This is a genomic window from Ferrovum myxofaciens (assembly GCF_000735045.1).
In the GTDB taxonomy this organism is placed as follows: Bacteria; Pseudomonadota; Gammaproteobacteria; order Burkholderiales; family Ferrovaceae; genus Ferrovum; species Ferrovum myxofaciens.
On record NZ_JPOQ01000074.1, the window covers coordinates 57056 to 113113 of the forward strand.

Annotated in this window: 60 protein-coding genes (2 of these 60 only partly in view); 40 read left to right on the top strand and 20 right to left on the bottom strand. The window is 54.8% G+C overall.

Going from position 1 to position 56058, the window contains the following annotated elements; translation table 11 throughout:
* The 12 genes from rseP to IV91_RS0109345 all read left to right on the top strand — a co-directional run.
* A protein-coding gene (gene rseP, locus IV91_RS0109290; protein WP_051862449.1) for an RIP metalloprotease RseP crosses the window boundary here: on the top strand, window positions 1–1107 show its 3' portion. 258 nt of this gene lie to the left of the window's left edge; the window shows 1107 of its 1365 coding nt (coding positions 259–1365); its start codon lies off the left edge, out of view; the stop codon is at window positions 1105–1107.
* Window positions 1108–1120: 13 nt separating this feature from the next.
* Entirely contained in the window at window positions 1121–3418 is a 2298-nt protein-coding gene (bamA, locus tag IV91_RS0109295) for an outer membrane protein assembly factor BamA (RefSeq protein WP_031597817.1), read from the top strand.
* A gap of 21 nt (window positions 3419–3439) precedes the next feature.
* Complete coding sequence (locus tag IV91_RS0109300; protein WP_031597818.1) at window positions 3440–3961, top strand: OmpH/Skp family outer membrane protein; 522 nt, start codon at window positions 3440–3442, stop codon at window positions 3959–3961.
* 8 nt (window positions 3962–3969) lie between these two features.
* Complete coding sequence (gene lpxD, locus IV91_RS0109305; protein ID WP_031597819.1) at window positions 3970–5007, top strand: UDP-3-O-(3-hydroxymyristoyl)glucosamine N-acyltransferase; 1038 nt, start codon at window positions 3970–3972, stop codon at window positions 5005–5007.
* Window positions 5008–5037: 30 nt separating this feature from the next.
* Entirely contained in the window at window positions 5038–5484 is a 447-nt protein-coding gene (fabZ, locus tag IV91_RS0109310) for a 3-hydroxyacyl-ACP dehydratase FabZ (protein WP_035417634.1), read from the top strand.
* A 9-nt stretch (window positions 5485–5493) separates the two neighbouring features.
* Window positions 5494–6291, top strand: a complete 798-nt coding sequence (gene lpxA, locus IV91_RS0109315; protein WP_031597822.1) for an acyl-ACP--UDP-N-acetylglucosamine O-acyltransferase — start codon at window positions 5494–5496, stop codon at window positions 6289–6291.
* 2 nt (window positions 6292–6293) lie between these two features.
* Window positions 6294–7433 (top strand): lipid-A-disaccharide synthase, encoded by a 1140-nt coding sequence (lpxB, locus tag IV91_RS0109320; protein ID WP_051862451.1) that lies wholly within the window; start codon window positions 6294–6296, stop codon window positions 7431–7433.
* On the top strand, window positions 7423–8034 hold the full coding sequence (locus IV91_RS0109325; RefSeq protein WP_031597824.1) for a ribonuclease HII: 612 nt from the start codon (window positions 7423–7425) through the stop codon (window positions 8032–8034). The genes lpxB and IV91_RS0109325 overlap by 11 nt, the downstream gene beginning before the upstream one ends.
* Window positions 8031–8804, top strand: a complete 774-nt coding sequence (locus tag IV91_RS0109330) for a TrmH family RNA methyltransferase (protein ID WP_031597825.1) — start codon at window positions 8031–8033, stop codon at window positions 8802–8804. The genes IV91_RS0109325 and IV91_RS0109330 overlap by 4 nt, the downstream gene beginning before the upstream one ends.
* A 104-nt stretch (window positions 8805–8908) precedes the next feature.
* Window positions 8909–10594, top strand: coding sequence for a thiamine pyrophosphate-binding protein (locus IV91_RS0109335; protein WP_031597826.1), 1686 nt, complete (start codon window positions 8909–8911; stop codon window positions 10592–10594).
* A 19-nt stretch (window positions 10595–10613) separates the two neighbouring features.
* Complete coding sequence (frc, locus tag IV91_RS0109340; protein ID WP_031597827.1) at window positions 10614–11855, top strand: formyl-CoA transferase; 1242 nt, start codon at window positions 10614–10616, stop codon at window positions 11853–11855.
* The gene (locus tag IV91_RS0109345; protein ID WP_031597828.1) at window positions 11852–12787 is read left to right on the top strand and encodes a methionyl-tRNA formyltransferase; all 936 of its coding nucleotides are present in this window, start codon (window positions 11852–11854) and stop codon (window positions 12785–12787) included. The genes frc and IV91_RS0109345 overlap by 4 nt, the downstream gene beginning before the upstream one ends.
* Here IV91_RS0109345 and holA read toward each other — a convergent pair.
* The 3 genes from holA to leuS form a co-directional block, all read right to left on the bottom strand.
* Window positions 12780–13796, bottom strand: a complete 1017-nt coding sequence (holA, locus tag IV91_RS0109350; protein WP_031597829.1) for a DNA polymerase III subunit delta — start codon at window positions 13794–13796, stop codon at window positions 12780–12782. The genes IV91_RS0109345 and holA overlap by 8 nt on opposite strands.
* A 2-nt stretch (window positions 13797–13798) precedes the next feature.
* Window positions 13799–14242 carry an LPS-assembly lipoprotein LptE gene (locus IV91_RS0109355; RefSeq protein ID WP_160171559.1) on the bottom strand — a complete coding sequence of 148 codons (444 nt, stop codon included), beginning with the start codon at window positions 14240–14242 and terminating at the stop codon, window positions 13799–13801.
* 99 nt (window positions 14243–14341) lie between these two features.
* Complete coding sequence (gene leuS / locus IV91_RS0109360) at window positions 14342–16762, bottom strand: leucine--tRNA ligase (protein ID WP_031597831.1); 2421 nt, start codon at window positions 16760–16762, stop codon at window positions 14342–14344.
* Window positions 16763–16864: 102 nt separating this feature from the next.
* Here leuS and IV91_RS0109365 point away from each other — a divergent pair, with 102 nt between their 5' ends.
* The 4 genes from IV91_RS0109365 to IV91_RS0109380 all read left to right on the top strand — a co-directional run bounded on the left by IV91_RS0109365 (window position 16865) and on the right by IV91_RS0109380 (window position 21467).
* On the top strand, window positions 16865–19018 hold the full coding sequence (locus IV91_RS0109365; protein WP_031597832.1) for a UvrD-helicase domain-containing protein: 2154 nt from the start codon (window positions 16865–16867) through the stop codon (window positions 19016–19018).
* Window positions 19019–19125: 107 nt separating this feature from the next.
* A complete protein-coding gene (locus IV91_RS0109370) occupies window positions 19126–19746 on the top strand; it encodes a c-type cytochrome (RefSeq protein WP_197456372.1) in 621 nt (206 codons plus the stop codon).
* A 51-nt stretch (window positions 19747–19797) separates the two neighbouring features.
* Window positions 19798–21270 carry a hypothetical protein gene (locus tag IV91_RS0109375; RefSeq protein WP_031597834.1) on the top strand — a complete coding sequence of 491 codons (1473 nt, stop codon included), beginning with the start codon at window positions 19798–19800 and terminating at the stop codon, window positions 21268–21270.
* A complete protein-coding gene (locus tag IV91_RS0109380; protein WP_031597835.1) occupies window positions 21267–21467 on the top strand; it encodes a hypothetical protein in 201 nt (66 codons plus the stop codon). Before IV91_RS0109375 ends, IV91_RS0109380 begins: the two co-directional genes overlap by 4 nt.
* Window positions 21468–21477: 10 nt before the next feature.
* Here the strand turns inward: IV91_RS0109380 and IV91_RS0109385 are convergent, their stop codons facing one another.
* The 5 genes from IV91_RS0109385 to IV91_RS0109405 form a co-directional block, all read right to left on the bottom strand.
* Entirely contained in the window at window positions 21478–21945 is a 468-nt protein-coding gene (locus tag IV91_RS0109385; protein ID WP_051862453.1) for a hypothetical protein, read from the bottom strand.
* 42 nt (window positions 21946–21987) lie between these two features.
* The gene (locus IV91_RS0109390; protein WP_051862456.1) at window positions 21988–22503 is read right to left on the bottom strand and encodes a TlpA family protein disulfide reductase; all 516 of its coding nucleotides are present in this window, start codon (window positions 22501–22503) and stop codon (window positions 21988–21990) included.
* Between the two features lie 6 nt (window positions 22504–22509).
* Window positions 22510–23019 carry a cbb3-type cytochrome c oxidase subunit I gene (locus IV91_RS0109395; protein ID WP_051862459.1) on the bottom strand — a complete coding sequence of 170 codons (510 nt, stop codon included), beginning with the start codon at window positions 23017–23019 and terminating at the stop codon, window positions 22510–22512.
* A gap of 2 nt (window positions 23020–23021) precedes the next feature.
* Complete coding sequence (locus IV91_RS0109400) at window positions 23022–23600, bottom strand: c-type cytochrome (RefSeq protein ID WP_035417607.1); 579 nt, start codon at window positions 23598–23600, stop codon at window positions 23022–23024.
* Between the two features lie 92 nt (window positions 23601–23692).
* Complete coding sequence (locus IV91_RS0109405; RefSeq protein ID WP_051862461.1) at window positions 23693–24433, bottom strand: c-type cytochrome; 741 nt, start codon at window positions 24431–24433, stop codon at window positions 23693–23695.
* 424 nt (window positions 24434–24857) lie between these two features.
* Between IV91_RS0109405 and IV91_RS0109410 the strand changes: the two genes are divergently transcribed.
* The 23 genes from IV91_RS0109410 (at window position 24858) to IV91_RS0109535 (ending at window position 44908) form a co-directional block, all read left to right on the top strand.
* Complete coding sequence (locus IV91_RS0109410; protein WP_031597841.1) at window positions 24858–25163, top strand: hypothetical protein; 306 nt, start codon at window positions 24858–24860, stop codon at window positions 25161–25163.
* A 289-nt stretch (window positions 25164–25452) separates the two neighbouring features.
* A complete protein-coding gene (locus IV91_RS0109420) occupies window positions 25453–26067 on the top strand; it encodes a cytochrome c3 family protein (protein WP_082783148.1) in 615 nt (204 codons plus the stop codon).
* A gap of 27 nt (window positions 26068–26094) precedes the next feature.
* Window positions 26095–28302: a molybdopterin-dependent oxidoreductase gene (locus IV91_RS0109425; protein WP_031597843.1), complete on the top strand. Its 2208-nt coding sequence runs from the start codon at window positions 26095–26097 to the stop codon at window positions 28300–28302.
* A 1-nt stretch (window position 28303) separates the two neighbouring features.
* Window positions 28304–29152, top strand: a complete 849-nt coding sequence (locus tag IV91_RS0109430) for a 4Fe-4S dicluster domain-containing protein (protein WP_031597844.1) — start codon at window positions 28304–28306, stop codon at window positions 29150–29152.
* A gap of 44 nt (window positions 29153–29196) precedes the next feature.
* A complete protein-coding gene (gene nrfD / locus IV91_RS0109435) occupies window positions 29197–30660 on the top strand; it encodes an NrfD/PsrC family molybdoenzyme membrane anchor subunit (protein ID WP_082783147.1) in 1464 nt (487 codons plus the stop codon).
* Window positions 30660–31187 carry a DUF3341 domain-containing protein gene (locus IV91_RS0109440; RefSeq protein WP_031597846.1) on the top strand — a complete coding sequence of 176 codons (528 nt, stop codon included), beginning with the start codon at window positions 30660–30662 and terminating at the stop codon, window positions 31185–31187. The genes nrfD and IV91_RS0109440 overlap by 1 nt, the downstream gene beginning before the upstream one ends.
* Window positions 31184–31732, top strand: a complete 549-nt coding sequence (locus IV91_RS0109445) for a c-type cytochrome (RefSeq protein ID WP_031597847.1) — start codon at window positions 31184–31186, stop codon at window positions 31730–31732. The genes IV91_RS0109440 and IV91_RS0109445 overlap by 4 nt, the downstream gene beginning before the upstream one ends.
* Before the next feature lie 17 nt (window positions 31733–31749).
* On the top strand, window positions 31750–32754 hold the full coding sequence (locus IV91_RS0109450) for a polysulfide reductase NrfD family protein (protein ID WP_031597849.1): 1005 nt from the start codon (window positions 31750–31752) through the stop codon (window positions 32752–32754).
* A gap of 187 nt (window positions 32755–32941) precedes the next feature.
* Window positions 32942–33217 (top strand): hypothetical protein, encoded by a 276-nt coding sequence (locus tag IV91_RS0109455; protein ID WP_200874364.1) that lies wholly within the window; start codon window positions 32942–32944, stop codon window positions 33215–33217.
* 219 nt (window positions 33218–33436) lie between these two features.
* Window positions 33437–34843 (top strand): cbb3-type cytochrome c oxidase subunit I, encoded by a 1407-nt coding sequence (locus IV91_RS0109465; RefSeq protein WP_031597852.1) that lies wholly within the window; start codon window positions 33437–33439, stop codon window positions 34841–34843.
* A gap of 36 nt (window positions 34844–34879) precedes the next feature.
* Window positions 34880–35836 (top strand): cbb3-type cytochrome c oxidase subunit II, encoded by a 957-nt coding sequence (locus tag IV91_RS0109470; RefSeq protein ID WP_031597853.1) that lies wholly within the window; start codon window positions 34880–34882, stop codon window positions 35834–35836.
* A 70-nt stretch (window positions 35837–35906) separates the two neighbouring features.
* A complete protein-coding gene (locus IV91_RS0109475; protein WP_031597854.1) occupies window positions 35907–36527 on the top strand; it encodes a hypothetical protein in 621 nt (206 codons plus the stop codon).
* A gap of 237 nt (window positions 36528–36764) precedes the next feature.
* Window positions 36765–37046, top strand: a complete 282-nt coding sequence (locus IV91_RS0109485; protein ID WP_035417611.1) for a hypothetical protein — start codon at window positions 36765–36767, stop codon at window positions 37044–37046.
* Between the two features lie 105 nt (window positions 37047–37151).
* Window positions 37152–37436, top strand: a complete 285-nt coding sequence (locus tag IV91_RS0109490; protein WP_031597856.1) for a hypothetical protein — start codon at window positions 37152–37154, stop codon at window positions 37434–37436.
* Window positions 37433–37927 carry a c-type cytochrome gene (locus IV91_RS0109495; protein ID WP_031597857.1) on the top strand — a complete coding sequence of 165 codons (495 nt, stop codon included), beginning with the start codon at window positions 37433–37435 and terminating at the stop codon, window positions 37925–37927. Before IV91_RS0109490 ends, IV91_RS0109495 begins: the two co-directional genes overlap by 4 nt.
* Window positions 37924–38436: a hypothetical protein gene (locus IV91_RS0109500; RefSeq protein ID WP_031597859.1), complete on the top strand. Its 513-nt coding sequence runs from the start codon at window positions 37924–37926 to the stop codon at window positions 38434–38436. Before IV91_RS0109495 ends, IV91_RS0109500 begins: the two co-directional genes overlap by 4 nt.
* Window positions 38437–38439: 3 nt before the next feature.
* A complete protein-coding gene (locus tag IV91_RS0109505) occupies window positions 38440–39498 on the top strand; it encodes a formylglycine-generating enzyme family protein (protein ID WP_031597860.1) in 1059 nt (352 codons plus the stop codon).
* A gap of 10 nt (window positions 39499–39508) precedes the next feature.
* A complete protein-coding gene (locus IV91_RS0109510; RefSeq protein WP_051862468.1) occupies window positions 39509–39751 on the top strand; it encodes a hypothetical protein in 243 nt (80 codons plus the stop codon).
* Window positions 39748–40140, top strand: a complete 393-nt coding sequence (locus tag IV91_RS0109515) for a hypothetical protein (RefSeq protein ID WP_051862470.1) — start codon at window positions 39748–39750, stop codon at window positions 40138–40140. Before IV91_RS0109510 ends, IV91_RS0109515 begins: the two co-directional genes overlap by 4 nt.
* Entirely contained in the window at window positions 40137–42758 is a 2622-nt protein-coding gene (locus IV91_RS0109520; RefSeq protein WP_051862472.1) for a fused MFS/spermidine synthase, read from the top strand. Before IV91_RS0109515 ends, IV91_RS0109520 begins: the two co-directional genes overlap by 4 nt.
* A 23-nt stretch (window positions 42759–42781) precedes the next feature.
* Window positions 42782–44077, top strand: a complete 1296-nt coding sequence (locus IV91_RS0109525; protein WP_082783146.1) for a 4Fe-4S dicluster domain-containing protein — start codon at window positions 42782–42784, stop codon at window positions 44075–44077.
* Window positions 44074–44514, top strand: a complete 441-nt coding sequence (locus IV91_RS0109530) for a hypothetical protein (RefSeq protein WP_051862476.1) — start codon at window positions 44074–44076, stop codon at window positions 44512–44514. Before IV91_RS0109525 ends, IV91_RS0109530 begins: the two co-directional genes overlap by 4 nt.
* Complete coding sequence (locus IV91_RS0109535) at window positions 44501–44908, top strand: hypothetical protein (RefSeq protein ID WP_051862477.1); 408 nt, start codon at window positions 44501–44503, stop codon at window positions 44906–44908. The genes IV91_RS0109530 and IV91_RS0109535 overlap by 14 nt, the downstream gene beginning before the upstream one ends.
* 40 nt (window positions 44909–44948) lie before the next feature.
* Here IV91_RS0109535 and IV91_RS0109540 read toward each other — a convergent pair whose 3' ends face one another.
* The 7 genes from IV91_RS0109540 to IV91_RS16850 all read right to left on the bottom strand — a co-directional run bounded on the left by IV91_RS0109540 (window position 44949) and on the right by IV91_RS16850 (window position 49521).
* A complete protein-coding gene (locus IV91_RS0109540; protein WP_200874365.1) occupies window positions 44949–45398 on the bottom strand; it encodes a cbb3-type cytochrome c oxidase subunit I in 450 nt (149 codons plus the stop codon).
* A gap of 198 nt (window positions 45399–45596) precedes the next feature.
* Window positions 45597–45725, bottom strand: coding sequence for a hypothetical protein (locus tag IV91_RS19530; protein ID WP_264753743.1), 129 nt, complete (start codon window positions 45723–45725; stop codon window positions 45597–45599).
* 99 nt (window positions 45726–45824) lie between these two features.
* Entirely contained in the window at window positions 45825–46460 is a 636-nt protein-coding gene (locus tag IV91_RS0109550; protein ID WP_051862479.1) for an SCO family protein, read from the bottom strand.
* Window positions 46457–47233 carry a formylglycine-generating enzyme family protein gene (locus IV91_RS0109555; RefSeq protein WP_051862481.1) on the bottom strand — a complete coding sequence of 259 codons (777 nt, stop codon included), beginning with the start codon at window positions 47231–47233 and terminating at the stop codon, window positions 46457–46459. Before IV91_RS0109555 ends, IV91_RS0109550 begins: the two co-directional genes overlap by 4 nt.
* Window positions 47234–47348: 115 nt before the next feature.
* Entirely contained in the window at window positions 47349–48116 is a 768-nt protein-coding gene (locus IV91_RS0109560) for a BPSS1780 family membrane protein (protein WP_031597873.1), read from the bottom strand.
* Complete coding sequence (locus IV91_RS0109565; protein WP_031597875.1) at window positions 48104–49042, bottom strand: homoserine kinase; 939 nt, start codon at window positions 49040–49042, stop codon at window positions 48104–48106. Before IV91_RS0109565 ends, IV91_RS0109560 begins: the two co-directional genes overlap by 13 nt.
* Before the next feature lie 17 nt (window positions 49043–49059).
* A complete protein-coding gene (locus IV91_RS16850) occupies window positions 49060–49521 on the bottom strand; it encodes a DUF2782 domain-containing protein (RefSeq protein ID WP_051862483.1) in 462 nt (153 codons plus the stop codon).
* A 76-nt stretch (window positions 49522–49597) separates the two neighbouring features.
* Here IV91_RS16850 and IV91_RS0109575 point away from each other — a divergent pair, with 76 nt between their 5' ends.
* Window positions 49598–50170 (top strand): L-threonylcarbamoyladenylate synthase, encoded by a 573-nt coding sequence (locus IV91_RS0109575; RefSeq protein ID WP_031597877.1) that lies wholly within the window; start codon window positions 49598–49600, stop codon window positions 50168–50170.
* Here IV91_RS0109575 and purD read toward each other — a convergent pair.
* The 5 genes in view from purD to polA are tightly spaced (at most 52 nt apart) and all read right to left on the bottom strand, a layout consistent with a single transcriptional unit that may run on beyond the window.
* Complete coding sequence (purD, locus tag IV91_RS17935) at window positions 50167–51444, bottom strand: phosphoribosylamine--glycine ligase (RefSeq protein WP_031597878.1); 1278 nt, start codon at window positions 51442–51444, stop codon at window positions 50167–50169. The genes IV91_RS0109575 and purD overlap by 4 nt on opposite strands.
* A gap of 12 nt (window positions 51445–51456) precedes the next feature.
* Window positions 51457–53016: a bifunctional phosphoribosylaminoimidazolecarboxamide formyltransferase/IMP cyclohydrolase gene (gene purH, locus IV91_RS17940; RefSeq protein WP_031597879.1), complete on the bottom strand. Its 1560-nt coding sequence runs from the start codon at window positions 53014–53016 to the stop codon at window positions 51457–51459.
* The gene (locus IV91_RS0109590) at window positions 53013–53252 is read right to left on the bottom strand and encodes a helix-turn-helix domain-containing protein (RefSeq protein ID WP_031597880.1); all 240 of its coding nucleotides are present in this window, start codon (window positions 53250–53252) and stop codon (window positions 53013–53015) included. Before IV91_RS0109590 ends, purH begins: the two co-directional genes overlap by 4 nt.
* Entirely contained in the window at window positions 53249–54271 is a 1023-nt protein-coding gene (gene dusB / locus IV91_RS0109595; protein ID WP_031597881.1) for a tRNA dihydrouridine synthase DusB, read from the bottom strand. Before dusB ends, IV91_RS0109590 begins: the two co-directional genes overlap by 4 nt.
* Before the next feature lie 52 nt (window positions 54272–54323).
* On the bottom strand, window positions 54324–56058 hold the 3' portion of the coding sequence (gene polA, locus IV91_RS0109600) for a DNA polymerase I (RefSeq protein ID WP_031597882.1). It continues 989 nt past the right edge of the window; only the last 1735 of its 2724 coding nucleotides appear in the window; its start codon lies beyond the right edge, outside the window; the stop codon is at window positions 54324–54326.

The window sequence follows — 56058 nt, forward strand, 5'->3', positions numbered from 1 at the left end:
CACCAGGCCTTCAACCAAAAATCCCTGGCCCAACGAAGTGCGGTTGTGGTGGCGGGTCCCTTGGCGAATTTTCTGTTGGCCTGGTTATTATTCAGTTTGCTTTATGCACTGGGGATTCCCGGACAGCGACCTTGTTTGGACGCACCAGAGCCAGGTACCCTGGCGTGGAAAGCGGGGATCCGGGCGGGGGAGTGTGTGTCCAGTCTGGAAGGAGGGGCGATCCGCACCTGGCAGGACTTCGAGTTGGAATGGCCCGGAGCGGTTCGGGGTCGGGGCACCGTGACGTTGGTGACACGGAATGACCAAGGCCAGGAAAAAGTACATCCACTGACCACAGCACAAGTCACCTCGGCGACAGAAGAAGGGGTGGAAGGGAGCGGTTTTCATTTGTGGACTCCCCCCTTGCCTCCGGTGGTGGGACAGGTCATTCCGGACAGCGTGGCGGACAAGGCCGGACTGAAACCTTTGGATCGGTTGCTGCGGGTGGCGGGACAACCGGTGGAAACCTGGGTGCAAGTGGTAAGGATCGTGGAAAATCATCCCCAGGCCGTGGTGGAAATAGAACTACAGCGTGCCGGTCAAACCCGGCGAGTTCAGGTCATTCCCCGGGCAGTGGAATTGCCCAATGGGCACCAGATCGGGCGGATTGGCATCAGCCCGCAGGTTACCGAGGCCATGCGCCGTCAATGGACAGTTCTTGACAAGGATTCTCCTCTGAGGGCGCTTTGGCATGGTGCCGTAAAAACCGGGTCACTCACCCTGTTGACCCTGAATTCCTTTGGTCAGATGATCACAGGACAGGCTTCCCTGGATAATCTGGGAGGGCCGGTCCGGATCGCATCGCTGGCGGGAGACAGTGCTCGCCTGGGGTTATTACCCTATTTACAATTCATGGCGTTGATCAGTATCAGCTTGGGGGTCCTTAATTTATTGCCTATTCCCTTATTGGATGGGGGGCATTTGTTGTATCATGCGGTGGAGTGGGTGAGGGGTCGACCTTTGTCCGCAGAAATCATGAGTCTCACCCAGCGGTTTGGCTTTTTTTTGCTGGCGGGACTCATGGTTTTTTCCTTCCTTAATGATTTGCGCCATTTTTTTAATCACTGATTCTGCTTATCTCATGTTTTTTCGTTCACTGATATTTCTGTTCTGGATGTGTTGGAGTTCACTGGCGTTGGCCTTGGCGCCGATCACGATTCAGGATATCCGGGTGGAAGGCGCACAACGGATCGAACCGGGGACGATTTTCAGTTATCTGCCCCTCAAGGTGGGCGATACCATTACCACGGAGAAAGCTTCTGCCGCGCTGAAGGCGCTCTATGACACCGGGTTTTTTTCCGATGTGCGCCTTGAATCCGATGGTAATGTTCTGGTGGTCTACGTCCAGGAACGTCCTTCCATCGCCCGTCTTGAAATCAACGGTGCAAAATCCTTTACCAAGGATCAACTCAAGGATGCCTTGAAAACCATTGGGATTGCAGAATCTCGGATCTATGATAAATCCTTGCTGGACAAGGCAGAGAAAGAACTCAAACGACAGTATCTGGGAAAAGGAAAATATTCGACGCAAGTATCCACCACTGTGACCCCGCTTCCCCGCAATCGAGTGGCACTGGCCTTTAACATTGTGGAAGGGGAAGCAGCGCACATTCGTGAAATCAACATTGTCGGAGCCCATGCTTTTTCCGCCAAGGAACTGCAGGACCAACTACAGTTGAATACGCCCAACTGGCTGTCCTGGTACACCAAAAATGATCAGTATTCCAAACAGAAATTGTCCGGTGACCTGGAGGCCTTGCGTTCCTATTATCAGGATCGGGGTTACCTGGAGTTTGCCGTGGATTCCACTCAGGTGTCCATTTCCCCGGACAAACAGGATGTCTATATCAGCGTTAATATCACCGAAGGACAACCCTATAGGGTGTCGGATGTGAAACTGGCGGGCCAATTTTTGGTACCTGAAGCAGAGTTGCGAAAACTGCTCACACTCAAACCGGGGGATTTGTTCTCTCGCGAAAAAGTCACGACTTCCACCAAGGCGATTGCGGATCGATTGGCCAAGGATGGTTACTCCTTTGCCAATATCAATGCCAATCCGGAAATCGACAAGGAGCACCATACCGCCGCTTTTACCTTTGTCATCGACCCCGGAAGACGGGTGTACGTGCGCCGGGTCAATATTTATGGGAATACCACGACCCGGGATGAAGTGATTCGGCGCGAAATCCGCCAGATGGAAGGGGCCTGGTACTCTGTGGAGAAGGTCAACCGTTCCAAGGAACGGATCGACCGTCTGGGTTTCTTCTCCGAGGTAACGGTGGACAGTCCGCCCGTGCCCGGCACCACCGATCAGGTGGACGTCAACTTTACGGTGGCAGAACGCCAGACCGGTTCCATCCAGTTGGGGGCAGGCTACTCCAATGCCGAAGGCATCATTTTGAGTGCGGGGATTACCCAGAGCAACCTGTTTGGGAGTGGTAACTCACTTTCCTTCGGAGTCAGTACCGGCTTGGTGACACGCACCTATTCCGTTGCCTATACCAATCCCTATTGGACCGAGGAAGGCATCGCCCGTACCATCAGTTTGTATGACCGTTCCATCGATACCTCCTATCTGATCGGGGTCAGTCCCTATTCGACCCGGACTTTGGGAGCCGATGTGACCTATACCATACCGGTTTCGGAAGTGAACGCCTATTCTCTCGGGTATGGATTTGAAGCCACCAGCGTAGGGGTGTTCAACACCAGTCCTGCGGAGTATGTGGATTTCGTCAACCAGTTCGGTTCACAGGCCAAGGCTATCAAGGTGAGTATGGGGTATACCCACGATACCCGGGACAGCATCATCTACCCGATGAAGGGGTGGAGCCAGAAATATGGAGTGGAAGTGGGGGTACCTGGTGAAAATCTGACTTACTACCGAGCAACGGCCAGTGAGCAGGTACTCACTCCCGTGAGTCAGAATACGACACTTTCCCTGTCAGGTCAGTTGGGTTATGCCAATGGTTATGGGGGGGTACCCTTGCCTTTCTACAAAAACTTCTTTGCCGGTGGGGTAGGATCAGTGCGGGGATACTTCCCGGGCAGTCTGGGACCCCAGGTTTATGATAATTATGGTAACCTCCTGAACCTTGGAGGGAACAAGATGATTACAGGCAGTGCCGAATACTTCTTTCCCTTGCCGGGTTCGAAGGGTACGGACAAGTCTTTCCGCCTGAGTACGTTCGTGGATACCGGGAACGTTTACGGCTACAATCAGGGCTTTTCAATCCCGCAACTGCGTTACTCTGCAGGGGTTGCCCTGTCCTGGTATTCGCCCATGGGGCCCCTCGAGTTCAGTTACGCCGCCCCCTTTCACTATAACTCAGTCACTGATAACATTGAGCGACTACAATTTCAGTTAGGTAATACGTTCTAAACTTGAAGAGAGATGCCCCACATGCATAAGATCGCCAAATCCGTTTCCTTGCTGTTCGCCTTCTTTTTATTGAGTTCATCGGTCATGGCCATCGAACTGAAGGTGGGTTGGATCAATATCGAGCGAATTTTTCGCGAGGCAGCGCCTGCTCAGGCGGCCACTAAAAAGCTGGAGAAAGAATTTGACAAACGCCAGGTAGAATTGCAAAAAATGGGTAAGCAGATCCAGGAACAGCAAGCCGAACTGGACAAGAACGGAATGACCATGAGCGAGGGCGAACGCGCACACAAGGAGCGTGATCTGGCCAATCTGAACCGCGATTTTCAACGCATGCAACGGGAATTTCGGGAAGATCTCAATACGCGTCGCAACGAGGAATTTGCTTCCATTCAGGAACGGGCCAACAAAGCTATCAAGGAAATTGCCACTACAGAGAATTATGACCTGATTCTGACGGATGCCATTTATGCCGGACCCCGCATCGATATCACCGACAAGGTCATCCGGATCATCGATAGCGGCAGTAGTAGTGGCGGTAAATAACTTCATTCATGCGTGGACAGTGTACTTACACCCTGGGCGAACTGGCCCGGATCTGTGGCGTCGAGGTTGAGGGAGATCCCTGCACCCTGATTGAAGGAGTGGGGACTCTGGAGGGGGCGGAGCCTGGCGAGATCACTTTTTTGACCAATCCGCTGTATCGGGCGCAATTGGGTCATACGCGCGCCACCGCCGTGATTCTCAAGAAACAGGATCGGGAAGCCACGGATTTGCCCTGCTTGATCACGGATAACCCGCATGGATGTTATGCTCGGGTAGCCCAGAAACTTTTTCCTGAGGTCAGGCCCCAACCGGGTATTCATGGGACGGCAGAGATTCATCCCGAGGCACGGGTCTCTCCCCTCGCCAGTATCGGAGCGCAAGCGGTAATCGGGGCGGGTGCCCTGATCGACGATGGGGTGGTGGTGGGGGCAGGTGGGTACGTGGGTGAAAGGGTTCACCTGGCTCAGGATGTATTCCTGTATCCGCGCGTCACCCTGTATGCAGGCGTGACCTTAGGCCCCCGCACCCTGGTGCATTCCGGCGTCGTGATCGGAGCAGATGGTTTTGGGATGGCCTGGCAGGAAGGACGATGGTTAAAGATTCCCCAGGTGGGGAGTGTGCGTATCGGGGCAGATGTGGAAATCGGGGCCAACACCACCATCGATCGCGGGGCCATTGAGGATACGGTCATCGAGGAAGGGGTCAAGTTGGATAACCTGATTCAGATTGCTCATAACTGCCGAATCGGGGCTCATACCGTGATTGCGGGGTGTACGGGTATTTCAGGGAGTTCCCGGATCGGAGCGCGCTGTCGAATTGGTGGAGGCGTGGGCATTGTGGGGCACGTGGAGATTTGTGACGGCGTTACGGTGTCCGGATTTTCCTTGATCACCAAGTCCATCACCCAACCTGGAGTATATACTTCGGCCATTCCCAGTCAGCCTCATCGCGAGTGGTTACATACTTTGGCGCATTTGAGGGGGCTTCCAGAATGGGCAGAACGGATTCGCAGGCTTGAAATGGCGCAGGTGCAGCATGATCACTAAATTAAGAAGGGAGAATGAACGATGAGTGGCATGGACATCAATGAAATCATGGAATACCTTCCTCATCGGTATCCTTTTCTCATGGTCGATCGGGTTCTGGAGGTTACGCCGGGCAAGTCCATTGTGGCGATCAAAAATGTCAGTCGTAACGAAGAGTATTTTCAAGGACATTTCCCTCACCATCCGGTTATGCCCGGTGTGTTGATCATCGAATCCCTGGCTCAAGCAGCTGCTCTGCTCAGTTTCAAGACGGAAGGCATCAAGCCGGATGGAAAAATCGTGACCTATTTCGTCGGAATTGATCAAGCCCGTTTTCGCAATCCGGTTTTTCCCGGCGATCAGTTGCGGCTTGAGGTCTCCTTGTTGCGGCATTCCTATAAAATCTGGAAGTTTTCTGCCAAAGCCTGGGTGGAAGATCGCGTGGCGGCAGAGGCCCAACTGATGTGCGCAGAAAAAAATCTGGTCGAATCCGCGTAAAACTCATTCATGAATCCCTGGAATTCTGAAGATGTTCTCCGTCATCCGACGGCCTTGATTCATCCTGACGCAGTACTGGCGCCCAATGTGCGGGTCGGCGCTTACAGTTTGATCGGTCCCGGTGTCACGGTGGGCGCAGGAACGGTCATCCATGACCATGTGCGCATTGCAGGCCGGACCACCATCGGCCAACGTAACCGGATCTACTCATTTTGTTCTTTGGGGGGCGAACCTCAGGACAAAAAGTACCGGGGTGAAGAGTCGGCCTTGGAGATTGGCGATGACAACACCATTCGCGAGTTTTGTACCTTCAATCTGGGCACCGAAGAGGATGTGGGGGTGACCCGACTGGGGAACCATAACTGGATCATGGCCTACGTTCATCTGGCCCATGACTGTCAGGTGGGTCACCATACCACTTTTGCCAACCATGCCACCTTGGCCGGGCATGTTCATGTGGGCGACTGGGTGACGCTGGGGGGGTTTGTTGGGGTGCACCAATTCGTACGGATTGGTGCACACAGTTTCATTGGCATTTCTGCGGTCATCACTCAGGATGTTCCTCCTTATCTGCTGGTGGCAGGAATTCCGGCGGCACCCCACGGCATCAATGCAGAAGGGTTGAAGCGCCGAGGATTCACGACAGAAGAGTTGAGTGTGCTCAAACAGGCATACCGCAAATTATATCGTTCGGGATTATCCCTGGAACAGGCCCAGCAGGAACTGACGCTTTTGGCACAGAACGCGCCCTGTGTGCTTCCCTTGCGGGAATTTCTTGACCAGTCTGCCCGCGGTATCCTGCGCTGATCATGCGCATTGGCGTGGTGGCAGGGGAGGCGTCCGGAGATATGCTGGGGGAAGCCTTGATGCATGCCGTGCGTCAACATTATCCTGAGGCAACTTTTGAGGGCATTGCGGGTCCGCGCATGCAGGCCCTGGGGGCCCGCTCCCTGTTTCCCATGGAAGCTTTGTCGGTGCGGGGTTATTGGGAAGTCTTGCGTGCACTTCCGCGTCTGTTATGGATTCGGTGGCAGTTACGGCGCCATTTTCTGAGTCATCCGCCCGATCTTTTTGTGGGCATCGATGCCCCTGACTTCAATCTGGGGTTAGAGAAAGCGCTCAAGGAGGGACGCATTCCCACCTTGCAGATGGTGGCACCCACTGTCTGGGCCTGGCGTGCAGAACGGTTGCCTGGAATTCGTGCGGCTGTCTCCGGCATTCTCTCCATTTTCCCTTTTGAAGCCCCGATTTTCGAACAAGCGGGCATTCCTCTGACTTACATCGGTCATCCTTTGGTGCACCGTCTGCCTCCACCAGACCGAGCCCAGGCCCGTGCGGCTTTGGACCCCACCTGGTCGGGGGACTGGATCGCCTTGTTGCCCGGCAGTCGAATGTCCGAACTGGAATATCACGGGCGCCTGTTTCTGGAGACGGCATTGCGTCTTCAGCGGGATTTTCCACAACGGCGTTTTGCCGTTCCCTTGATCAATGCGGGAACCCGAGACTATTTTCAGCGATTGTTGCGTGAACCGGCCTATGCCTCCTTGCCGGTGACGGTATTTGAAGAAGATGCTACCCGCATTCTCGCCGGCGCCGAGGTAGCCCTGGTGGCTTCCGGTACCGCAACGCTGGAAGCCGCCTTGCTGGAATGTCCCCAGATTCTGACCTATCGGTTGTCCGGGTTGACGGCTTGGCTGGTGCGGCGCAAGGGGGTGAAGGGCTGGGTGGGATTGCCCAATATCATCCTGGGGCGTGCCGTGGTTCCCGAGATTTTGCAAGAACAGGCGACTCCCGACCGTTTGGCCGAAGAATTGGGTAATTTGCTGCGGGATGCCGAGCGTCGTGCAGAGATGCGCCAGTCCTTTCAGGAGGTACGCCGAAGGCTGCAAGCCGATACCATGGGCGCATTGGTGCGTGGTGTGGAAAGGGCATTGACCCATGCGCCCTGATTTTTGTTACCGTGCTCAGGATAGCCTGCCTGAATTTCCCGCCGGCGCCTGTGGCGTGGATGAGGCCGGACGGGGGCCCCTGGCCGGTCCGGTGCTGGCAGCTGCCGTCATTCTGCCCATAGAGGTGGAGTTGAAGGGGCTGAAGGATTCAAAATTGTTAAGTCCTCCCCAGCGCATCCGTCTGGCCACTGAAATCAGGGCGGTAGCTCTGACCTGGGCTATTGGAGAAGCTTCTGCAGCAGAAATCGATGCCCTGAATATTTTGCAGGCCACGTTATTGGCGATGCAAAGGGCCTTGGCAGGGCTGACGCAGGCACCCACGGAGGTTTGGGTGGATGGACTTCATGCGCCCTCCTTTTTCCGGCTCAGTCGAGCGGTGGTCAAAGGGGACCAACGGGTGACCAGCATCTCCGCTGCTTCCATTCTGGCCAAAACAGTGCGGGATGCGCATATGATTCACATGGCTGACCTTTATCCGGGCTATGGTTTCGAGCGGCATAAGGGCTATGCCAGTGCGGCACATCGTGCTGCACTCCAGCGCCAGGGGCCTTGTCCCGAGCACCGGCGCAGTTTTGCCCCGGTGCGGGCGCTGTTGCCATGAAAATTGCTCGTTCCCCTGCCTTGCGCCTGTGGGGGCGCCTGGCAGAGTCCGCCCATGTTCGCCGCAAAGAACGACAAACGGTATTGGAAGGAGCGCATTTGCTACAAGCTTACCAAGCCAAAGGTGGGGTTCCCCTGCATTGGTTCATTCGCGCGAGCGCCGTGGCAGATCCGGAAGTGTGTGCCTTGCAAAGCCATTCCCTGTGGCCGGAAGCCGTGGTGATTGCCGATGATCTGTTTGATGAATACTCTTCTCTCCAGTCACCTGGCGGGGTGGCTGCGCTGGTTTTCTGGCCTGCTGCGCCCGCTTCCTTGCCCACAGAAGAATCCTGTCTGGTGCTGGATGGTTTGCAGGATCCAGGTAACGTGGGAACGCTCCTGCGCTCTGCTGCAGCGGCAGGAATGTCCACCGTGGTTTGCGCTACGGGGACCGTGCAGGTTTGGTCTCCCAAAGTATTGCGTGCGGGAATGGGGGCCCATTTTCAATTGACCTTGCATGAAGGTGCGGACCTGCAAGATTGGTTACCCGGTTATTCCGGGACCATTCTGGGGGCAGAGCGCGGGGCTTCTCGCGCCTATGATGATTTCGATCTCAGAGGGACAGTGGCGCTGGTGATCGGGAATGAGGGGACCGGGTTGACCCACGAGGTTCGGGGTCTGCTCCATGAGCGAATAGGGGTTCCCATGAGTGCCGGCGTGGAATCCCTCAACGCGGGGGTGGCAGGATCCATTCTGTTGTTTGAACGGCAGCGCCAACTACGCTCCTCTTGAAGGTCGGATTCAGACAAAACCCTTGGGCTTGGCTATAATCGAAACTTTGAAAGAAAATTTTTGCTTAACCCCCCTGAGGGGGTTTGACCCAGACGGAGAAATTGATGGAGACGACTGCAACCCCAACCCCTGACCATGCCCAAACCTTGAGTGGTGGGCAGATTGTCGCAAAAATGCTCAAGCAGGAGGGGGTCAAGCATATCTTCACCATCTCCGGCGGTCATATTATCGACATCTATAATGGTTGTCTGGACGAAGGAATCCGCATCGTGGATGTGCGTCACGAGCAGGTGGCAGCGCATGCGGCTGATGCGGCGGCACGGATCACGGGCGGAGTGGGGTGTGCCGTGGTGACGGCAGGTCCTGGAACCACCGATGCAGTGACGGGGGTGGCCAACGCTTTTCGTGCTGAAAGTCCTATGTTGTTGATTGGCGGAGGAGGGCCCCTCAAACAGTATCGCATGGGTGCGTTGCAGGACTTGCCCCATGTGGCCATGATGACTCCCATTTCAAAATTTTCTTCCACGGTGATGACCACGGAACGTTGCGCGGAAATGATGGGACAATCGATTCGCGAAATGTTTCATGGAGCACCGGGGCCAGGATATCTGGAAATTCCCCATGACGTTCTGGATGCGCGGGTGGAGGTGTCCAAGGTACGGATTCCGGTTAATTACCGGGTCAAGGGCGAGTTTATCGGGGACCCCAACGAAATTGCCCGGGCTGCCGAGGCGTTGGCCCGTGCCGAACGGCCAGTCGCCTTGTTTGGTACACAGGCGCGTACCTGTCGTGCCCATGAGGCCATCGACCGCCTTGCCCGGCATTTCAATATGCCCATTTATGTGAATGGCGCAGCGCGAGGGACTTTGCCGCGTACTCATCCCTATGGTTTGATGTCTTCACGCAAGACGGCCTTTGATCAGGCCGATGTCATCCTTCTGGCGGGAACACCCCTGGATTTTCGCATGGGATATGGGCGTCGTCTCAATCCCAAGGCGACCATCATCATTCTCGACATGGATTATCGCAATGTGGGGTATAACCGGGATTTTGACATCGGTCTGGTCGGGAACATTCGTGCGGTGGTGAATGGCCTGTGCGATGCCTCTGCCGGGGACACGGCCCGTCGTCATGACCCATTCCTTGATTTATTGCGTTCTGAAGAAGCCAAATCCCAGGACAAGAACCGGGCCATTATCGACGCCAATGCCACGCCCATTCATCCCATCCGGTTGGTTCATGAAATTAATGAATTTCTGTTGGAAGATACGGTTTATATCGGGGATGGGGGCGACATTGTGACCTTTTCCGGATCGGTGGTGCGTCCCCATAAACCCGGGGGGTGGATGGACCCAGGGCCCTTGGGAACCTTGGGGGTGGGGACAGGGTTTGCGATGGCCTCCAAATTGTTGCAGCCTGAACGTGACGTGGTGGTGTTGTTCGGAGATGGGTCCTTCGGTTTGACTGGGTTTGATTTCGAAACCATGGTGCGTAACAAATTGCCTTTTGTCGGGGTGATCGGCAACAACGCTTCCTGGAACCAGATTCGTTACGGACAAGCCCGGAAGTATGGGGCGGAGCGGGGCGATGTAGGAAATATCCTTGATGATGTGCGCTTTGATCGCTTTGCTGAGTCCATGGGGGGCTTCGGGATTCGGGTGACCGACCCGGCGGACATCCGTCCGGCTCTGGAAAAAGCACGGGATTCCGGAAAACCGGCCCTGGTGGATGTGGTCATCGACCGCGAGAAATATTCTAGCGGAACGATGAATCAGACCATGTACAAATAATTGCAGGAGACAGGGATTCATGGACAAAGCATTGGCAGGTATACGTATCCTTGACATGACTCATGTGCAGGCCGGGCCCACGGCATCCCAGCTGTTGGCATGGTTGGGAGCGGATGTGATCAAATTTGAACCACCCGGCGGTGATATCACCCGTGGACAGTTGCGGGATATTCCCGGAGCAGACAGTCTGTATTTCACCATGCTCAACTGCAACAAACGGTCGATTACGGTGAACATGAAAAAGCCTGCGGGCAAGGAGGTCTTTGAAGCCCTCCTGCAGGAATGCGATGTCATCATGGAAAATTTTGGCCCCGGCGTGCTCGATCGGCTGGGCTACAACTGGGAAGCCATTCATGCGAAGAACCCGCGCATCGTCATGGCTTCCATCAAGGGATTCGGCTCTACCGGCCCCTATGCCGAATTCAAGGCCTATGAAAACGTGGCTCAGGCCATGGGGGGGTCCATGAGTACCACGGGGTTCAATGATGGCCCCCCATTGGTCACGGGGGCACAGATTGGAGATTCGGGGACCGGTCTGCACTTGGCCATCGGCATCCTGGCTGCACTCAATGCGCGCCACCGAACAGGACGCGGCCAGTTTGTGGAAGTGGCCATGATGGATGCAGTCATGAATCTGTGTCGGGTCAAGTTTCGCGACCATCAGCGTTTGACTCGTGGGACCTTGCCCGAATACTCGGTGTCCACGGCGGAAAGTGTGGCAACCCCGCGTAGCGGTAATGATTCGGGGGGAGGGCAGTTGGGGAATGCCATTCGTTGCAAGCCCGGAGGTCCCAATGATTTCATTTATGTGGTGGTTCAGGAAGTGGTTTGGGAGGCCTTGGCCCGCCGGATCGGCGGAGAGGCAATGGTGACGGACCCACGTTTTTCAACCTTGACCGAACGGCGTAAAAATCAGTCTCAGATGTGGCAAATTCTGGAAAATTTTGCGCTGGATCATACCAAGCAAGAATTGATGGCCTTGCTCAATGAACTGGATGTGCCCTGCGGTCCCATCATGAGCACGCAGGATCTGGCAGAAGATGCGCATGTCCACTTGCGCGAGATGTATGTTCCACTGGACCATCCGGAACGAGGACCTTGGCACAATGTCGGGATGCCCATCAAGTTGTCCAATAACAAGGTGGACATCACCCGTTCTCCTCTGTTGGGTGAGCATACCGATGAACTTTTGCAGGAAATCCTGCAATGGTCACCCGAGACCATCGAACGTCATCGTCAGAATGGAGCTTTTGACAAATGAAAGCAGTGATCATTGGACAGCAGGATTTTGGAAAAGCCGTACTGGAAGCCTTTCTGGACCGTCAAGACGAAGTGGTGGGCGTATTTTGCGCGCCGGAAAAAGAAGGGGCCAGACCTGACCCTCTGCGGGTGGCTGCTCAGGAAAAGGGGATCCGGGTCATTCAATTGCCCAGCCTGAAAACACCAGAGGCCATCCAGGTCCTGCGTGAACTGGCGCCGGAAATCGGGGTCATGGCTTATGTGCTGCAATTTGTCCCCCAGGAATTTGTAACCATTCCCACCCATGGAATGATTCAGTACCATCCCTCACTGCTGCCCCGCTATCGGGGCCCCAGTTCCATCAACTGGCCCATACTGCGCGGGGATCGTGAAACCGGTCTGACTGTTTTTCGTCCTACCGACGGGCTGGATGAGGGCCCCATTATTCTGCAAAAAAAGGTTCCCATTGGGCCGGAAGATACCTTGGGTTCGCTGTATTTCGATCATCTTTTTCCCTTGGGCGTACAAGCCTTGCTGGAAGCCACCGATCAGATATTGGCGGGGACGCATCAGGAAATGGTGCAGGATGAGGAACTGGCCAGTTATGAAGGCTGGTGTCGGAGTGCCGAGTCCGAGATTCATTGGGCACAGCATGTGACGGTCATCCATGATCTGATCCGGGGGTGTAACCCGGCCCCGGGAGCCTGGACCTTGCTGGGTGGAAAGAAACTCCAGATTTTTGAAGTCCGCAAACATCTGTTCCGAACTTTTGGTGCCGTGCGGGGTAAAGTCGGGGAAATTTCCGGAATGACCGATCAGGGATTTTTGGTCACCGTCCAAGGGGGGCAGATTGAAATTCTGCGGGTAAAACTCGAAGGCGGCAAGAAAGTGGATGCCCGTCCCTTTGCGGAAGAACAGGGACTGCAAGTGGGGATGCGTTTGGGAACTAGTTGACGGGGGACTTCTGGGGGAACAAATCGAGAATGACCTGACCCAGAGTTTCCCAAGGATCTCCGTGTCCGAGACCTTTTGCCAGTTGATCCACCTCGGCAGCCCCCTGGAGGGCTTGGGCACAAGCTCGACTGCTGGTTCTTTGGGAAAAACCTTCGAGCAACGGCCGTCGTTCCCCCCATAATCGGGCTTCCTTGAAAATTGATGGAGACAGTGTCCGTCCCTCTTCACGGGTTCGACACAACAGATACGTCGCGCGCCAATCTTCGCTCAGGGACCAGAGTACCAAGGGCAAGGCTTCTCCTTCCTGATTTAGGGAACGCAGAAGCAAGAGTATCTGGGCGCCATTGCCCTGGCTCAAGGCGCGGGTCAGATCCGTCAGGGTGTGGCGGCTCATGACCATGACGGCGGACTGTACCTGTTCCAGGGTCAAGGGGCCAGTGGGATAGAGCAGAGAGAGTTTGGCGATTTCCTGGGCAGTGGCCAGGAGATTGCCCTCCGTGCAGTCTGCCAGAAACTCCAGGGCCTCGGAACTGGCCTGACAGGGTCCCAGGCGCTGTGCAATCCATCGGGGAAGTGCGTTCCGGGGAACGGGCTGGGTTTCCGTCCAGAGGGCCTTGGTTTGCAATTGGGTCAACCAGGGGGCTTGACGTGTCCGGTAATCCAATTCGGACAGGAGAATCAGCAGACGTTTGTCTTCTTGGGGAGAATTCGCCAGTTTCTCCAGTTGCCGGGTACCTTCGGGGCCTGGTTTGCCACTGGGCAGATGGATTTCCACGGCGCACCGTGAACCAAACAGGGAACCGCTGTTCCAGTGCAGGTCTACTTCAGTCCAGGCAAAGCGCGATTCCACGGTCCAGACTTTACGTTCTTCGTAGTTTTGGGCACGGCAGGCTCGTCGCCAATGGTCCTGACATTCCAGGGAAAGGAAGGGTTCGGAACCGATGAGTAGCGTGAGCGGTGGAACCAGACGGTTCAAATGGGATGGCCACTGCTCGGGGGATAGACGCATACTCAGTGGGCAGCGGTGCCCAGGGCAGGATGCAGTGCAAGAACGCGGTGCAGCAGTTGATGGACCAGATCAATTTGCATGTCGTGGGTGAGTAATTGTTGTTCGGCGGGCTTGCCCAGGATCTGGATGACGTTGTAATTGTACAAACGTGTGACCGTCAGGGTAGAAGGCGGAATCAGTTCATTCCCCAGATTGTCCGACGCCCGATAGGACAAGCGGGCGTAAAGGGTATATTGGGAAACCGTGCCCTCTGCATTGAGGGTCAGGATTTGTTGGGTGTTCTGGATTGGAGAAAGAGTCAAAACGACGTCGGCTTTATCCGACTGATTGACCAAAGTAATATGGGTCTGGTGCAGCACTTGCTGCTTGAGTTCCTGATCTGCCACTTCCCCCATTTTGCCGTCCAGATACAGGGTGTGAAATTGAGCCTCGGGGAGACCGCGCAAGTGAAAGCCGCAGGCGCACAATGTGAGGGGAAAAAGAATGAAAAAAAAGGTTTTCCAAGGGCTTGGAAAAAGAGCAAGAAGGCGGGCAAGTGAGCGCATTTAGAGCACAATATTAACCAATCGTTGAGGGACCAGAATGATCTTGCGCGGGCTTTTCCCCTGCAAAAACTTTTCCACGCTGGGGTGGCTCAAGGCCATTTTTTCAATCTCTTCTGCAGCCAGGTGAGTAGGAACAGAAAGTGTGCCGCGCAATTTTCCATTGATTTGTAGAACCAGTTCCACGGATTTACGTTCCAGTGCCTGTGGGTCGGGGGTAGGCCAGGGTTCGTCGAGGATGGATTCACCAAAGCCGAGTTGTTGCCAGAGGGTATCGCTGATATGGGGCGTGATGGGTGCCAGCATGCGTAATAGAAAAGACAAACCTTCCTGAGCCAGAAGATCATTGACCCCGGCAATTTTTTCCAGGGCATTGAGCATTTTCATGGCAGCCGAGGTGACGGTATTGAACTGCTGGCGTTCCATGTCGTGGGTTGCCTGTTGCAACAGGCGATGGACCTCATGGCGCACATGGGGCGTTTCGAGGGTTTGTCCGTCACCTTTCACCTGCCGACGGGCCTGGTACTGGGCGGCAAAATTCCACAGGCGTTTGAGGAAACGATGCGCCCCTTGAACCCCGCTATCGGACCATTCCAGGGACTGCTCCGGCGGACTGGTGAAGATAATGAAGAAACGGGCCGTATCGGCTCCAAAGGTATCGATCAGGGCCTGAGGATCCACGGTGTTGCCCAGGGACTTGGACATCTTGCTGCCCTCCTTGAGCACCATGCCCTGGGTCAACAGGCGAGTGAACGGTTCATCTGTCCGAATCAATCCTTCATCGCGAAGCAGTTTGTTGAAGAAGCGAGCATACAACAGATGCAGGATGGCATGCTCCACGCCCCCCACATACTGGTCGACAGGTAACCAGTAATCGACCCGTTCATCCAGCATGGCCGGCGCATCGGGGCAGGCATACCGGGCATAGTACCAGGAGGATTCAAAAAAGGTATCCAGGGTATCGGTTTCACGCTCTGCGGGGTTCCCGCAGGTGGGGCAGGTCGTGGCGCGAAAGGAAGCGTCCTGTTTGAGCGGTGACCCTGTGCCGGAAAGGGAAACTTCCTCGGGAAGAACCACGGGAAGTTGGTCTTCCGGAACCGGAACGGTTCCACAGGACGGGCAGTGAATCAGAGGGATAGGACATCCCCAGTAGCGTTGGCGTGAAACCCCCCAGTCGCGCAGGCGAAATTTGGTTTGACGTCCTCCACTGTTCAGGGCTTCCAGAACCAGGGCCATTTTTTCCCGGGCATCGGCAGAGGTGCGTCCATCAAAATCTTCAGAATGACAAAGAATGCCCTCTCCGGTGAAGGCGGCATCGGTGGGGGCTTCTCCCGTGACTGGGCGAATCACGGTTTTCGAGGGCAACCCGTGGTCGCGCGCAAATTCATAATCACGCTGATCGTGGGCAGGTACCGCCATGACGGCCCCTTCTCCATAAGTCATCAGGACGTAATTGGCCACCCAGATGGGGAGGAGGTGTCCGGTCAGGGGATGAATGGCCTGTAACGAAGTGGGGAAGCCCTTTTTTTCCTGGGTGGCCAGGTCGGCCTCAGCCACACTGCCCTGGCGACATTCCAGAAGGAAAGCCGCCAATCGGGGGTCTTGCCGGGCGCATTCCTGAGCCAGGGGATGTTCGGCCGCAATGGCTAAATAAGTGACGCCATAAAGGGTGTCGGCACGGGTGGTAAAAACCTTCAAGTCGGTGGCGCGGTCAGCCAATTTGAAACCAAGGGTGACGCCTTCCGAACGTCCGATCCAGTGACGTTGCATGGTTTTGACCTGTTCCGGCCAGGAATCAAGGCGTTCCAGATCCTGCAGCAACTCTTCGGCATAAGCCGTGATGCGCAGGTAGTACATGGGGATATCGCGCTTTTCCACCAAGGCCCCCGAGCGCCAGCCGCGTCCTTCAATGACTTGTTCATTGGCCAAAACCGTTTGATCCACAGGATCCCAGTTGACGGTACCGGTTTTTTGATAGATCAATCCTTTTTTAAACAGCCGGGTAAACAGCCATTGTTCCCAACGATAATAATTCGGGCGGCAGGTGGTGATTTCCCGTTCCCAGTCGATGGCCAGTCCCAGGGCCTGCAACTGACCTTTCATGGTTTCGATGTTTTGATAAGTCCACTCTGCAGGGGCCACGCCTTGCTTGAGTGCGGCATTTTCGGCGGGCAGGCCAAAGGCATCCCATCCCATGGGTTGCAGTACATTGAACCCCTTCATGCGGTGGTAGCGGGCCAACACATCTCCCAGGGTGTAGTTGCGCACATGCCCCATGTGCAACTTCCCTGAGGGGTAAGGAAACATGGACAGGCAATAATATTTCGGACGGTTCGGCAACTCGAGGGCGCGGTACCGTTGTGAGCGGGTCCATGCCTCCTGACAGTGACGTTCGAGGGTGTGGGGATCGTAAAAATCTTCCATGGCAGCACAGGTCAGGCAAAGGGGTGATTATACTCGTGCACGGGTGATGAAGGGGACTCCCGTATAATGCAGGAAATCAAGTAGGCGGCGATGGCGATACCCATGGAAAATTTACTGGAAGGATTGAACCCGCAACAACGGGAAGCCGTGACCTGGGATCAGGGGTCGGCTCTGATTCTGGCGGGAGCCGGGAGTGGCAAGACCCGGGTTTTGACCACCCGGATGGCCTGGTTGATGACGACGGGAAAGAATCGCCCTGAGGAGTTGCTGGCGGTCACTTTTACCAACAAAGCAGCGCGCGAGATGATGACACGGATATCGTCCATGGGGAACTGGCCCCTTCGCTCTCTTTGGGTGGGGACGTTTCATGGATTGTGCCACCGTTTTTTGCGTCTGCACGCCCTGGACGCAGGGTTGACACCTCAATTTCAGATCATCGATGGGCAGGAGCAGTTGGCGGCGCTCAAACGGGTCATGAAAGCCCTGAATTTTGACGAAGAGAGGGTGAACCCTCGTCAGTTGCAGCACTTTGTCAATGGGCACAAGGAACAGGGGATTCGCGCGGAGAATGCCGTGGTTTCCCATTCTGCACAGCGGCCTTTGCAGGAGGCTTATCTGGCCTACGAGGCACAGTGTCAACGAGAAGGAACCGTGGACTTTGCCGAGTTGTTGTTGCGTTGTGTGGAATTATGGCAACACCACCCTGTACTGCGCGAACATTACCAGGCACGCTTCAAAACCCTTCTGGTCGATGAGTTTCAGGATACCAATCCGCTTCAGTATCGCTGGTTACGCCTGTTGTGTGGACCGGCAAGTACGGTATTTGCGGTGGGGGATGATGACCAGTCCATCTATTCCTTTCGTGGCGCGGAAATCGAGAATATGCGTCATTTTGAACGGGATTATGGAGTGACCCGAGTCCTGCGCCTGGAACAGAATTACCGTTCTCAGGGGACCATTCTGGAAGCAGCCAATGCCTTGATTCAAAACAACGCCGGGCGCTTTGGCAAGACACTCTGGACGGAGGGCGCACAGGGAGAACCGATCCGGGTCTATGAAGGGGAAACGGATGGAGATGAAGCCCGTTTCATTGCGCATACCGTGATACAGTTGCGCGATCAAGGAATTCGCTTGTCGGACATGGTACTGCTGTATCGATCCAATGCTCAGTCCCGTGCCCTCGAGCAGGCCTTGTTTTCGCTTAACTTGCCCTATCGGGTGCATGGCGGGTTGCGTTTCTTCGAGCGCCAGGAAATTCGTCATGCCTTGGCCTATTTGAGGCTGGCGGTTTCGACAGAGGATGACGCTGCGTTTTTGCGTGTGGTTAATTTCCCACCCCGGGGGATCGGGGCGCGCTCCCTGGAAAATCTTCAAGTCGAAGCGCAGACTCTTCGATCCAGTCTCTTCCAGGCAACGCGTGTCAGTTCTTTGGCGGGCAAGGCAGGACAGGGCGTACAACGTTTTTTGCAGGGAATCGATCAACTGGCGGAGCGGATCCATCAGGGGCAGGACTTGCCCAGGGTGATCGAGGCAGTGCTGGAGGTCAGCGGACTTCTGGAGCATTATCGTCAGGACAAGGAGGGTGCCGACCGGATCGCCAATCTGGAAGAATTGGTAGCCGCTGCCATGGCATTTACCCGGGAAGAAGGTTCAGGGGATGTTCTGTCATTCCTGGCTCATGCCACGCTGGAGGCCGGAGAGCACGAAGCTGCGCCAGGGAGCGAGGCGATCCAGATGATGACGGTGCATGGGGCCAAGGGGCTGGAATTTGAAGTGGTATTCGTGGCCGGACTGGAGGATGGTTTGTTTCCCCATGAAAATGCCCTGCAGGAAACCCGCGGTCTGGAAGAAGAACGCCGTCTGGCCTACGTTGCCCTTACCCGAGCCCGGAGTCAACTGTATCTGACACATGCCCAGAGCCGCGTGCTCCATGGGCAGATGCGTTACGGCGTGCGTTCCCGTTTTCTTGAAGAAATCCCTGAATCCCTCTGTCATATTTTGAATCCGCGCGGCAAAAGACCTGAACTTTCCTTTGGATCAAGGGCTCTCAACCCCATGCGTTCTTCGGTTACTCCCACAGAATCCGTCAAAACCGGAAAGTTTCACATCGGACAGCGGGTTCGGCACGACAAATTTGGGGAGGGCGTGGTTTTGGCACGGGAAGGTCAGGGTAACGAGGGAAGAGTTCAGGTGAATTTCAGGGATGTGGGAATGAAATGGTTGGCGCTGGCTTTTGCCCGGCTGACTTCCCTGTGAGTCGCAGATTTGACCGGGTGCTTAATTTTTGGCGGGGGCGCATGATAGAATGGGCCGATCAGTTTCCCGTATCCTTCTCTGGCGAGTGATTTCAAGGAAATGACACCATGAATAAATGGATGACTGGACTCCTGCTGAGTCTGCTGGTTCTTCCCGCTTATGCACAACCGGGTAATCCGGAAAAAGGCAAGGTCATTGCGAGTTCCATCTGCTATGCCTGTCATGGTCTGGATGGAGTCAGTCCGATCCCGACCCAACCCCACCTGGCGGCACAAATTCCGGATTATGTGGTTAAACAGTTGAACGATATGAAATCGGTGAATGGGGCTCCGCCCGCTCGGGATAATCCCATCATGGCCGGCATCGTATCCATGCTCAGTGCGGAGGACATGCGCAATGTGGCGGCTTGGTATGCCATTCAACCTCCCCATTTGACCCGCGCCAATGATCCAAAACTGGTGTCCATCGGACAGAAAATTTGGCGGGGTGGGGATGCAGATCGGGACGTCCCTGCATGTTCCAGTTGTCACGGTCCCACGGGCGCGGGGGTCCCTGCGCCTTATCCCCGTCTCTCAGGACAGTATCAGGAATATACCGAACTTCAGTTGCAACATTTCAAAGAGGGCACGCGCAGTAATGATCCTGCTGCCGTGATGCGCACCATTGCGCATCGCCTGACCAATGAAGAAATCAAGGCTCTTTCGGACTACGCTGCGGGCGTGTATTGATTTTGACCTTTTTACTTAACAGAGTTGTTGCTTGATTCAAGGAGTTCACGGATGTTGGGTTTTCGGCAGTGGGGCATGTTGGCCCTTTTGGTCTGGGCTGTGGCTACATTTCTGGTTCTGCACCGAGGGCCCTATGGAATAGAGGAAGAAGCCGCCAAAGCATTGCTGCTGGATTGGTCGGTGGCCGACCATGTGGCCAACTCCATTGTGACTCTGGGAGTCCCGGACTTTCGCGATCTTCTCTGGCTTCCCCTGGGATTCCTGTGGCCAGGGCAGGTCATGGCCGCCAAAGGGGTGATGATCGCCCTGGCTGCGCTCACGGCATGGGGGTTATACCGCTGGCAGTCCCAGGAAGCACAGGACGAGGCGGCTCTGTTGGCCACGGGATTATGGCTGCTGACGCCGCTCACTCTGTTGCAAATCGATCACCTTTCCCCTGGACTGGGGATACTGGCCGTGTTCATGGGAGGATACTGGCTGGACCGTTCCTACCGGCAACGACCACACGCCCTGGGGGGACTGTATTTCGGGCAATTGGGACTGACGGCTTTTGCCGTTAGTCTGCATCCGGTGGGGCTGGTTTACCCTCTGCTTCTGGCTTGGGAGTGGCATAAAAACCCGGTGAATTCCTTGCAGAAAAAATCTTTCTTCATTGGATTGACGATTTTTTCAGGTATCTCGATTCTTCTGCGCTGGGGTTGGAGCGGTATCATCTGGTTTCAGAACCCACTGCGCGACTGGACCCCCTTGTGGCGTCATTTTCCCGGTTTTGAACCCGAACTAACGGCGGTTGATTGGAGCGTGGGGATTTTAATTCTCCTCCTGTTGCTTTGGGTATGGTGGCAAAAGCGGCAAATGCTCTGGAATACCTTGTTGGGACGGTGCCTCTGGTGGGGTGTGCTGGTGTCAGCCCTGAATGGGGATGCCACCTTTGCTTTGCTGGGCATGATCACGCTACTTTATGCAGGGATTCCTGCACTGCTCCAATGGGGTGCCGGAAAAATTGGTTTTCTGGCTCAACGGGGCTGGGTTCTTCTGGGGGTCTTTCTGATTTCCACCCTCAGCATGCAGGATGATCGTGCCTGGTTTGAGTTGGGACAGATGCGCCAATTGACCGAACAGGATCAACTGATAATGACACTCACCCAGACGGTGGATCACTATCGTACCGATGCGGAAAGCCGTCATTTGCCGGATCCGCGTTTACGGGTAGCGAGCCAATGGCCAGCACGAACCATGCTGGCTTGTCGGTGCGATGCCTTGCCTCTTCCTCCCGCTGCCAAGGATCCCGCTGCTCAACTGGTGATGATGAAAGGATTGACCCATCTGATCATGGCACCAAAAACCCCGGCCAATCTGGGGTTGACACAGAACTTGTCCCTGTTGGGGAATGAAGTGGAGACCCTTTCCCTGCAAGCCGGAGGGGTGGTTTTGCAGATCCGTACGCCCAACCTGGCTCCTGCGACACCGCCCCCGGTCATCGATGAGCCTCCGCCTCCAGCTCCGGGAGATCCCATCAAATGAAAATCAGTCCTCGAGAAGCCTTGGTTTACGTGGTGGTGACCCTGAGTTCGCTATTTCTGACCGCCTACACCGTGCATATGCTGGTGGGCGGTTTGATTCCGGCAGACAGGGAATATCACTATATGGGACTGGCCTGCTCAGGAGTCGCGATAGTGATCGGATTCATGGCCTGGGATGTGGTGCGTCGCCGCCGCTAGCCCCAGAGGTTCAGGGAAGGGGTGCCTTCTTCTTGGCAAAGAAATCCTGAAGGGATTGGTAGTCTCTTTCCAGAGAAAACTGTCCTTTGTGAAAAACGAATTGCAGACGTTTGCCTGCCGCATCCTGTCCGGTCAATCCAATAGAACGACCGGAATAATCACGATATACGTGGATATCCTTGAGTAGTTCGATTTTCGTTCCGTTTTTTAGATGGACACGCACACAGGGAGCCTGGGGATCGGCTTCCAGTCGAACAGGTGCGGAGGGAAGACACATCAGACGAGTCTTCAGCACCCGATTGGCCCCTGCAAACAGGAAGAAACTGGCCATGAACAGGAGCAAATAGGCAAGATTCGGGTTTGCCCCGTACCAGGCATTGGCGGCAAAGGCCCCCAAAGCAGAAACCGTGGGAATGTAAAGCAACAGATCCCAAGTCATGCCTCGAGGATCTTTTTTCAATTCAAAGGAGCGCAGCATAGGGATCTCACGGGACTGACAAAGGTAAGGGGATCGGCAGACTTAGGGAAGGGAAGCCTGATGAGGATGGGGCAGAACGGCTTGAATGGCCGCATCCATTTCTTGGTAAAGCATGGGGCCCGCTTCTTGATAGCGAACGATACCATGCGCATCGATCACGAAGGTCCAAGGATCGCCCATCACGCGATAGGTTTTGAATGCTTCGGGGTTTTCATACTGATCCATGTGCAGAAACAGTACATTCGGCTGATATTTATCGAGCATGGCCTTGGTGATCTGCAGTTGCCGATCGCAGACAGAACAATGACCGGGAGTGGCAAATTCAAGCAGAATGGGTTTACCCGTGGCCAGTGCCTGGTCCAGTGAATATTGGTACATGCGCGGATCAGGCTGGCGATAGGTGGTCATGCGACTGAGGTCTCCACCCACATCGGCCAGAGTCTTGGTGGCCAGTCGCGGGGCCTGGGTACCCAGTGACAGCCCCAAGCCCTGTCGACCGCAACTCCCCACGGCTAAGGAAAGGAGAATGAGAAGAGAAAACCCCAGTTTTGATTTCATGAGAAGTCAGGCTCCTTGCTTACCAGTCTTGAAGATATTATAGCCCCAGATGATGTTGGCAAGCAGAACCAAGGTTCCGAAGAAACCCACCCCAGCCATCAAATGGGTAACGGTTTTTTCTATTTCCGGACCGGGGTCATAGCCTCCAATGCTGCCTGCTATGGAAAACAGCACCACCATGCCCATCAGGCCGATGTTGTGCATCCAAAAATGGATCTTGACCAGTTTTAGACTGTAGATCGGGCGATTGACCAGACGTGGTACAAAGTAGTAAATGGCACCGAAAATCGCCATTTCAACCCAGCCAAGCAGATTGATGTGCCCGTGTGCCAGCAAAATGAGGTGACCATGGGGCGCCGAATCCACAAACATGCGAAAGGCAGGAATTCCCCCCATCAGGGCACCCCAGGAAAAACCAATAATGGCGTAGGTAATACAGGCATACACAAACAACAGGGTAAAGGTTGTGTATTCCGGGTCATTGATGCGTTGATCGAAAGGGGCGGGGGAAGACATGCTCAGGGTTTCTCCTTCTGATTTTGACCTGCGTCTTCGCGCAGGTCGTGATATTCGGTTTTCCAGGAACTGGGCGCCCAAACCTTGACCATTTCATCCACAAATCCGGAGCGTTCCGGCATGGGCAGACGGGCATCTGCGGAGCCTTGCGTTGCTTTCAATTCCGATAAAAATATGGCTATGGAATGGAGTTCATTATCCGGTAAGGCAGCCACATACGCCGCCTGCTTGTTCAGACCGTGGTCGATGGTTTTGGTTTCATAGGTGGACTCGGGTTTTTTCAAGAACGATTCGAGGTAATCCAGAGTATGTCGCGAGCCGATGCCGTCCAGACTCACGCCGTGATTGGTTCCGTTACGCAGGGCACGATGACAGTCGGTGCATCCCTTTTCACGAAACAGTTGGGACCCCACTTTGCCTTCTGGCGTGAAGTCAAAATGAGTGGTATTGGGGTACATGGGGTGATTGAGGTGGGAGCGATAAATTTCCAGCATCACAAAACTGGACACGGCAAAAACCACAAGAATTCCAAAGATGCCAAATAAAATCTTTTCGCCCAGCTTCAACGTGTTGAATCTCATCAGTCAGTTTCCTGTCAGGTAAAATGGAAAACCCGCGCGCTAAGCACGCGGGTTTCGATCATACTTCCCCGCTTCGCTGACTTAAGCCGACGTTACCGGGTCGTATTTGGGACGCGTGTGTTCCCTTCTGTGGTGCGAGGTGCTGTAGCCAGATAAGTTGCGGCATCGAGAATGTCCTCGTCGCTCAACTTTTTGGCAATGGCGCGCATCATGCCGTAGGGATCGTTGGTGCGACTTTCATCCCGCCAGTTATGCAACTGATTGACCAGATAAGTGTACTTTTGTTCCCCGATGACTGGAAAAACAGGAGCGGCACCGCGCCCATTGTACCCATGGCAAGACATGCAGGCCGAAACCTTGCCGCTTACGCCAAATTTGACCAGGATTTCTCCCTTGTAACGGGTTCCAATGGGTTGCCCCCCATCCTTGATGGCCTGCATGTCCGACAAGTCTTTCGGATCAAGAGGAAGGGAATTGACGTAAGCCGAAACATCCCGCCGATCCTGGGGGGTAAGTTGTTGTGCAAACAGGGGCATAACTGCCCCTGCACCCGATGGGGTTCTCCGGCCTTCAGCCAGATCCGTCAATTGCTTGACGATATAAGGAAACCCGAGATTGTTGAGACGGGGTGCCCCCATGGCTTCCATTCCCCATCCTGTGGCTCCATGGCAGGTCATGCACGCCGGAGCGGCGCCTTTCCCTTCCGTGAAGATCTTTTTGCCGTTGGCCGGGTCGCCGTTCATGACCCCTTCTTCTTCAGCCAGAGCCGTCATGCTCACCAGAGCCGCGGCCACAGCCAGCCCGGATGTGATCTTAGTGAATGACTTACGCATTTACCCCCCTCCAGAATGACATTGAATGACAGGACAGCAGACAGGACCTACTGTCCATGAACCCGTACTGCTTTTTTAATTGAACGGGCTACAAAGATTCCCAAACACAGCATGGTTCGTTGGTTTCACCGCAAAATCTTGCGCTGCCAGCGTTTCCACGTCGCATCGTAGCGGACTATATCATGGGCAAAACAGGCTTCGCAACAGATTTTTGAGACCTGCTTGCCGAAGTCTCAGAGATGGCTGAAAAAGGTGAAAGAATAGACCCACTTGACAGTCGGTTTCAGGGGCGCTACGCTAGGCACATGGTCAGTCTGAGGAAGACGCTTTTCTTTCGGCCATGAATTGTCGTATCACAATAATAAAATATGTTTTTTGTTGGTATAACCTAAAAACTATTTAATCGATCTGGAGGGGTTACAACATGGAAAATGGTATTAAACACTCACGCCGTCAGTTGCTCAAGATGGGCACCATCGCTATCGTGGCAGCGCCGATGGCTGGCTTTACCACTTCGGCCTTCGCAAAGAAGAACACCGCAGTGCGCACAGCCTTGCATTACCAGGAACATCCCAACGGGGAAAAGCAGTGCAACCGTTGCATGAACTTCATCCCTAACAAGGACAAGCCTACCGATCCAGGTGCCGTGCACGGGTGTAAGCTTTACCCCGGGGACGATGAAATTTGCCCGACCTGTTATTGCAACGGCTTCGTCGCAAAACCCAAATAACTCAATAGTTCCAAGTCGTATTCGAAAAGGTGCCAAAGGCACCTTTTCGTTTCTGTTTCCGATCCGAACTTGGGGGAAGAGCATTTTTTCTGACCCTTTTGTTTTGGTTTGGGATGCGTGTGCGTACCGACTTCTTGACAGTTCCGGCATTCCTCCGCGGGTGGTAGCAGGGAGGGTGTCGTTTTCGGATTTCAAGTGGGTGCGTGGATGTCAATAAGGGATTGACCGTCAAGATCTTCGTCAGTTGGGGCGATGTCGCGGGTGAGTTTTTTCTGGGCAGGATTATTGAATGAATTACGGAAAAAGAATTTTTCTCTGGATCGTGCTGTTCTGGATCGGGAGTGCGCAGGTTTTTGCGGAGCCTTTTGTTCAGGGGGGCCCCATCGGTTCACAAACCAGTGACGGGTATGATGCCCTGGGCCCGGTGGTGGAGCAACCCATCGAGTTTCCACACAATACCCATGCCGGACGCATGCAGATCAACTGCATGTACTGTCATACCTATGCGCGGCGCAGCAATGTATCCGGGATTCCCCGTCTCGACAAATGCATGGGGTGTCACAATTTGATTGAAGGCGTCAAGGATCGTCCGCGCATCAAGAAACTGTTTGAATATTGGGAAAACAAGCAGCCCATTCCCTGGAAAAAGGTGCATGACTTGCCTGATTTCGTTCGTTTCAACCATGAGCGCCATATTCAACGTTTTTACTTCCAGGAAAAACGACCGGTTCGTGAAGTCTGTGGGTACTGCCATGGCGATATCGCTTCCATGACCACGGCGCGGCGGGTTAAAGCCTTGTCCATGGGGTGGTGTGTCAGTTGTCACCAAAAAGATCATTTGGAAAAGGCGGGGAGCACGGTGACCAGTCATGGTCCCAACGATTGCTGGCTCTGTCATAAATAAAACGGCGACCAAACAGGAGACGATGAAATGACAACGAGTAATTTGGATCGCCGAGATTTTCTCAAGGTATTGGGAATCAGTGGAGCGGCTGCCACGCTGGCAGGATGTGGTCATACTTCTATCGAGTCAGGCGTAGAAGAGGTCATGTCATACGTTCATCCCCAGGACTTTGTGGTGCCCGGCATCGGAGTTTTTTATGCTTCAACCTGTGCCCAGTGTGGTTCAGGCTGTGGAATCATGGGTAAGGTTCGCGAAGGACGGGTTCTTAAACTGGAAGGAAATCCTGAGTCCGGAATCAGCGGCGGAAAGATCTGTGGACTGGGACAGGCAGGTGTGCAAGCCCACTACAACCCGGATCGGCTGCGTACGCCCATGTATCAGGGAGAAGGAGGGTTGATCCCCGTATCCTGGGAGAAGGCTCACCAGATTCTGGAACAACGTCTGGGACCGAACAGTTCTTTGAAGGGCGAACAGATTGCTTTTCTGACGGATAGGGTCAGTGGGCACCAACGGGTGCTTCTGGAAAACTTCTTGGAAACTTTTGATTCTACCCATCATGTGACCTACGATGCGCTTTCCACTGCCACGGGGAGAGCCGCCACCAAGGCTATTCTGGGCGCAGAGCAGCCTCTCTGGAATATCCACGAGGCGCGCTTGATTCTCTCCTTTGGCAATGATTTTCTGGGCAGCGGCATTTCGCCGGTTTACATGGCCCGTCAGTACGCACTGTTCCGTAAGGCACCGCGCGGTACCTTGATTCAAATCGAGCCGCGCATGACCTTGACGGGAGGGAATGCAGATCGTTGGTATCCCATCAAACCAGGGACCGAAGGGATTCTGGCTTTGGGCATTGCCCATGACCTGTTGCAGCACGAAGAATTTTCCAGGGGAGTTCCGCAGGAAGTTCTCGATCTGGTCAAAAATTACGATCGGGATGCCGTGAGTGATATCACGGGAATCGGTTCCGATGCGGTGCGACTGATTGCGGCTCAACTGTGGAACAATTCCCCTTCATTGGTGATTGCCGGCCCTTCAGTGGAAGGACATTCCTATGGGTTCAGCAATGCCGCCGCCGTACAACTGCTCAACGTGATTCTGGGCAATCGGGGTAAAACGATGGAGGGACAGTCCGAACATCCTTTCCCCCAACTGACGCCCACCTTGGGAAGTTACCAGGCATTGGCCGAGTTGAATCAAAAAATGGCCGCAGGACAAACCCAGGCCCTGTTGATTTACGGTACCAATCCGGTATTCACGGCACCCTCCCATCTGCCCTTTGCAGAATCCATGAGTAAGGTCCCTTTCAAAGTGGCTTTTGTGACGCATATGGATGAAACGGCGGGACAATGTGATCTGATTCTCCCCTTGCTGTCCGCACTGGAAGATTTTGGTACCCATGTGGCCGAATATCAGCCGAATGGCGTGGAGGTGATGCTTCAGCAACCCTTGATGGAAAAACTCTATCCCGAGTCCAAAGGGTATGGCGATATCCTTCTGGAGGTACTGAAAAAACGCAAACCCGAGGCCTATGCAGCGTTCCCTGACTATTACAGTTATCTCAAAACCGCCATGGTCAAGGCCAAACCGGTTTTCAAGGTCAGTGACAGCGATGATCATTTCTGGGAAGACGCTTTGCGCAATGGTCTTGTCAAGTGGGACGGAAAACCCACGACTCTGGAGGCCAAGTTACCGGCCCTGACCATGCCGAAGCCGGCAGAATTGACCACGGATTATCCTTTTTACTTTGTTCCCTCCATCCGTGCGGATATGCGGGACGGACGTCATGCCTACTTGCCCTGGCTGCAGGAGTCTCCGGAAACCATGACCACGGTGGTCTGGGACAGTTGGGTCGAGATTCATCCTAAAACTGCAGAGGCCATGCAGATCAAGGAAGGAGACATCCTGCAAATTCAGTCTGCCACCGGATCCGTGCGCGCCAAGGCCTATCTGTTTCCCGGCATCCAGCCGGATACGGTATCCATGCCCCTGGGGCAAGGACATACCCAACTCGGACGGTTTGCCACGGGGGTCGGTGTGAATCCCTACAAGATTCTTGATCCGATTTTCGATGGTCATACCGGGGAACTGGCCATGCACGCCACGCGCGTGGCCTTGAGAAAGACAGGCGAACATCAAATGGTCGTGAAGGATGAGGGTCCCACCACACTCCAGAACGGACAAAAACTTGTAGCCACCCTGTCTGCTGACCAAGCCAAATTGTCCAAGGAGATCTAGCATGTCACTGAGTAATCTGATTCAGAACTGGAACTCGTTTCGGACCCGTCGTCCCTATGAAGGTCAGTACGATGATGCTCCCTACAAGTGGGCCATGGTCATCGATCTGGATGCCTGTATTGGGTGTAACGCCTGTACCGTGGCGTGTTATGCGGAAAATAATTTGCCTGTGGTGGGGAAGGAACGCTTCGGCAAGGGCCAAGCCATGCACTGGATTCGCATCGAGCGTTACTGGGGGGAAGGGGAGGCCATGCAATCCGAATTCCCCGATCACGGGGCACAATACCTGCCCATGCTCTGCCAGCAATGTGAGGCGGCCCCTTGTGAACCCGTCTGCCCCGTGGGCGCCACACACCATTCACCGGATGGTCTCAATACCCAGGTGTATAACCGGTGCGTGGGATCCCGCTATTGTTCGGCCAACTGTCCCTACAAGGTCCGTTACTTCAACTGGTGGAATTACCCTGATCGAGCCTGGCCCAATCCGCTGGAACTGCAATTGAATCCGGACGTGACGGTACGGAGCAAGGGGGTCATGGAGAAGTGTACGTTCTGCATGCAACGGTTGCGTGCCGGGATGGATAAGGCCAAAACCGAAGGACGTATCCTGGCCGATGGTGAAGTGCTCACAGCCTGCGCACAAGCCTGTCCTACCTCGGCCATTACTTTTGGAAACCTGTCCGATAAAAAGTCCAAGGTGGCCAGAACATGGAAAAATCAGCAGGTAGATCTGTCCAAGAACGTTCAGGAAAAGTCCGAGGAAGGGATTCGCGGTTACCGGATTCTGGAAGATTTGAATACCTATCCGTCCATCGTGTATCTCGAGCGCGTACGTAATCTTGAGGCTTGAGTTGACCCGCGCGTTCACGAATACCAACATTCAGGGAAAAAACCATGAGTCATAGTGTTCCTAGCCGTCCCCAGATGGATGTGCAAGTTGAAAGAAAGTTCGTTCCCAAGCAGAAGGATCTGGGGGCAGACGTTACCTGGGCCAAGATCAACAAAGATGTACTGAGAAGTCTGGAAAAGCCGCGCCCCGTTTTCTGGGTAATTTTCTTTTCCGCCCTGGCCCTGTTCTCCTTTGGCGTTTACTGTGAGGTTTATCAGTATCAAAACGGAATGGGGGTATCGGATTTGAACAACCCGCAGGTATGGGGGTTGTACATTGCCACCTTCATTTTCTGGATCGGGATGGGCCACTCCGGCACCTTGCTGTCCGCTCTGCTTCATATCATCCATGCGGACTGGCGAAAACCGATCTACCGTTATTCGGAAGCCATGACCACCTTTACCTTGCTCACCGCAGCCCTGTTCGTGTTGGTGCACATGGGACGGCTCTGGCAGTTTTACTATGTGGTGGCCTACCCCAACGAACGCTGGACCTGGCCTAACTTCACCTCGCCGCTGGTCTGGGATGCCACAGCCATCGGAACCTACCTGACTTCGTCACTTCTGTTCCTCTATATGGGGATGATTCCTGATCTGGCGATCTGTCGTGACAATGCTCGGGGGGCACGGCGGGCACTTTACCGCTTTCTCTCCATGGGTTGGCAAGGAACTGACCGCCAGTGGGCCAATTTCAAGGTGGCCTACATGACCATGGCCTGCTTTTTGATGCCGCTGGCAGTTTCCGTGCACTCCATCGTGTCCACCGACTTTGCCGTGTCCCAAAACCCTGGCTGGCATGTGACGTCCTTCCCCCCCTACTTCGTGCTGGGTGCGCTGTATTCAGGATGTTCTGGCATCATCACCCTGTTCATCGTCCTGCGTTATGTGTTCCGTTTCGAAGCCTACATGACCCAGCCCATTCTCAACAAATTGATCAAGATGACCTTTGCCATTGCCATGGTTTGGACCTATCTGGATCTGATCGAGTATGCCACCACCTGGTATGGCAGCGATGAAGTGGCCAAGGCGGATCTGGTTTACCGTGCCACTGGGGACTATGCCCTGCAGTTCTGGGGAATGATTTTCTGTGCCATGGTGATGCCCTTCACTCTGTTGATCCGTTTCGTACGTCACAACTATACGACTTTGCTGATCATTTCATTGATCCTCAATGTAGGGATGTGGCTGGAACGTTTCCAGATCATTACGCCTACCTTTGCGAAATCCCACTATCCATGGACATGGACGGCGGGCTGGTGGCCCAGTTGGGTACAGTGGGGCATCGTGGCCGGGAGTTTTGGCTGGTTCACCATGCTCTTTATGTTGTACTGCAAGATTTTCCCCAGCGTGTCCATGTATGAAGTCAAGGAAATGGTGCACGAACAAAACATGGAAGAAAAGGCTCATGCGACGCAGGTGGAGGTTCATGAAGCCGGTCTGCTGCCAGAAATGAAGGGAGGGCAAGCGTGATGAAAAAATCTCATACTCTGGCACTGTACGCTGACATGGATGAAGCGGCCAATGCGATCAGGGAACTCAAGTCATCGGGTGTGTCGGGCTTCAGGATGGAGGATGTGGTGGTCAAGTCCCCCATCGATCATCCCGAACTGAGTGAGTTGCTGGGTCCACGTCCCGTCTATATCCAGTGGTTTACCCTGCTGGGGGTCCTGCTGGGGCCCACCACCGGGCTGGTGTTGATCGCCTCTGCCCAGGCCAGTTTCATTTATCAGATACGGGGTGGGCGACCTGTGGTTCCCCTTCCCCCGGACATGGTGCTGACCTATGAACTGTTCATTTTGTCCGGGGTGCTCATGACGGTTTTGGCTACCTTCGTGGCCATGAAACTGCCGGGTAACCGGAGCCCGCTCTATAACGCCAGTGTGTCCGCAGACAAGATTGGTATCCTGGTGAAGGCCGACCCGCAAAGCATTCCGCAAATCAACGAAATTCTGGGGCGTCACAAGCCTCTCGAAATCATGGGAGACCAAGCACGATGAAATCCCTTACTCGCTGGATACCCGTTCTGGCCCTGGTTCCCTCCCTCGCCATGGCTTGGCCGTGGAGCAAGGACATGGCCAATCAGATCAGCGTCAAACCCCAGGAAGGTCCGGATGCCGTGCGACCTTTCCCGGAAAATTCCGTGCCGATGACAGGAACACCCACTACGCCTTATGTGCATGACGGGGATGCAGCCATGACCTTGGCCAACCCCAATCCCCCCACTGAAAAGTCGGTGGCCTTTGGGCGCGAGATGTTCAAGATCTACTGTGTGCCCTGTCATGGAGATTCGGGCACCGGAGATGGTCTGGTGGGCGAGAAACTGATTGTACGCCCCTTTGACCTCACGGCCCCCCGAGTTCAGAAAGAAGTTCCCGAAGGCTATATCTGGGGACATATCACCTTTGGTGGGGCACTCATGCCTTCCTACGGGAATGATATGTCACCTTCCGAGCGCTGGGATGTGGTGAATTATGTGCGACATGGTCTGCTGACTGACCCTACCGCCAAAAAACGCGACATGACCACCACCGAAAATAAATAATCATAAGGAGCCGCGCCGTGATTCCATTTGCAAGTTGGTCAGTATTGACCGTGGACTTTCTGATCGTGTTGCACCTATGCCTGGCAGGAGTTGCTCTGCCTTGCCTGCTGCATCTGGTCAATGCCAAGTGGCGCTATGAAGTTCGCCACATTTCCGTTGCTTTCTTTGCCTTGTATCCCCTCGCTGTGATACTTCTGCTCATCTTGCTGTTTGGGGGGGAAATGACTTTTCCCTGGGCGGGCACCTTCGAGCATCTGCCCAAGTGGAACAACCTGAAGTTTTTACGGGTGCGCGAGATTGCCGGCATCATCATCGTGGGACTGGCTTATGGTTCATTTGTTCGCTTGCAGCGCACCTCTGAAGACTCTCCGGAAAATCTGTCCCGCTTCAAGGCACTCGCTGCGGCCATTCCCTTTATTCATGTGTTGTACTGCACCATGGTGGCCTGGGATTTCGAGATGACCCTCTTGCCTCATTGGGAAAGTTCCATGTTTTCCGTGAACTATATCGTCAGTGTCTCGGGTATGTTTCTGGCATCCTTCGTAATTCTGCTCACCATTCTCCAGAATACCGGGGTGATCCAGCAAAAGATTCGCCTACAGATCTTCAATTATCTGGCGCAAATGATGCTGGGATTTACTATTTTATGGATCTATACTTTCTTCGGGCAATACCTCATCATATGGTACGGAAACATTACGGAAGAAACGGGCCGTATCTACCAGATGCAGTATGGTGTCTACAGTCCTCTATTCTGGATGTTCTTTGTGATGAAGTTCATCATCCCCTTTGTGACCCTGGTTTTTCCCTTCAGCCGGCACAATCCCAGGGTGATTTTTTTCATTGCCTGTGACATTGTTCTGGGTAGCTGGGTGGAGCGTTATACCTGGATTTCTGGAACCTACCCCACGCCACACTTTCCCATGACCGGCAGTTTTGACATTGGCGTGACGGTGGTGGTGATGGTCACTGCTTTCCTGATTGTACGCAGCCGCTTGAGAAACACTCAGGTGATCAAGTAAGAAAGAAGAATTTCCAGTGCGGATGGGTTGAAAACCGCACTGGATGCTGGTATAAAGTGGCATGAGAGGTTGAAACCGTAGGAAAACAACCCAAAGTTGGGACAAGAGAGATAATCAGCAAAATAAAAAGTTTTGTAACTTGCTGAATATCATTAATTTCAGTGAAAACGAAAGAGAGGGGGGAGGAATGCAAAAAAAATCCATCATGTCGCGCGGCTTTTGGTGCATGATCGTCGGCGGAATGCTGACGGGTATGGGCAATGGCAGTGTGTTCGGTGCAGCCTTGATGTGTTTCCTGGGGCGCGGTGACTTCAATAACTGGGGAGGATGGAACGGTCAAGCCTATGATCCTCATACCTTCATCGGGTTTATCGACTGGTGTATGCTCGTCTTCGGTTTCGCCTATATCGGTATTCTTGCTATTGCTTTTCAACGGCATGACGCCATTGAAAACGCCGCTTGAGCCTCATCCAACCATTTTCGCGCCATTCGCGTCAAGGAGACATTGAAATGATCGGTACCATTGCTGCAGTTCTGGGGATTTCTCTTGCCTTCTCCAGCATGCTTCTTTCCTGGTATGTCCTGATGCCCCGCAAGCGTCACGGTCACCATTAATTCAATCCAATAACACAATTCATTTACTTACGTAATCTGATATAGAAAACAACAGGGGGGGTTCAAGATGTTCAAGTACCTATTTGCGCGTAGCGAGGATATTCCGGAGGGATCGGCTGCGGTTTATTTCGGTTTCTCCGCGATTACCTGGTTTGTGATTGGGACCGGGCTGGGTGCCTTCAATGCATCAAAGTTGGCATTTCCTGATTTTGTCACGGGTCTGGAATTCGTTTCATTTGGTCACATGCGTCAAGTACACGTCCATGCCGTGATTTTTGGCTGGATTTCCATGGCGTTTGCCATGGCCATGATGTACATGACCTCGGCATTGGGTAACACCAAGTTGTGGTCGGAAAAGTTGGGCATCTGGAATGCATTTCTCTGGAATGTCGGGCTGTCTCTGGGGTTGACGCTGTTGTGGTCCGGGATGACCTCTGGGCGGGAGTATTCTGACTTCCCCTGGTTCATCGATCTGTACATTGCCACCTTCATGACCATTCCCTTGGGTATCAATGTCTGGATGACCGTCATTAACCGCAAGACACAGGGGATCTATACCACTAACTGGTTTTTTGCTTCTGCCGTGTTCATGGTCAGTATCGTGTTCATCGTGGGTAACCTGCCCGAGTGGTTCCATCTGACCGGGTTGACCGAAGCCTACCTGACCTGGTGGTTTGCGCACAATGTGCTGGGTTTGTGGATCACGCCGGTAGCAGCAGCCATTGCCTACTACACCATTCCCAAGGTGACGGGTAATCCGCTCTATTCTCACCGGATCGGTCACTTGCACTTTTGGTCAGTGGTGGTGTTCTACTCCACGCCCGCAGCCCATCACCTGATGTCTGCACCCTTGCCTGAATGGCTCAAATCCTTCGCTTCCGTGGAAGGGGTGTTGATTCTGGTGCCCGCCGTTGCCTTCGTGTCCAACATTCTGTTGACCATGCAAGGGAAATGGAACATGTTTGTGGAAAACTTGGAGATTCGTTTCACGGTAACGGGCTGTCTGATGGCCATTCCGCTGAACATGCAAGGGGGCTTCCAACAAACCCGTGCCATCAACTGGTACATTCACGGGACAGGCTGGATCGTGGCCCACGCTCACTTGGCTCTCTTAGGTTTTTCGACCTTCCTGGAAGCTGCCGCTGTTTACCTGGGTCTGCAAACGTTGATGAAACGCAAGTTGTATTCGCTGACCCTGGGAAATCTGCATTTCTGGTTTCTGTTGATCGGGTTTACGACCTACTGGGTGTCCATGACCATTGCCGGATTGATTCAAGGGGCGGGCAAGATTTACGAAGTCCCCTACATCGACGTGGTTATGGCAGAGCATCCCTACATGATTGCACGCTGGATCGGTGGTTCCCTAGTGTTTGTAGGAAACTGCTTCTGGCTCTACAACATGTGGATGACTGCACGCGCTGGAACAGTGATTCCAGAGGGACGCATGGCCCACGAACTGGCCTACGAACGTTAATCGGCCACTGATCGCAGAATTGGAGGAGAATATCAAATGGTCAATTTTAGAGAGTACAAGATCGGAGCGCGTTTTTTCGGTCTTGCCCTAGGTGGTTCGATGACGATCACCTTGTTTATGCCAAGTTTTGATTTGCGCAATGTAAACGCCACCGAGGTGGCTCTGGACAAGCAACTTTGGGCTGGTCATGAATCAGGGTTCAGTCTGGATGATCCTTTCCTGACGGGGGAGCATCGTCCGGTACGGGTGACCTTGAAAACAGACCCGAAAACGGGTCAACCCATGGCCTCTACAGTCGCTTATGTTTATCCGGCGGGGACACCTCTTCCCAATGGTGTGGACCACCCCGATAACCTCGGGAACATTGTGGAACAGTTGAGCCGGGACAAGGGTCGGATCGGTGAAGCCACCAAGTCCCAAGGTGCCGTTTTCCTGCTCTCTTCCGAGCCTCAGGGAGATGGATCCAAGCAGTTCTACATTGAAAATGCTTCGGCCACCAAGGGCTGGAATCCAGAAGAAGTCATGAAAGCGGCCGGAGACGAAAATACTTACCATGCTTCCTATGGAAAAGCTATTTTCGTCCGTGAAGGCTGCTGGTGGTGTCATACCCTTCTGCCGGAAGAAACCCAGGATTGGCAAGTATTTGGTGCCCCTCCCATGTTGGGTGACTTCAATGGTGAATCCCCCACTGCCTTTGGTTCTGACCGCAAGGCACCGGATATTCTCCATGTAGGGTCACGGAACTCGTCCCGTGAATGGATGATGCTGCACTTTTTCAACCCGCGTCTGGTTCAGCCCCATTCCATCATGCCCCGTTTCGATTATCTTTGGGGACCCATCGATGACAAGGGTCAGAAGATCGATTTTGACAAGTGGCGTGCAGAATATAACGAGTATGTGGACGGAAAGCGGGTTACACCGCCTGAAGTTCCCATGTATGCCAGCAATTCTGATGCCCGCGCGTTGATCGACTTCGTTTTGTCGCTCAAGTAAATCTGATACAAAACTGACTGTTCCTTTCCTTTCAGGGGGATGGAACAGTCGATAATAAGTGGAGGTCTCTATGAGTAATTGGTCCTTTGATTCGCCCCTGCGTACCCTTTCTGACGAAGAAAAGATCCGTAAGGACGAAAAATTGTGGGAAGATGACAATCTGGGTGGAGTGCACGAAGACAATAACCCGGTTCCCGCTCCTGTGGTGTGGTTGGTTGCTTTGACGGTGGTTACGGCATTCGCCATTACCTTCCCTCTGTGGGGTCAACGTCCGACGGCGGCTCTGTACGAGCCCTACGTCAATTCCATGGACAAGCCTGAAGTGTTGGCTGCCAAGGATGACAAGGAAGCCATGGCCAAGATCGTGGAAATGAACAAAGGAACGCCCAATGATGCATTGTTGGAACGGCATCCTTTGAGCATGGACGATCTGCGCATGATTGCCCCCCAAATCAAGGCATTGGAAGCCAAGGGTGCGCATATGCATGATTTCGAAGTGGTGGGAGATCAGGTGGTCACTGCCAACTTTGAAGGAAACTATCGTCCAGACGGCTCCCGTATCCGCCAGCAGCCTTGGTGGGATAAGGGATACACCATCGATGTTTTTTATCTGAGCTATTTCTTTTTAGCAGTATTTACCATGATCAAGCGGTTGCCCCCCACTTCGTGGCAACCCAAGCATGATCACTGAGCACGCCTATATTAAGGAGATGAGATCATGATCGACTTTGATTACGGCCCCTTGGCCCTTGCCCTGCCCATCAGTATTGCTTTTATTTGTCCTTTTCTCTATAGTTTCTTCATAGATAACATCGACAAAAAATAACGAGTTTTGGTGGCAAGATGAAACCATAACCTGTTAATTGACTCCCAGTGCCATACCTGACGGTATGGCACTTTTTTTTGACCTCATTCGAAACTCTAACTCATGATCAATGAAATCTCGCATCTCGTGACTGCAACGACCTCTGGCAAAATCGATATGAGTATCGAAGGAATGAGGAGTCAACGGTTCAGCGTCTATATTTTTGTATTTCTGATGATCGGCATTGCCGTGTTTTCCGGAATCATCTATTCCCTGCTCAAGGGAAAATATGCGCCCACCAAGATGCGTATCGGGGAACGCCTGATGTTCATCGCCATTATCCTGGGCGTGGTGGTGGCCACCGGTTTCGGTGCTACACAACTACTGACTGGTTATCTGTTTTAATTGTGGTGGAAAGGGGTTGGGAATTTTGAACCTTTGCAGGAATGACAACTCCAACATCGTTGAGAGAGTGTTAGAATAACCACAACCTTTATACAGGAGTTTGGCATGGGCAATTACCTTGATACCTTACCCGACGGGTGGACCATCTACCTGTGGCTCGTTGCCGGAGGACTTATCATTGCCGTGAGTATTTATGGGATACGCTGGGGCTCAAAAAACGAACAGTTCGATGAGGATATCAAGTACTTGGTGTTCAAAGAAAGCGACAAGGATAAGATGAGTCCGGAAGAATATGCCAAAAGTCGTGAAGTCCTGGCGAAACAGGAAGCCAGAAGGGCTGAGGTTTTGGCGGACCAAGCGGCGGCAGTCAGGAAAACCAAGACGACATGAAACGGGGTGAGTGGGTCGTGCTGGGCCTAGTCGGGGCCCTGGCGGTGGCGGGTGTTGTGCAAAACATTATCCATCACGAAAAAGGTGATCAGAACGTTGACCGTGGGGTGCCTTTTTACACCACTGCCACACCTGAATTGGCGCGGGAAGGGTCTGATCTGATTCGGCAGAATGACTGTCGTCAATGCCATTCCCTTTGGTCCGTTCGTAACATCATGCAGTCGGTTCCTTCCCCTTCACTGGACGGGATGGGCGATTTGCGGAGCGAGGCATGGCTTTACCAGTATTTATCGTCTCCCCATCCCCAGACCCTGCTGCCCAGTCGCCTCAAGCCCGAATACCGCATGCCTTCCTTTGCCATGCTTCCCGAGCAGGAAAGAAGAACCTTGGCTCATTATCTGGCCAGTTTGCATGTCAAGGATTGGTATCTTGAAGAAACCAAAAAAAGTGAATATGAAAAACTCACGGGGAAGGACGACTACAAAAAATGACGGAAGTAGTTCCACAGGAAAAAGATACGGGTAAGTGGGGGCGGGCGCTGATCGGATTGGGCGTCGCCTCTGCCATCAATCACTTTGGGGACCGTCTGCTGGGCGTCACCATCGAAGTCTTTACCAATGCATTGGATTATTTTTCTTTTCGCTGGATGCTGGATGTCTTTCTCGTCCCCCTGATTGCGAACTTTTTTTTGGCGTTGATTTTTGGCAAGGGAAGTAAATGGCTGTGTTATGCCACCCCCTTGATTGTCCGGGGCATCAGTTATTTCAATGTCGCGGAAATAACCGGGGTTCCGGAGTACGGTCATCTGATTCCCATGGGATGGTGGGGTTTCTTCATCATCCTGGCCATGGAAACTGGGATGGTGGGCGCAGTGATCGGCGAATCCGTGATCAAACGTTACTATGGGCGAAAGACCCTCGAGATGATCTATCAGGAACGTTTGGCAAGAGAAGAACGTCAGCGTCAACGTCGTCAACGCGCGCAGAAACCCGGGGAGTAAACGGTGGCACTTTCTCCTAAAACACCCTCTACGCCAGAGGAACGGCTCAAGCGCAAAAAAATCCTGTCAGCCACCCTGGTGACCTGTATTGGCATCGTCATGATTGGCAGTTCGTTACATGTCATCAAATTGGGACAAGGGCGCATGGAGGATATGCGCAATCTGGTGTCCTACAATATCAAGGATTCCGATAGCCATATTCGCGCAGCGGGTGAGGATATCCAGATACACGCACAGCACGAGAGTGGTCAAGTCAAGGGCGGCTACACGGTGGAGGAGGCGGATCGATTGCTGACCCGCGAACAATGGGAAGATCTGAACACCATGGTGACCATTCCCGCGGGTCCTTTTCGGATGGGCACCAATCTCGATCGTGCTGATCCTCCCGACAAGCCGGAGCATACGGTGGATCTTCCCGCCTATGCCATCGACAAATACCCCGTCACCAATGCGCAATATGCCCGCTTTGTGGCAGCCACCGGACATCGTCCGCCGCTCAACTGGAAGGGGGGAAAGATTCCCCAGGGCGCGTTGCTGCTGCCGGTGACTCTGGTGACCTGGTATGATGCCAAAGCTTATGCCCAATGGGCACATAAGCGCTTGCCCACGGAAGCTGAATTTGAAAAAGCCGGGCGGGGCAAGGACGGACGCCGTTGGCCCTGGGGAAATATCATGGACCCGACCAAATTGAATACTTACTACAACCGCAATTCTTCGACGCCGGTAACCGATTATCCCCAGGGAGCCAGTTCCTACGGTGTCTTTGATTTATCAGGTAACGTGGATGAATGGACCGACAGCGATTTTGCCCCTTACCCTGGATCCATTGCGCCCACCATCGTGTTTCAAGGCAAGGTGTCCGTTCAGGAATCCTCCCAGGATCGCAACTTGGGGATTTCTGATCAAAAACTGATCAAACGCAGTTACAAGGTGCTGCGGGGCGGATCCTGGAAAAGTGATCCCTTTTCTACCTCACTTTTTCACCGCGATAATGCCTTTGCCAACATGACTTCTGACTTTTATGGGTTTCGCTGTGCCAGTTCCCTTCCCTCCTCTCACTGAGTATTGACCCATGTTGCGTCAACTTCGTATTCCAGCCTTGCTGGCGCAGTGTCTATGGATTTCTAACGCCCATGCCGTAGATAGTTATCGTTATCTGCATGTGACCGTGGATACCCCGTGGAATATTTTCCTCTTTTTGCTGATTGGCATATTCGCCCCTTTTATCCTGATGGGTGTGCTGGCCTGGTATTTTTCTTTCAAAAAGAAACCAACGCCCCCCAATCCCCCCTCTTCTCCAGAGGATCATCCATGAAATCCCACGGCTTTCTGGGATATCGTGGGGGGTGGTCTCTTTTGACCTGGATGATATTTATCCTGGGATTGGCGCTTTTTCGGCCTGCACTGGCGGCTCCGGACGCCCCCCAAAATCCTAATGCCGTTCAGATGATGGAGGCATTTCAGAAGCAGCAGGGAGACAAGGACGATGGGGTGACGCCGGTAGATGACCACAAGAAAAAAATCATCATGTTCATCATGGGTGTCCCGCTCATCCTGATGGTTCTGGTGACGGGAGTTTTGGGCATCGGCATGGGCATCTATGGCAAACCCTGGTTTGTACCTCACATGATCATGGCAGGATTGACCATGACCCTGGCCCTGGTTCATGCCATCGTGGGGGTGGCCTGGTTCTTCCCCTTTTGAACTCCTTTTTGATTCCGGCCCTGTACGGCTTGTCGGGTCTGGTGGGGCTGGCCTACGAGGTCCTTTGGGTCCGCATGGTGACCCTTCAGTTTGGTCTGAGTGTCTTTGGGGTGGTCATTACGGTGGCCGCATTTATGGCGGGACTGGGGTTGGGTGCGCTGGCCTTGTCCGGTTACACCTTTCGCCGCCCCCTCCGCCTGCTTGCCTTTCTGGAGGTGAGCGTAGCTCTCTTCTCCGCCCTTTTACCCTTTCTGGCCCCCCTTGAAGAACGTGCCCTTTGGGCGGGGTTTTCCCATCAAGGCGTTCTGAACTGGCATTTGGGATTGGCTCTGGTGTCTTTTCTCCTCCTGACCCTGCCTGCCGTGGCCCTGGGGGCCGGATTCCCCTTGGTTCTGTCGCTTGGTCAACACGTATCCGGACGGTTGGGACTGCTTTATGGAGTCAATACGTTGGGTGCCGTATTGGGCGCCTTGCTTCCCCTGGTTCTGCTCCCGATGTTTGGTTGGGTCCACGCTCTGCGGGGGGTTGCACTGCTGGGTGCAGCGTTGGGGGTTGGGTGGTGGATACTGGATCGTTACGCAGGAACCCTAACCTCTGTTCAGGACCAGGGGTCGACGGCACCCACTGATAAATCAGGAAGAACCGATTCGATGCTCCTCCTTTTTTATGGGATTCTGGGGATGGCCAGTCTTTCCCTGGAAATCGCCTGGACTCGCCTCTTCGGACTATTGTTTCTGCGTACCGAGTATGTCCTGGCATTGATTCTGGCTTCCTTTCTGGTGGGGATCGGATTGGGAAGTCTGGTGGCGACCCGCTGGCAGTCCACACTCCGACGATTCAAAACCGCGTTCCCATGGATGGCTGCGGGTGGCGTCCTGGCAGGACTGGCAGTATTGCCCGTGGTGGCGGGCTGGGTCGAACACCCGCTGGGTCAAACCCTGACTCAGGCGCTTCTGTTGCAAGGCCTGATTTTGACCTTGCTCACTTTTCCGGTGACTTTTGTCCTCGGGTTATGGCTTCCTCTTCTGAGTGAAGAACAGGGCAGTCTCCGTACTGGGGTAAAACTGTACGGGGCCAATTCCCTGGGCGGTGCATTGGGGGCTCTGCTGACGGGTTTTGTCTGGCTGCCCTGGCTGGGAACCACTGGAACTTTGGTCTGGAGCGCTTTTTTGATCCTGGGTGCCAGTCTGACCTGGACCCGTCCCTGGACGTTGCTGCAGGGGGGCTTGATGGTGGGCTTTGTGGGGTTAGGTGCAGGACTCTGGACTTTTCCCCCTGCACAGAAATTACTGCCGGAAACACTGGCCGGAAGTCGCGATATTTATCGCTATGAAGATGCCGTGGCCATGACGCAAGTGGTGGAGCAACCCGATGGGCAGAGAATTCTCCTCACCGACCTGCAACGTCACGATGCCTCCTCTGACCCCACCGCAGCATTTGTGCAACGGAACCAGGGACGTCTGGCCCTGTTGTTGCAGGGCCAGCCCCAACGGGTGTTGTTTTTGGGACTGGGTACCGGGTTGTCGCTGGCCGGTAGTTCGGCGTATCCCAACGTACGGCGGGTAGCCGTGGAATTGTCGCAGGGGTCCATCGAAGCAGCACGTCGCTACTTTACTCCCGTGGATGGTCCGATCCTGAGTGAAACTGAACTGATTCAGGATGATGCACGGCATTTCATGAGTTCCACAGAAAACCATTATGACGTTATCGTGGGGGATCTCTACCATCCTGACCTGGCCGGGGTGGGGGCATTGCTCTCTCTGGAACAGTTTGAGCGGGTGAGGGATCATTTGTCGGCCCGTGGAGTATTCGTTCAATGGCTGGCCTTGAACCAATTTGATCCTGCCGCTCTCCAAGTGGAGTTGAGAACCTTTCGGCGAGTTTTTCCCGATGCCTATCTGTTTCTGGATGGCATGCATCTGGCATTGGTGGGGTTTCGCCAAACCTGGGCAGGCTGGTCTTTGGTGGAAGCCGGTCAGGAGCGTCTCGGTCCGGATCAACGGTTTGAAGCCACGGGCGGTGAGGGGGTGATGACCTGGATGGGACGCTACTGGGGTAAAATTCCTGATACGCCGGGACCTGTTCAGAAAGAATGGGCGCCCGTCATTGATTTTTCATTGCCCCGACTGAAATATTCCGGCAGCGCATTGGACGCCACCCTGGCGGCTCTGTGGCATCAACGGCCTTCCCTGGAGCAGGCGGAACAGGATTTGAATCTGCCCGAACGCCAGCGTCCGGAATTTGCTTCAGCCTGGCATGCCACCCAATATCTGGTGCAAAGTTGGCAGGATCGTATGACGGGGCGCGACGGCGAAGCCGAACGTCTGATTCGCCTTGCCTTCGAGGCCAATCCTCGGGATCGCTGGGTGGGCTATGCGCTGGCCGATGAGGTTTTGGCTCAGTTGACCCGTGCGCCGTTGTCCGCTGCTCAAAAGGAAGTTGTGCTGGACAAACTGGCACTCCGTTTCCCCTGGCATGTGGAGGTACAAAGGGCGCTTTGGAAAATTCAAAGGGAGCGCCATGAATTTGCAGAAGCAGAAAAGACCCGCCTGAACCTGTTGCAGGAAGCCCCCCTTGACCGGGAGGCCAGAATGGCGAAGAATGAAAGTTTTCAGTAAATTTTAGGGAGGTGCAGGGCTAAATGAATGGGGCAATGGCACAGGTCTCGCGCTTTCATCTGCACCGTCGTGTAGTGCAGGGAGTCACCCTTTTGTTGGTTATTTTGGTCCCTGCTCTGGGACTATTTCGTATTGACCCGCGCGCCGGTGCCTTGGTTGTGCTGGATCGTCAGATCTGGTTCGCCGACTTCTTTCTGATCGCCGGACTGTGGGTCACCCTGCTCAGTCTTCTGGTGATGCTCTATTCTGTGGCTGGCACCGTATTTTGTGGGTGGGTATGTCCGCAGAATATTTTTTCCGAATGGGCCAATTACATGACCCACCTACTGCTGGGGAAGCGGGCCGAAGTCAGTCTGGATGGTCAGGCACTGGTCATCTCTCCAGCCAAAAATCGTGTGTGGAACTGGGGGTTACTGGGCCTCGCCTTCCTGTTGGCCTCCATGTTTCTGGGCGTGATTCCCCTATTTTATTTTTATGACCCTTCCACGATCCTGGCTTTTCTTCTCTGGCGTTCGGATCCCGCCTTGGCCAGTTCCCTGCATTGGATTTATGCGGTTTTTGTATTGATCATTCTGGTGGATATTGCTGTGATTCGCCACTTCTGGTGCCGTTTTGCCTGCGTGTATCGGGTTTGGCAACACAGTTTTCGGACCCGTGAAACCCTTCATGTGCGTTATGACGCCAGTCGCGCCAGTGCCTGCGAAAAGTGTAACTATTGTGTGACCTCCTGTTTCATCGACATCGATCCACGCAAGACGGATATCTATGACAGTTGTATCAATTGCGGCGAGTGTATCGATGCCTGTAACCGTCTTCAGGCCAAGAAAGGGAACCCGGGGTTGCTGAGTTTTGAATTTGGCGAACGTAAAACCAAGCAGGAAGCACGGATTCACTTTCGCAACAATGCCATCGGCCTGACCGCGCGCACCCGTTGGATGACGGTCGTCATGGCCCTGGGGTTAAGTTTTTTTGCCTGGGGATTGTGGACCTGGGAACCTCTCCATCTGGCGGCATACCGGGCCGAGGTGCAAGATGCCGCAAACGATCTGGATTATCGTATCGAAATCGCCAATAAACGTTACCGTCCTGAAAGGGTGGAATTATCGGTGCAGGGATTGAAACCGGGAGAGTATCATTTATCCCAGACCCTGCTGACGATTCCTGCGGCAGGGCGACTGTCCGCGATCTTGTCCATCTCGCCAACCCTGTCCCATGGCGTGCATTCCTTCCGCATCCAGGCCCATGCCTTGCAGGAGGACTGGAAAGACCAGTTTGCCATTCAGCATTTCTCAGAAGCCCCCAAGGGAGGTACCCCATGAATCAAACCCGTGAACCTGAGCCACCCCTGAGCGAGATCCAACCCGAATGGGGGCGCCGAGACAAAGAGCATTTTGGCTATGCCTCCGATGACGAACGCAAGGCCAAACGGGGACTGGAGGACTGGGAATTGCTGGAGAGTGTTCCTTTATCCCAGAAACCCGTGCCTTACTGGTTTTTTGCCGTGATCGTGGTGGTTCTGCTGGTGGCGGTGGGACTGGCCTTCCCTTTTTGGGGGGTTCGTCCTGGCCACCAGAAGCACTGGCTGGACTGGGGGTTTTTGTTGGCGCTGGTGTATATTGCGGGCGCTGGAACCTTTGTATACTACATGGTCCGGATGTACGGGGTCGCCCATCCTGGGCCGCAGGAAGCCGATTCTCAAAACGGTAGGGACTCTGCCAGTTCTCAATCCAACAAAACTACCGATGAACCCCGTTAAAAAGTCCTTTTGGGTCATCCTCGGAGGGGGTACGCTGTTCTTTCTGTCCGCTTGCGGAAAAACAGAACCATCCCTGCCGGATACGACCTCCCAAACCTGGAATGACTGGACCGTACGCGTGGAATCCCGCCCCAGTCCCCCCCGGGATGGCATGAATGAGTTTCTGGTCATGGTCACCGGGGCCCATGATCGACCCGGTTCCCACTGTCTGGTGGATATCCGGACGGCCCAGTCTGATCCCTGGAAACAGGCCATTCAGGATGGGCGGGTGGGAGTGTACCGGCGGGCCGCTCTGGTCGAGCCAGGGGAACGTCGTACGGTGCAGGTTCGCCTGAACTGCGCGGACGAAGCGCAGAACAGCGTTTTGTTTTTCCCGCTGCATGTTCCCAATTAGGCGCTTGCCGGACTTTCTCATTCCCGGGTGAGGGTGAGACTCAATCCTCGGCGCGGGTACTTTCCACCGGACCCATCAAGGTCAGGACGATATTGGAGAAGTAGACCATGAATCCCACCGCCATGCAGGTCCCCGCCACGGCCACAATAGGGCCGTAGAAATGGTGTGCATGAGTCATGGCCGAGCGGTCATGGAGCATCAGATATCCCTCCCAGATGCCAAAGACCATTTGGGTGGTATAAAACCCGTAGACCCCGATAAATAGCCACCAGAAGGAATGCTGAACCAGCCTTTGGGAGTAGATGCGTTTGCCACTCAAACGGGGGAGCAAGTAATAGGTGGTGCCCATGGCCAGAGTGACGACGCCGCCCACTAAATTCATGTGGGCATGGGCCAAGGGGTCGATCATATGTCCCGGGCCGCCGTAGGGGCTCCCAATGGAATCGAGCCAGGCCCGAATGGGGGGAAACACCTGCAACATCCCGTGCATGGCTCCAATGAAGAGAGACGTGGCAGAAACAATGAAAAATTTGACTAAACGGCGGAGGTCTGAGAGCGAATGCATGCGCCAACCTGTATAAAGAGAGTCCGTAAAAAGGGAGGCTTAAAAACAAAGCACCCGGTGAACAGACACCGGGTGTTTGAAGAATTTCCCTCTGATCAGCAAGTACCCAGGGATAAATCCGGATTATTTACCTTTCTTTTGATCATTGGCCAGAATGTCGACGCCCATGCCACCGAGGGACAAGGACACCAGAATACCTCCAACGAACAGGATCACGGGAATGATCATGTACCCTTTATCCATAATTTCCATATTTCTCTCCCCTGTTAAAATTTTAAGTGGACGACGTCAAGATCCATCAGACATGACACTGGGATGGTAACAAAAGTCTTGGGTTCTTGGCAAACTTTTTTAATTTTCCAGGATAGCCTGGGTTTCGTGGAACAACTGGTCAGGGGTCTGAGGCACCTGAAAGGATGCCTGCAGGCGACCCGAGGGATTGAACAGGAAAATCGTGCTGCTGTGATCCACCGCATAGTTTCCCCGCCCATCCCGTTCCTGGTTATGAAGGACGGCATAGACTCCCAAACTCTGGGTGAAGGGGCTGAGTTGGGCCGTGGTGGCCTGAGCTCCAATGAAAGAGGGGTCAAAGGCGGGGATATACCGTCCCAGAACGGACAGGGAATCGCGCTGAGGGTCAACGGAAACAAACAGGACCTGGGGTGCGGGATGACCGCTCCTTTTGAAGGATCGGGATACCGAGGCCAATAGGGCAAGATCGGTGGGGCAGACATCGGGACAGTGGGTATAGCCAAAGAGCAGAAATGTCCAGTGCCCTGATAAGGACTCCTGGGTCAAGGTGCCCTGGGTGGAGGGCAGGGAGAAGGGAGGCAAAGAAGGTCCCTGAGCCAGCCACTGGGTTCGATCCCCCAGTCCTTGGGGCGGTGCGGGTTGGTGCCAAAAGAAAAATCCCAGCCCCCCCAGAACGAGAAGCGCCGCGCTGAACAGAAAAATGACGGACAGAGAGGATCGGGGTCCAGTCCTCATTGATCCCGAACCACACGGAATCCGATGGTATTGACGCGCACGGTGGGGTCATCGGCAGTGCGTCTGCTCAGGGCGAGATCGTGGGTATCATTGTTCCATGACCCCCCCCGTACCACCCGCGACAGACATTCTCCATCCTGTTCAGCGGCATCGCCTTCCCAGGCTGCACCGTTATCTGGAACGCTACGCTGATCATCCTGATTGATCCGACGGGTGCTCTGGTAGCAATCTTCCGTCCATTCCCATAGATTACCACTCATGTCATACAGTCCCCAGGCATTGGGTGCCTTGGTGGCCACGGGATGAGGGTGATTGGCACTGTTCTCTCCATACCAGGCGATGGGATCGAGAGTGTCGCCCCCACAGTAGGGACTGGCAAGACCGGCCCGACAGGCATAGCCCCATTCGCTTTCGGAGGGCAAGCGATAATGCCGCCCGGTCTTGGCGTTGAGGCGCAGAATATAAACCTGAGCATCTTCCCAACTGACGCGGTCCACGGGGCAGTTATCGCCACAGAGAGGAAAGGCGCTGGGATTGCGGCGCATGAGTGCGCGCCATTGTCCCTGGGTGATCAGGGTGGTGCTCATCATGAAGGGTTTGGAAAAAGTAACCCTTCCCCCCCCGCTGAGAACAAAACTTCCTGCCGGAATCAAGGTCATTTCCGGACATTCAGGGCAATCCTGTACCTTGGTGGGTTTGGAAGGGGAAGCTGCGCTGGTGAGGGCAAGGACGAGCATCAGTCCCCCCAATGCTTTGGAACTCAGACTGACCATAGGACTTCTCCCAAAAAGAACCGCACTTGTGAATCCGTTCCGTGGAAAGTCCCAGTTTATCCCACTCCCGTTTAGATGAAAAGGGGGAGGAAACGTAAAGGGGACCGGGGGTGAATCATGGAGTAATGGGGGGAAGTGGAGCCTCATGGAAAACATCGCGATAGGAAGCATAGACGCTGGCGATGATGAGGGCCACCATGAAAAATCCGATCAAACCGCTGATCCAGGGGAGGGCAAAACTGAGAAAAGTGGCGATGGCCAGCAGGATTCCCATGATCAGGGTGAATAGAAGAAAGGCAGGGAGATTGACAAGACACCCCTGGGTACTGAGGGTCAGAGCCTCCAGCGTGGACAAAGCGGTAAAACGCAGGAGCGCCGGGGCAAACCAGCCCATCATGAGCAGGGCCAGTTGAAGAAGAACAAGGGTGATGAACAGGGGGGTCAGAGAGAACATGGCCACCCGTAATTGTTCCAGATTCTCTGCGCCGTCCAGGGACAAATTCTGCAGATCCATCATTTGTTGCCCTCCCCATAGGACCAATACCAGGGTCAGCAGGGTTTCGCCCGCGATATTGACCATGCCCAACTGGAATAATCGTCTGGAACTGCTTTTGAAACCACTGAGCAGATGCGGGATCTTGAGGGAGCGTCCTTGTTCCACGGCAGCACAGCCCGCCATCATACCGGCAAACAAGGCGGGGAGCGACAGAGAAAAAAAGACAGGACCCAGCATTGGGAACAGACTGCATACCAGGATGAAGGCAAACCACAGGACCAGACTGGTCATCCAGCCAATGGGGCTGTGCAGGACTGTGTGGGCCCCTTGACGAATCCATAAAGCGCCGTGCCACAACGGCACCTGGCGAGGGGTCAGAGGGGCCATGGGCAGGGTTGCTCGAGGTGATGGCTGAGGATATGCTCAAACCAGGTGGGGTCATGGGGATTGAGGAGCGAACCGGTACGGGGCTGGAATCGATCGTTCAGACGCGAAAGCCAGAAGCGCAAAGCGGCCGTCACCAGCATTCGGGGCCAGTGTTTAATTTCCGCCGCAGTGAGGGGGCGCTTCTCGTGATAGGCGACCAGCAGGGCAGAGAGCCGGGTAGGGTCGAGGCACGCTTGCGGGGTCACGCACCAGTCATTGGCCACAATGGCCAGATCGTAGACCCAGTTATCGGTTCCGGCAAAATAGAAATCGATGAGGCCGCTGATACGCTCTTCTTCGAACAGGACATTATCCCGGAACAGGTCAGCGTGAATGGGGCCCTGCGGGAGAGAGGGGTCGAAAGAGGACGCCTGTGCCAAGGCGTGGTTCAGCAGAGACTGCTGAGAGGCCGTTAGAAAAGGGCGAATCTCCTGCGCTGTCTGGATGCGCCAGTGCTGCCCCCTGGGGTTGACCTGTGTTCCTTCAAAAGTGAGCGCAGCCTGGTGCATGCGGGCAATCATGTGCCCCAAGGCAGCGCAGTGATGGACAGTGGGTTGGGTCCGGGATTGTCCGCTCAAACGCGTCACCAAACTGGTGGGTTTGTCTTTGAGCAGGGCGTGGAACTGACCTTTCCGGTTTGGTAGAGGGGCGGGGCAAGGCAGACCCTGGACGGCCAGATGGTTCATCAGACCCAGATAGTAGGGTAGTTCCTGCGCCTGGAGTTTTTCGAAAAGCGTCAGGACGTAATGTCCCGTGGTGGTATGAACGAAATAATTGGTATTTTCAATACCCGCAGCAATGGGAACGAGATCCTGCAGTGTCCCCACCGGATAGTGTTCGAGCCAAAGTGAAAGTTCCTCTGGAGAAACCGTGGTAAAGACAGCCATGAAGCGATGATCCGTGCTTAGAATTCAAAAATGACCCACTGAGGGGGCTGAACATAGTCTTCAATCACATCGCGCTGGTGCCAGATTCCGCTGCCATCCTCATCGATCAGGTAGTAGGGAGGGCCGACTTTGGGGGTGACTTTTATTTTATACAGACGTCCGCGAATTCGATATTCCTCGAAAGTTGCGCTGTCCCGTTCCACGATGGTGACCTGAGCATTGGTATCATTGGCATCGGCTGAACCGCTCTGGGGGGGGGAAGGACTTTTCTGGGTCGGAGGCGCTGAAGGAGTCGCCTGAACGGGGCCGGAAGAACTCTCCTTGGGGGGGGCTTCCGGCGCATCGACGGAAGAATCGTCCAGCGTGGGGGGCAAAGGGGTGTCTGATCCCAGAGGGGGCAAAGGCTCTTCGGCAAAGGAACTCTGCACACCCAGAGCCACAAGCCCAATCAAAAATAGCAGGCGAAAGAAAGAAGTCATGGGTGAATTCTAACAGGAGTTGGGCACTTGGTATATCCTGTTCTCCATTCATTAGTACGGGACTCGATGAATTGGCATGGATGCACGCACGCGCGGATTGCGTACTTTTCTTGATAAAGGAGGGCTCGTCGCCTACCCCACCCGGGCCGTCTACGGTTTGGGTTGTGATCCGGAAAATCACCTTGCCTTGCGCGCCCTGTTGCGTCTCAAGTCCCGTCCGGTCCACAAGGGTTTGATCGTAGTTGCGGACCGCCGCGATCTTCTCCGTCGTTTCCATGCGCCTTTGAGTGCGGAGGAAGAGGCGCGTCTGCAGGCCCGGTGGCCCGGCGGTCACACCTGGCTGGTGCCCGCCCGGCAGCCCCTGACAACCTGGTTGCGGGGACGCAAGCGGGGGGGGGAGGGGGATTTGCGACCGCGCATTGCCTTGCGTCAGGATGACTATGCGCCTCTGGCCCGGTTGTGCCGACGCCTCAACATGGCGCTCGTCTCCACCAGCGCCAATCGCAGCGGAGGGAAACCCTTGAAAACAACACGGGCGTGCCGCCAAGCATTTGGTTCCCGGGTACGGGTCATCTGGGGGCGTTGTCAGGCCAACGCCCGTCCTTCCACGGTGGCTGATTTGATCACTGGCCGGGTTACTCGGGTTTAGGAAGGGCCGTGGGGTTTCAGCGCGCGCCAGCCGATGTCCTGTCGGTATTGCATGCCGTCGAAGTGCAGGAGCCGGATTCGTTCATAAACCTGATGGCGGGCGGCTTTCAGGGTATCGCCGAGGGCCGTGACACATACGACCCGTCCTCCTTGAGTCACCCACTGTTTTCCCTCCCGGCGCGTTCCGGCATGAAAGAGATGGGTATCCGGCAAGGACGCATCCAGCCCCGTGATGGGAGAACCCACCACCGGATGTTCGGGGTAACCTGGGGCAGCCAACACCACGCCAAGTGCGGGACGACGGTCCCAATCGGCCACGGCATCCTGCAGGCGACCTTCCAGAGCGGTTTCAATCAGATCCACCAGGTCGGTTTTGAGACGCATGAGAAGGGGTTGAGTTTCTGGGTCTCCCAGGCGACAGTTATATTCCAGTACCTTGATGGTTCCCTGGGGAGAGATCATCAGTCCGGCATATAAAAAGCCCGTATAGGGGTGTCCCTCCTGGATCATGCCTTGCAGCGTCGGTTGAATGATCTCGCGCATGATGCGTCCATGCAGGGTGGGGGTGATGACGGGAGCCGGGGAATAGGCGCCCATACCGCCGGTATTGGGGCCTTCATCATTGTCGCGCAGACGCTTGTGATCCTGACTGGTGGCCAGAGGCAACACTTGTTCGCCGTCCGCCATGACGATGAAACTGGCTTCTTCCCCCGTCAAGAATTCTTCAATCACCACCCGCCGTCCTGCCTCCCCCAAACCTCCGCCCAGCATGGCAGTGACGGCATGGTGGGCTTCTTCCAGAGTCTGGGCGACCACGACTCCTTTGCCCGCCGCCAGTCCGTCGGCTTTGATGACGATGGGTGCTCCCACCTGCTCGAGATAGGCGTGGGCCAGTGCCGGATCTTCAAAGGTGGAAAAATGCGCGGTGGGAATGCCATGCCGGTGCATGAAGCGTTTGGCATAATCCTTGGATATTTCCAGTTGAGCGGCTTCTAGGGTGGGGCCAAAAATGGCTTGTCCAGCGTCCCGGAACCGATTCACGATTCCTGCGGCCATGGGGGCTTCAGGACCCACCACGGTAAACGCCACCTGCTCCCGGCGCGCCAGGTCCAGCCAGGCCTCGACTCCTTGCACAGGAATGCAGTGGACGCCTTCCTCATGTCCGGCACCATCGTTACCAGGGGATAAAAATACGTGGGAAACCCGGGGGGACTGGGCCAGTCGCCATGCCAGCGCATGTTCCCGTCCCCCGCTACCGATGACCAAAATCTTCATGATTCAGTGTGCTCAATGACGAAAATGACGAATGCCGGTCAGCACCATGGCGACTCCTTGCTCGTCCGCAGCGGCAATGACTTCGCCATCGCGCAGACTGCCACCGGGTTGGATGATGGCAAGGGCTCCGGCGCGTGCCAGAACATCGAGGCCATCCCGAAAAGGAAAGAAAGCATCGGAGGCAGCCACACTACCCTGCAGTGAGAGTCCCGCATCTTCGGCCTTGCGTTGGGCAATGCGGGTACTGTCCACACGGCTCATCTGCCCTGCGCCAATCCCCAGCGTTCGACCCTGTCCACAGAACACCACGGCATTGGATTTGACGTAATGGGCGACGTGGAAAGCCAGACGCAGATCGGTCCATTGTTCCTCGGTGGGGGCGGCCTGCGTAACCACCTTGAGTGCGTCTTCGTTCAACCCGCCGGAGTCAGAGGTTTGAACCAGCAGTCCTCCTCCTACGCGTTTCATGTCCCACCGGTTCAATCCTTTGTCATCGGGCAGTTGCAGGACGCGTACATTGGCTTTTTGAGAGAGGCGTTCCAGAGCGGCAGAGGTAAACTCGGGGGCAATCAGCACTTCCACGAACTGACGTTGCAGGGCTTCCACCGTGGCTTCGTCCACGGTTCGGTTGAAGGCGATGATGCCGCCATAAGCCGAAGTGGGGTCGGTGGCGTAGGCTCGTTGGTAGGCATCCAGTGCCTGGTTGCCCAGGGCTACGCCGCAGGGGTTGGCATGCTTCACGATGACGCAGGCGGGAGCATCGAGAAAACGCACACAATCCCAAGCGGTATCTGCATCCGCGATATTGTTGTAAGACAGGGGTTTTCCCTGCAGTTGACGGTAATGAGACAACACGCCTGAGGGGGCAGCGGGATCGCGGTAGAACGCGGCTCCCTGGTGCGGATTTTCACCATAACGCAGTGATTGGTGTTTGACGAAGGACAGATGCAGTCGTTCCGGGTACCCATCGGCCTGGGACTCGGTATTCAAGCCGGACAGGTAGGTGGCGATGGCTCCATCATATTCCGCCGTATGGGAGAAAGCCTTGACGGCTAGATCGAAGCGGGTGGCGGCACTGATCGAGCCCCGGTTCTTTTCCAGTTCCTGGAGCAGGCGGGGGTAATCGGCGGGGTCCGTGAGCACGGCGACATGGGCATGGTTCTTGGCCGCGGAGCGGACCATGGCGGGGCCGCCGATGTCGATGTTCTCGATGGCTTCTTCCAGCGTGACGCCGGGTTGGGCGATGGTTTCCCGAAACGGGTACAAATTGACCACCACCAGGTCGATGGGGTCGATTCCATGACGGGTCATGGCTTCCTGATGGCTGGGAATATCCCGGTTGCCCAGCAAACCCCCATGAATCTTGGGGTGCAGGGTTTTGACCCGCCCGTCGAGCATTTCCGGAAAGCCGGTAAAGTTGGAAACTTCCCGTACGGGAATTTTGGCATCGCGCAGAACTTGCGCCGTTCCGCCCGTGGAAAGCAATTCGATGTGGAGACGGTGTAAAGCCTGAGCCAGTTCGATCAGACCGGTTTTGTCAGAAACACTGAGGAGGGCGCGTTGAAGAGTCATAGGAGTTGATATCGTTGCATTTTTTTGCGAAGGGTCGTGCGGTTGAGACCGAGTAACTCGGCAGCGCGGGTCTGGTTCTGGGCGCAGTGCGCCAGAACGACTTCGAGCAGGGGTTTTTCGACGCTGTGGATGACCAGGTCATGGAGCGCGGAGCATCGCTCTCCCTCCAGATGCTGGAAGTACATTTCCACCATGCGCCGGATACAGGCGGACAATTCGGTTTCTACAGGCTTCATGCCGCGAGTTCCTCGGGCGCTGTATTTTCTTCATAACACAGGGTGGGGTTGTGAAGGGCGTGTCCTTCAAAGAAATCAGTGACGGCACGACGTTGCTCTTCCACGTTCTGGAGTCGGTTCATGGTGTGCCGGAAGTTGGCGGAATTCGCCAGTCCTCGGGTATACCAACTGATATGCTTGCGTGCCACGCGCATGCCCAGTTCGGTGCCGTAGAAATGATAGAGATCTTCCAGATGGGTCAGCAGGATCTGGTGAATTTCGAGGACATCGGGGGGAGGTAACAGGGTCCCGGTATCGAGGTAATGCTGAATTTCCCGGAAGATCCAGGGGCGTCCCTGAGCTGCCCGCCCGATCATAACTCCATCGGCACCGGTTTGATGAAGCACGGCCTGGGCTTTTTGGGGACTGGTGATGTCGCCATTGGCGATGACGGGGATCGTTACGGCGTCTTTTACGGCGGTAATGGTATCGTATTCAGCCTCTCCGGAGTAGCCGCAGGCCCGTGTCCGGCCATGAATGGCCAGGGACTGGATTCCGGAATTCTGAGCCAGTCGCGCCACACTCAGGGCGTTCCGATGTTCGCGGTCCCAACCCGTGCGGATCTTGAGGGTGACCGGTACCGACACGGCGCAGACCACCGCTTCGAGAATGCGTGCCACCAGAGGTTCGTCCTGGAGCAGCGCCGAACCTGCCATGACATTGCACACCTTTTTGGCGGGGCAGCCCATGTTGAGGTCGATGATCTGAGCTCCCTGGTCCACATTGTAGCGTGCGGCCTCCGCCATCATGCGCGGGTCGGCACCGGCAATCTGTACGGTGCGAGGCTCTACTTCCCCCTCGTGGTTGGCCCGGCGGCGGGTTTTTTCCGAACCCCAGAGCAGGGAGTTGGAAGAAACCATTTCTGACACGGCCAGACCGGCTCCCATTCGTTTGCACAATTGGCGGAAAGGACGGTCGGTTACGCCTGCCATGGGGGCGACCACGAGGGAATTTTTGAGCCGGTAAGGTCCGATCTGCATTGCACGGGTTCAATGGGGATGGGAAAGCCGCCATTATACCCCTGCCATGGTTTTAGTGGGCTTCATCCCAGTTCTTTCCTGTCCCCACCTCTACGCTCAAAGGCACCCGCAGGGAGGCGACCCCCTCCATGAGGCGGGTGAGGTGGATCCGCAGCAGGGAAACTTCATCCTCAGGGACTTCCAGAATCAATTCGTCGTGAACCTGTAGGATCAGACGGCTCTGGCTCCGGGTTTCATCCAGCCAGTTCTGTACTGCCAGCATGGCGCGCTTGATCAGATCGGCAGCGGTCCCCTGAAGAGGGGCGTTGATGGCGGCTCGTTCGGCGGCTTGACGCCGTCCGGCTCCCGAGTTTTTGAGTTCGGGCAAGAACAAGCGGCGTCCGAAAAGGGTTTCCACGTACCCTTTTTCCCGTGCCTGCTCACGAGTTTTCTCCATGTACCGGGCCACCCCAGGATAGCGTTGAAAATAGCGTTCCATGTAATGTTGGGCGGCGGAGCGGGTGAGGTTGAGCTGCCGGGCCAGACCGAAGGCTGACATCCCGTAGATCAGCCCAAAGTTAATGGCTTTGGCGGCGCGGCGCTGATCTGCGCTGACTTGATCCACCGCCACGGCAAAGAGTTCGGCGGCGGTGGATCGATGCACGTCCAGTCCTTGGGCAAAGGCATTCAGCAGTCCGGAATCCTCGGACAGATGGGCCATGAGGCGCAATTCGATCTGGGAATAATCCGCCGCCATGAGTACATGCCCGGGGGGGGCAATGAAAGCGGCCCGGATGCGTCGTCCGGCGGCTGTGCGAATGGGGATGTTTTGCAAATTGGGATCACTGCTGGAGAGGCGTCCGGTCACCGCTACCGCTTGGGCAAAATGGGTATGCACTCGCCCCGTTCGGGGGTTGATCCGTTTGGGCAGAGCATCGGTGTAGGTGGACTTGAGTTTGGCCAGGGTTCGATAGTCCAGCAGCAACTTGGGGAGGGGAAAATCGAGCGCCAGTTGCTCCAGCACACTTTCATCAGAGGAAGGCTGCCCTCCGGGAGTTTTCTTGAGCACAGGCAATCCAAGAGTCTCGAACAGCAGGGTTTGAACCTGTTTGGAGGAGTTGAGATTGAAGGGTTGTCCTGCCAGGAGATGGGCCTGATTTTCGAGCGCAATGAGTTGCCCGGATAACTCGGCACTCTGCTCAATCAAAACAGCCGCGTCCAGCAGCACTCCATACCGCTCCATGCGCCACAGGACTTGCTGTACCGGCAGTTCCAGTGTTTCATACAACTCGAGGAGACGGGGTTCGGCACAGAGTTGAGGATACAGAACCTTGTGCACCGCCAGAGTGACTTCCGCATCTTCTGCAGCATAGATCGTGGCCTGATCCAGCGCGACCTGTGCGAAGCCGATGGCATTGGCCCCCTTGCCGGTCACCGTCTCATAAGACAGGGTCTCCCGGCCCAGGTGGCGGCGTGCCAGACTTTCCAGGCCATGGGGTTGGTGGGCCTCGAGCAGATAGGACTGAAGCAGGGTGTCGTGGCGGATGCCGCGCAGGGCAATGCCATGATTGGCCAGAATGTGGGTGTCGTATTTGAGGTGTTGTCCCACCTTGGCCGCCGCCGGGTTTTCAAGCCAGGGGCGCAGACGCTGGAGGGTTTCTTCGAAAGGAAGTTGGGGAGAGGCATCCAAAGTCTGGTGGGCCAGGGGCAAATAAGCAGCATGGAGGCCGTCGCAACAGAAAGAGAGGCCCACTAAAGTGTCCTGTAGCGGATCGAGTCCGGTGGTTTCCGTATCGAAGGCAGTCAGT

What these genes read in the sequence shown, in the direction of transcription:
- frc (WP_031597827.1), top strand. Translation starts at nt 10,614, where the DNA reads ATGGACAAAGCATTGGCAGGTATACGTATCCTTGACATGACTCATGTG.
- IV91_RS0109490 (WP_031597856.1), top strand. Translation starts at nt 37,152, where the DNA reads ATGGGCAATTACCTTGATACCTTACCCGACGGGTGGACCATCTACCTG.
- IV91_RS0109515 (WP_051862470.1), top strand. Translation starts at nt 39,748, where the DNA reads ATGAAATCCCACGGCTTTCTGGGATATCGTGGGGGGTGGTCTCTTTTG.
- IV91_RS0109530 (WP_051862476.1), top strand. Translation starts at nt 44,074, where the DNA reads ATGAATCAAACCCGTGAACCTGAGCCACCCCTGAGCGAGATCCAACCC.
- IV91_RS0109430 (WP_031597844.1), top strand. Translation starts at nt 28,304, where the DNA reads ATGTCACTGAGTAATCTGATTCAGAACTGGAACTCGTTTCGGACCCGT.
- IV91_RS0109470 (WP_031597853.1), top strand. Translation starts at nt 34,880, where the DNA reads ATGGTCAATTTTAGAGAGTACAAGATCGGAGCGCGTTTTTTCGGTCTT.
- holA (WP_031597829.1), bottom strand. Translation starts at nt 13,796, where the DNA reads ATGCGTCTATCCCCCGAGCAGTGGCCATCCCATTTGAACCGTCTGGTT.
- IV91_RS0109455 (WP_200874364.1), top strand. Translation starts at nt 32,942, where the DNA reads ATGCAAAAAAAATCCATCATGTCGCGCGGCTTTTGGTGCATGATCGTC.
- IV91_RS0109590 (WP_031597880.1), bottom strand. Translation starts at nt 53,252, where the DNA reads ATGAAGCCTGTAGAAACCGAATTGTCCGCCTGTATCCGGCGCATGGTG.
- purH (WP_031597879.1), bottom strand. Translation starts at nt 53,016, where the DNA reads ATGACTCTTCAACGCGCCCTCCTCAGTGTTTCTGACAAAACCGGTCTG.
- IV91_RS0109425 (WP_031597843.1), top strand. Translation starts at nt 26,095, where the DNA reads ATGACAACGAGTAATTTGGATCGCCGAGATTTTCTCAAGGTATTGGGA.
- IV91_RS0109510 (WP_051862468.1), top strand. Translation starts at nt 39,509, where the DNA reads ATGTTGCGTCAACTTCGTATTCCAGCCTTGCTGGCGCAGTGTCTATGG.
- lpxD (WP_031597819.1), top strand. Translation starts at nt 3,970, where the DNA reads ATGCGTGGACAGTGTACTTACACCCTGGGCGAACTGGCCCGGATCTGT.
- IV91_RS0109380 (WP_031597835.1), top strand. Translation starts at nt 21,267, where the DNA reads ATGAAAATCAGTCCTCGAGAAGCCTTGGTTTACGTGGTGGTGACCCTG.
- lpxB (WP_051862451.1), top strand. Translation starts at nt 6,294, where the DNA reads ATGCGCATTGGCGTGGTGGCAGGGGAGGCGTCCGGAGATATGCTGGGG.
- IV91_RS0109575 (WP_031597877.1), top strand. Translation starts at nt 49,598, where the DNA reads ATGGATGCACGCACGCGCGGATTGCGTACTTTTCTTGATAAAGGAGGG.
- IV91_RS19530 (WP_264753743.1), bottom strand. Translation starts at nt 45,725, where the DNA reads ATGGAAATTATGGATAAAGGGTACATGATCATTCCCGTGATCCTGTTC.
- leuS (WP_031597831.1), bottom strand. Translation starts at nt 16,762, where the DNA reads ATGGAAGATTTTTACGATCCCCACACCCTCGAACGTCACTGTCAGGAG.
- IV91_RS0109345 (WP_031597828.1), top strand. Translation starts at nt 11,852, where the DNA reads ATGAAAGCAGTGATCATTGGACAGCAGGATTTTGGAAAAGCCGTACTG.
- fabZ (WP_035417634.1), top strand. Translation starts at nt 5,038, where the DNA reads ATGGACATCAATGAAATCATGGAATACCTTCCTCATCGGTATCCTTTT.
- IV91_RS0109560 (WP_031597873.1), bottom strand. Translation starts at nt 48,116, where the DNA reads ATGGCCCCTCTGACCCCTCGCCAGGTGCCGTTGTGGCACGGCGCTTTA.
- IV91_RS0109500 (WP_031597859.1), top strand. Translation starts at nt 37,924, where the DNA reads ATGACGGAAGTAGTTCCACAGGAAAAAGATACGGGTAAGTGGGGGCGG.
- IV91_RS0109440 (WP_031597846.1), top strand. Translation starts at nt 30,660, where the DNA reads ATGAAAAAATCTCATACTCTGGCACTGTACGCTGACATGGATGAAGCG.
- purD (WP_031597878.1), bottom strand. Translation starts at nt 51,444, where the DNA reads ATGAAGATTTTGGTCATCGGTAGCGGGGGACGGGAACATGCGCTGGCA.
- IV91_RS0109525 (WP_082783146.1), top strand. Translation starts at nt 42,782, where the DNA reads ATGAATGGGGCAATGGCACAGGTCTCGCGCTTTCATCTGCACCGTCGT.
- IV91_RS0109550 (WP_051862479.1), bottom strand. Translation starts at nt 46,460, where the DNA reads ATGAGGACTGGACCCCGATCCTCTCTGTCCGTCATTTTTCTGTTCAGC.
- IV91_RS0109325 (WP_031597824.1), top strand. Translation starts at nt 7,423, where the DNA reads ATGCGCCCTGATTTTTGTTACCGTGCTCAGGATAGCCTGCCTGAATTT.
- IV91_RS0109535 (WP_051862477.1), top strand. Translation starts at nt 44,501, where the DNA reads ATGAACCCCGTTAAAAAGTCCTTTTGGGTCATCCTCGGAGGGGGTACG.
- IV91_RS0109495 (WP_031597857.1), top strand. Translation starts at nt 37,433, where the DNA reads ATGAAACGGGGTGAGTGGGTCGTGCTGGGCCTAGTCGGGGCCCTGGCG.
- IV91_RS0109375 (WP_031597834.1), top strand. Translation starts at nt 19,798, where the DNA reads ATGTTGGGTTTTCGGCAGTGGGGCATGTTGGCCCTTTTGGTCTGGGCT.
- IV91_RS0109330 (WP_031597825.1), top strand. Translation starts at nt 8,031, where the DNA reads ATGAAAATTGCTCGTTCCCCTGCCTTGCGCCTGTGGGGGCGCCTGGCA.
- IV91_RS0109565 (WP_031597875.1), bottom strand. Translation starts at nt 49,042, where the DNA reads ATGGCTGTCTTTACCACGGTTTCTCCAGAGGAACTTTCACTTTGGCTC.
- IV91_RS0109300 (WP_031597818.1), top strand. Translation starts at nt 3,440, where the DNA reads ATGCATAAGATCGCCAAATCCGTTTCCTTGCTGTTCGCCTTCTTTTTA.
- IV91_RS16850 (WP_051862483.1), bottom strand. Translation starts at nt 49,521, where the DNA reads ATGACTTCTTTCTTTCGCCTGCTATTTTTGATTGGGCTTGTGGCTCTG.
- nrfD (WP_082783147.1), top strand. Translation starts at nt 29,197, where the DNA reads ATGAGTCATAGTGTTCCTAGCCGTCCCCAGATGGATGTGCAAGTTGAA.
- IV91_RS0109390 (WP_051862456.1), bottom strand. Translation starts at nt 22,503, where the DNA reads ATGAAATCAAAACTGGGGTTTTCTCTTCTCATTCTCCTTTCCTTAGCC.
- IV91_RS0109485 (WP_035417611.1), top strand. Translation starts at nt 36,765, where the DNA reads ATGATCAATGAAATCTCGCATCTCGTGACTGCAACGACCTCTGGCAAA.
- bamA (WP_031597817.1), top strand. Translation starts at nt 1,121, where the DNA reads ATGTTTTTTCGTTCACTGATATTTCTGTTCTGGATGTGTTGGAGTTCA.
- IV91_RS0109335 (WP_031597826.1), top strand. Translation starts at nt 8,909, where the DNA reads ATGGAGACGACTGCAACCCCAACCCCTGACCATGCCCAAACCTTGAGT.
- IV91_RS0109465 (WP_031597852.1), top strand. Translation starts at nt 33,437, where the DNA reads ATGTTCAAGTACCTATTTGCGCGTAGCGAGGATATTCCGGAGGGATCG.
- lpxA (WP_031597822.1), top strand. Translation starts at nt 5,494, where the DNA reads ATGAATCCCTGGAATTCTGAAGATGTTCTCCGTCATCCGACGGCCTTG.
- IV91_RS0109410 (WP_031597841.1), top strand. Translation starts at nt 24,858, where the DNA reads ATGGAAAATGGTATTAAACACTCACGCCGTCAGTTGCTCAAGATGGGC.
- IV91_RS0109445 (WP_031597847.1), top strand. Translation starts at nt 31,184, where the DNA reads ATGAAATCCCTTACTCGCTGGATACCCGTTCTGGCCCTGGTTCCCTCC.
- IV91_RS0109540 (WP_200874365.1), bottom strand. Translation starts at nt 45,398, where the DNA reads ATGCACGGGATGTTGCAGGTGTTTCCCCCCATTCGGGCCTGGCTCGAT.
- IV91_RS0109420 (WP_082783148.1), top strand. Translation starts at nt 25,453, where the DNA reads ATGAATTACGGAAAAAGAATTTTTCTCTGGATCGTGCTGTTCTGGATC.
- IV91_RS0109555 (WP_051862481.1), bottom strand. Translation starts at nt 47,233, where the DNA reads ATGGTCAGTCTGAGTTCCAAAGCATTGGGGGGACTGATGCTCGTCCTT.
- IV91_RS0109400 (WP_035417607.1), bottom strand. Translation starts at nt 23,600, where the DNA reads ATGAGATTCAACACGTTGAAGCTGGGCGAAAAGATTTTATTTGGCATC.
- IV91_RS0109475 (WP_031597854.1), top strand. Translation starts at nt 35,907, where the DNA reads ATGAGTAATTGGTCCTTTGATTCGCCCCTGCGTACCCTTTCTGACGAA.
- dusB (WP_031597881.1), bottom strand. Translation starts at nt 54,271, where the DNA reads ATGCAGATCGGACCTTACCGGCTCAAAAATTCCCTCGTGGTCGCCCCC.
- IV91_RS0109365 (WP_031597832.1), top strand. Translation starts at nt 16,865, where the DNA reads ATGGAAAATTTACTGGAAGGATTGAACCCGCAACAACGGGAAGCCGTG.
- IV91_RS0109405 (WP_051862461.1), bottom strand. Translation starts at nt 24,433, where the DNA reads ATGCGTAAGTCATTCACTAAGATCACATCCGGGCTGGCTGTGGCCGCG.
- IV91_RS0109395 (WP_051862459.1), bottom strand. Translation starts at nt 23,019, where the DNA reads ATGTCTTCCCCCGCCCCTTTCGATCAACGCATCAATGACCCGGAATAC.
- IV91_RS0109385 (WP_051862453.1), bottom strand. Translation starts at nt 21,945, where the DNA reads ATGCTGCGCTCCTTTGAATTGAAAAAAGATCCTCGAGGCATGACTTGG.
- IV91_RS0109370 (WP_197456372.1), top strand. Translation starts at nt 19,126, where the DNA reads ATGAATAAATGGATGACTGGACTCCTGCTGAGTCTGCTGGTTCTTCCC.